Raw genomic sequence first — 57,671 nt, 5'->3', positions numbered from 1 at the left:
TTATTCCGCCTTGGCAGCACTTGCAAAAGAGCATAAACCTAAGTTGATCCTCGCAGGCGCTTCTGCCTATTCCAGAATCATCGACTTTGATAAGTTTGCCGAGATCGCGAAAAGCGTAGGTGCAAAACTCATGGCGGATATTGCGCATATCTCCGGTCTGGTTGCTACAGGATATCATCCTTCTCCTATTCCTAGTTTCGATTACGTGACCACCACCACTCATAAGACCTTAAGAGGTCCGAGAGGAGGATTAATTCTTTCTAAATTAGAAAATGAGAAAATATTGAATTCAAGGGTATTCCCTGGGATCCAAGGTGGCCCCTTGATGCACGTTATCGCTGCCAAAGCGGTTTCATTCGGAGAGGCATTAAGCCCGGACTATAAGAAATACATAGAAACAGTAATTGCGAACGCTAAGACCCTCGCAGAAGTCTTCATGAAGAGAGGCTTTAGAGTGGTGAGCGGTGGCACGGACAATCACCTGATCTTGTTAGATGTATCCGTAAAAGGTCTGACCGGTGCAAAGGCCGCAGACGGACTCGACGAAGTGGGAATTACGGTAAACAAGAACGCCATCCCATTCGATCAGAATCCTCCTGCTGTCGCTTCCGGGATCCGTTTGGGAACTCCGGCATTGACTACCAGAGGCTTAAAACCTGCGGATATTGAAAAGGTAGCGAACCTGATCTCCGACTTCTTGGACAATCCGGACGACGAAAAGACCAAGGAGAAAGTGAAAGGTGGAGTGAGAGAACTCACTCAACAATTCCCAATGACCCATTTCCGTTTGGAGTAAGATCCGACATCTCTCCGGTCGAAAGGCCGGAGAACCGTTCTGAACCGCGAGAAACCTCTTGACGGTTCTTTCCTTATATTTATTATTTTTCGCATGTTTCTTCTAGGCCAGGACTCTGGCGAGCCTATCCTGATTTGGCCTGAATTCTCTTGGAATTCCGTAATCAACGGAACTATCTTCCTTGTCGCAGTATTATTAACAGCCTATTTAGTACAACGTTATATACGTCGTAAGAATTCCCTTTCCAAAGAGTACAAGAATAGGATATTAACCAAGCTCCAGTTGCATAAATTCCATTCCAAGGATATACCTCTCTTTCATTCCTTTCTGGACCAAGTATCCGATACGGATCTGAGACGACTGGCTGAGGATCCAGCTTGGTATAGAAGGTATTTTCTTCCTGAATTTCTACAGTTTTTAGCAGACCAAAGCAATCGTCCCGCTTGGAAGGACATTCTAACCATTCATTCCCTGGATCATTTGATAGAAGATCACAAAGGGCATCCGAAAAATTTTATAACGGCAATCTTAAAAACCGATTCCGAAGAGATCTTTCCTGCTCTTATAAAGTCCCAAGAATTAGATGCGAATTCGCTTCACAAAGAATTAAAGGCAGTGATCTATACGAAAAAGGGAAACTCTCCCCTCTCACTTTCTAGATATGGTAAGATACAAGTATTAATCCCCAATGAAAGCAAGAGATGGTTTCGTTCAGAAGCGATCCTTATTTCCCAAGAAGGAAACAGTTTGAACCTACAGATACAAACTTCTCCCGAATTGGATCCAAAGATAGACGAAGACTGGACGGATACAGTAAAGGCAAATTCAATATGGAAAGATCCTGCAGTTCCTGAAGAATATAAGAATAGCTTATTACAGATCCTCGAATATTCCGGGCTGAATGCAAGCCACCAAGGAGAGATCGTGCGATTAGTCGGGATATTCAAAGAACATCCAGGCTTATTACGCAGACAACATAAAGAAGAAGATTATAAAATACTAATTCATTTGTACAAGGCCTGCTTTATCAAATTCCGCGCTCATAAAGCAAGCGTTCCGAAATCGGTGCTCCTTTTTTTATATTATTTCTTTTTGGATGAGGAGCTTTTTCCGGCGAAAAGAATAAAGGAACTCGAAAATGCCATAAGTAATTTTCAATCCTCTATCTCGGATCTACAATATTCAGAAGCAAAATTTTCCATTCACTTTTTTCCGGACTGGTTAAATCTGATCTTAGCGGGCAAGAAAAAACCTTCTAAAAACCAATTAGGGCAAAGTTATGAACAGGCAAAAAAATCGGAACTTCGCTGGAACCAAACTCTCGAAGAAGAGAATCTGCAAAATAAAGAATATCTTTCCCATATCCTTGACTGGGAATTGGAAAATCTCCTCTCTCACGGACTTGCAAGCATCTCCTTAAGTCCGAATTTGTCCTATCCAATCTCATCGGAAGATCAATTCTACGGCCTCACAGAAGATAACCTCGCTTTTCCCAACCACATACTAACGCAATCGGAGAAGGTTTTAAAAATAGATCCGAGCCTCTTTCAAAGGCAACTCAACGACATACATTCTCCTAGTCGAGACTTGGAGACTTTCTCAAAAAGAGAAATGTACGCGGATTGTATTCTTTTACCCTATGCAGGAAATCGAGGAATACTCTGGCAAGATTCCGTAGAAGAAAATCAATCCTATTGCAGGATCCTATTTCCCATGATCTTAGGAGAGAAGTTGAACTTAATCGTAACAAAAGTACTAGGTGAATTCCGCTGGGAAACGGAAAGGACATTAAGAGGCAACAAATGGAAGGAGCCGACCCCCGCCTCAATTACATCGGAGTATTTCGATTATATAGAAAACTTCAGAAGAAACCCACATCTGACCGTTGAAGCTAAGAAAAGAGTGGAACAGCAATGGGAAAAAACCGGAAAGAATATCAAGGATATGTTTAGTATCGATTATGCAAATTGGATTCTTATGGAAGCTGAAGGTAAGCCCAGGCTGAATCGGATAGCCAGAGAGATACTTAGCCGCTTTGTTCCAATCCAAATAAAACCGACGCCATAATTCCGTTCTATCTCCTCTCATTCTCCTTTAAGTAAAACTTTCGTTCGATTTAAATATTAGGAAATGAGTTCCCATTATTCATGAGTTCTATCTTATGGCACCCATCTAACTCAAAACACCCATATAAAAACGTTTTGTAGTGAGATAGGATTGGGAAATTGAAATTTTTATTTGCGAAGCAGGACCAAGAAGTATCTGCGCTCAACGGCCTACGTGCGTTCTCCATTTTCTTGGTGATCTTCTACCATTTCTGGCATAACGTAAATCAGAACCATCTCCTTCGATTGGACGAAGAGTTAGTTTCAAACCTTCTGTACAACCTAAGAAGCGGTGTGGACCTGTTCTTTATCCTAAGCGGCTATCTGATCTATGGCGGCATCTTAAAGGAAAAAGAGCAGAACGGTTCTTTTGACGTAAAGCGGTTCTATTTGAAGCGGACCCTTCGGATCATGCCCGCCTATTATTTCTGTCTTTTCATAACTTATCTGTACGCAAAAAGTATGTTAGGTTACTATAATCAGTTTCCCAGCCTAAATGAAACACAATTGGCGGCCAAGGAAGTTGCCTTAAATAACCTTGCCTATTCCTGGACCGATATATTCTATATTTCTAATTATTTTGACTACAGACTATTCCAGTTCGGCTGGTCTCTTTCCATAGAGGAGCAATTCTATTTGGTGATTCCGAGTCTATGCTTGCTTCTTCTTTTTAAGGTCAGAGAGGAAACGAGAAGGATTCTGATCCTAATTTTATTCTTCCTTCCGATGATCGTTAGGGCCTTGTATTATCTGATCGAAATGCCGACCGAGTCGGTTTATATACAAACTGAAACGAGATTTGACACGATCGTGGTCGGAATGTTGATCGCAGAATTTGTCTCTTGGAAGCCTTCCTTCTTCCAAGAAAGAAGACTTTCTGTCCGATTCTCTTTAAGTCTAATCTCCTTGGTCTTTCTCTCCTTGGCCTTCTTGACGGACAGAAAAGGGCTTGGAGTTATATTCAATTTTACTTATTTTCATTTGGGGTATTCTGCGGCCTTTCTGCTTGCACTTACACAAGGAAGTATTTGGAACAAGTTTTTAGGCCTTTCCATCTTTCGTCCGTTCGCTCGTATCAGTTATACGATGTATCTATGGCATATTCCTTGTACGGCGATGGCTTTGAAGATATTCTTGGGAACTAAACCACCCGAACAATTGGAATGGCCCATATTTATCGCTGCAGGATTTTTTGCTATCCTAGTCAGCTTTCTGATCTGTATTCCGATCTTCTATCTGACCGAGCGTCCTTTCTTGGCCTTAAGGGATTTTATTCTGAAGAAAGCGGAGAAGTCTCCACTCCCTCGATTAGATCACTCCCTTGAGCTCCATTAGGATCAGGACTACAGCGGAAATAAATCCGACCAGAAAGCAACGATAGCTCCAACGTAGATATTTATATTTTCTGAAATACAAGGACTTGCCCATTTGATAGAGATCCCTAGTCAAAGCCTCGTATACGAATGAGTCTTGGTTCACGATCAATTCCATCTGTTTCATGAAATCTGGCTCAGTTCCTGGTGCAAAATTCCCAAAGAAGAGAGGGTTTGAACTTCCGTTCTTTTTCTGTTTGATGGTGGGCATTACTGCAAAGATCGCTAGAGTAGCTGCAATTACTATGAACACCATAAGTGTCATAAGCCCGACCCTATAGGTAGGCTTCTGCACATAACCGAGAGAGAGGGAAAGTATTACGAAGGAAGCAGCGATCAGTATATTCGCCTTCTGATCCGCCATCATACTCAGCTGGGAATGATGTTGGTGGATTGTCCGGAAAAGATAATCCACAGAGGATCTGGCGTGAACGTTTTTAAAATAATCGGATTCCATTCAATCCAATGACCCACTCGGATTATTTTCGACAAGACATAATTTGCTTTCCTCTACTTGGGTCGAGGCGCTCAAAACACTTTACATAATTTCACTTATCATATATATAGTATTTATGGATCTAAATCCGATGGAAGGCTTCAGAGAGGATCTCTATCGTCCCGTTTTAGGATGGAACAGAAATAGCCTAGGACTTCTTACAGGAAGAGAGGGCATCTATCGTTTGGCTCTTCGCTGGGAATACGCATTTGCAGTCTCAGGTTTCCAAGTATTCAATTTGGACTGTGCCATTCGTTTCGATCCATTCATTATCACTGAAGAAACAAGAAAGAGGAGAGTCTCTCCCGAAGCCCTTTTAGAAAAAATACTCATCCAAAGGGCATTCACTCCCTATCAGATCCTGGACTCTCTTAAGAATATATCTACATTCAAAAAAGAGAATACGATTTATTTTATCTTAGCTCCTTGCAAACAATTCTTCGATGGGGATGTCCAGGACGACGAGGGAAAATTCCTTTTAGAAAAACTAGTATTGATCCTGGAATTCATGCGCTCTCAAAGGATCCCCATGATAGTGGTGGAGTCCACTCGCTATACCCATCCCACATTCCAAGCTATCTTTCCAAAATTAGTGGAGCTCTCCGACGACCTTTGGGAGCTCAGAGTGGTAGAAGGCCATTCCTATTTGAAGATCAGAAAAACCAAAACCGCACCCGAGATCTCCGCGGGCGCGTTAGGAGGACAATCATGGGTAGAACGGTAATTCCCTATTCCAGACAAATGCAGTATGTGGAATCCAGCTTAGGACAGTTCAGAAGAGGACTCCGAAAACCGGACCAAGAGGTCTTTGACGAATTGATACGAGTGGCCAAGTTGCAGGTCCAAGCAGGAGTCATGGCTTCTTCTCCTTATCCGATAGACACTATGCTCCTGACCATGATGATCGATCTCAAGAAAGAGATCTTTCGACTCAAAAAAGAGTTAGAGAGCCTTAGAGAATAAATTGGACCTCCAGACAATAAAGGGCCATTTATTCGACGTATACCACGCGGAGGATACCGTTTATCTCTGGCTAAAGGACGAAGAAGGAAGGCCCCTTCTTTTCTTGGATAAATTCTATCCGGTCATTTATGCGAAGGGAGAGCAATCCCTCTTAAGCAAATTACTAAAGCGTCTCTATGAACTGGACGCGATCCACGACAAAGAACCTCCTCAATATGTAAGTAGAAAACTATTTTACGAAAATGAGATAGTCCCGGTCTTACGGATCGTTATCTCGCGCCCTTCCGTCTTACCCAAGATCAGTCGTAAACTCTACGCACTCTACGGTAAATTCGATATCTATCATTCCGATATGGATCTTCCTACAAGCTATATGTTCCAAAACGGGATCTTTCCTCTATGCGAGATGGAGATCGATTATAGAGAAGATCCCGGGGGAAGAAGGGTGATCGAGATCAGATCCGATGATTCTCCTCAGACCCTCGAATACAAGGTCCCGGAATTCAAGACCATGTATCTGGAATTAAAAAAAAGCCATAGGATAGGCTTCGAATCCAATCCGTTGGTCATACGCACAAAGACGGATTACCACGAGATCCTGAGCAAAGACCCGAGAGATCTATTAGAAAAACTAGATATTCTTCTGAGAATGGAGGATCCGGACATCATCCTTTCCAGGCATGGAGACCAGGTGATCTTTCCGTATTTATTCTCTCAAGCACAGAAGTTAGGATTTCTTCCGGCATTGGACCGAGATAGATCCACTCCTATCCGTAGACATATAACCACCAAGGGAACTAGCTACTTCACCTATGGGAATATAGTATTTCGTGCTCCTTCTTATCCTCTATTCGGAAGATGGCATATAGATTCTAAGAATAGTTTCGTATACAAGGAGGCGGATCTTTTGGGAATTGTGGAGCTCGCCAGACTTTCTAGACTTCCTATGCAGAAGATGGCGAGAGCTTCTACAGGCAAGGCCCTTACTTATATTGAAATGGATGTGGCCTTGAGAGAAGGATACCTGGTCCCCTGGCAGAAGAGCGCAGTAGAAGCGCCCAAGACGGCTCTTCAGCTTCTGGAAGCGGATAAGGGAGGGTTGGTCTTCCAACCGAATATCTCCGAAGGCAAGACAGCGGAGAATGTAGCCCAATTGGACTTTGCCCAAATGTATCCAAGCATCATGGCCAATCATAATATTTCTCCCGAATGCGTGAATTGTATGTGCTGTGGCCCAGGCTCCGATGTGAATATCGTTCCGGATATAGGATATCGTATATGCAAAAAACGTAAAGGGATCGTTTCGATGGCGCTCGAACACGTATTATTCAGAAGAGCTCATTATAAACGACGTTCCAAGATCACGAGTGGGGACGAATTAGAAGCGTATAATGCAAAGCAAGCCAGTTTAAAATGGATGCTTGTAACCTCCTTCGGATACCTGGGGTACAGGAATGCAAAATTCGGAAGATTGGAAAGCCATGAGAGCGTAAACGCATTCGGGAGAGAAAAGCTTCTACTCGCAAAAGAGACCTCGGAAAAATTCGGATACGAGTTCGTGCATGCGATCACGGATAGTATCTTCATTAAGAAACCGGGTTCCCTTCCCTTCTCTCAAGAAGAACTGGACCTTCTGTGTATGGAGATAGAAAAAATTACCGGCATCAAGATGGAAGTGGATGGGGTCTATACCTGGCTCTTATTTCCTCCTTCCAGTCAGGATAGAGAGATGCCTGTGGCCAATCGATACATGGGCAGATTCCAATCCGGGAAACTGAAATGCAGAGGAATAGGAGCAAGAAGAAAGGACCTTCCCTTGTTTGTCCGAAGAGTCCAAGAGGAAATGTTGGAATGGATGAGAAGTAAAGTAAGCATCCGCGACTTGCAGGAAGCGGAAAGCGAGATCCTTTCCATGTATTACTTATACGACTCCAAGCTGAGAAGAGGAGAGATCCCACCTGAGGATCTGCTCTTACTCAAATCCAGCTCCAAGGAATTAGAAGAATATGAGGTCATGGGAGCCACTGCACTTTCCATGATGAAATTGAAAGACATGGGAATGGATGTGCAGGCGGGAGAAAAACTCAAGTATATAGTAGTCAACAGAAAGGCAAAGAACGCTGACAAAAGATATATGCCGGAAGAAGAACTGCAACTCCATCCGGAGAGAGTAAAGAAAGGGATCGATCTAGAATATTATAGAAAATTACTAGTCTCGGCCTTTCGGGAGATCTGGCTGGAGTTCGCCTCTTTCAAGGACTTCGATGCATTGATCGATCCTCAAGGGAGATTCGATTTTTAGGATCAGAGAGCGCCCTTGCTCATTAATTCTAAATTCTTAATATATCTTTCTCTTTCACCGGGGTTATCAGACTTACTCTTGAATTCCAATCCCATGAAAAGTTGATTATCCGCATCCTTGCCCCACCATCTAACGATCCCAAAAACAGTCAAAGGTGCCTGCATCTTAAAAAGAACGTCGAAAACGAACTCTTCCTGTTTTGGCAGTGTCTCCACCAAATTCGGATCATGTATCTTGACTTTGATTCCTTGCGCGGAAGCATCCAAAACTGTGAACTTTTCCGTGGTCTTGATGGTATTGGATTCCTTGATCCGATCTACAACCTCCTTAGAAAGTCTTCCTAACTCTGCCAGATACTCTGAGGTCAATTTCTTATCCCTGCTTTGGATCCAAATATAACCGATTGGGATCAACTCATCCGCATGATTCTTGTAAATAATGGGACGGATCAGCTCCGATACGATCTTTTGGTCCTTGAATTTGCGGATCGCAGAAGGAACATCATCATCAATATCCTTGGAATAGTTCATTCTATCCGGTTCATTAGAAGTATAACAAGAAGGGTCTTGAGTATCCTCTATCAGTAAGGATTTTCGAGTACGTTTTGCAAGTTCAAACTTTCGGTCCAGACCGGGCTTGAACGCATCGATCACAATCGAGTCTTGGCTGTTCTTCTTGAGACGGTTCTTATAATCGTCGAAATTAACCTTCACCAAAGTCGGGACAGTGAACATATTCGCATCTATTACCGTCTTGGAAGAAACGATATTAGTAACGAAAGTCTTTCCGTTCGGAACAGGAACCCTTAAAGACTCCCTGCTCTTCTTCGCGATCGCAAGTCTCTCCACCTTGAATAGATACAGATCTTTTTCGATCTTCTGCAGAAGCATGCAGTCCAGTTCAATGTATTTTGCAAGGATCTTGAAAAAGGAAATATGCTTTTCCGAAGCCTCATCCATTCCCTCCGGGATACGGACCACCACTCTCTCCTCTTCACTCATGTACTTCTTGATGATAGCCTTTTTTTCGAAGGGAATCATCTTGAAAGTAAGTTCCTGCTCTAACAGATATTTAGTAATAACGTGGTTTTTCTGTTCCTTAGCGGCGATATAATCCAGTGCTCTTGAATTCTTTTCGAAATATTGCATAACTCGTCGATGTCGTTTAATAAAAATAAAGATTTGATATAGAAATAACTGACTCGCAGTTTACGCAAAGAATGTCTTTCGTTTTTGCTTCTTTGCTGGAAAATTCCGGATTTTAAAGAAAAAAATTTCCTCCGACCCGTAATGTGGAAAATCTGGCAAGAATTTGACAAATCCCTAAAATGAGGGACAGGAGAGGTTCGAACGTAAGACGCTTATTCCCTTTGGAATAGATTTGCTTTAACGGAGGAAGAAAAGACGTTTCTCTAATTGTTCCATATCGATCCGAGAGAAACTATCATTTCAAATTGGCGATATAATTGCTCAGGTCGGAACCGATCCGAGCAGCGCCTGCTTCAAATACGATAGACGGGTTTGTCCGCAATACCGGACTGAACATCCCTAGACAGGTTAAACTTCCGATCCCGCATTCCTTCGGATTAGGAGGCATCCAAAGAGCCCTCCATACGGAGTAATTATTGTCGTATTGGAATTCTTTCAGTAAATTTAGGTTTTTATCATATACTCGAACGACTGTGTTCGCTTCGTATGCTTCGTACGAAGGAAGTATCCCCAGGGTCACGACACTCAAAAGGCTGGAGAAAACAGTAACGAAACCGAGAGCTACGTTCCTTGGCTTTTCGAAAACCGGAGCATGCAAACCCACTATATAATAATCGTAGGGCAGATTACGCAAGGCATAGGAATATCCGTCCGGCCCCTTATTGATCTCCAGGAACTTTTCCAGTTCCTTGATCCCAGTAGGGCCGGTAACGCTCAAATAAGAACGGGCAAATCCCATCACCTTCTCCTGAGAGATATCTTTTCTCAGGCCGTTCGGCTTATTCTCCCCTGGGATCGGAAAACTGCCGGCAATCGGTTCTTTCAAAGTTCGGGAATCCGGTTCTGCCACCGCCTCAAAGTCCACACGTCCGTCCGGATTCTTATGCTTAGTAGATTTGAATGTATTGAAACCAAGATATGCGATCTTGAATTTCTTAAATACCTGTTGAGAAGGCGGCGGCTCAGTATCCAAACGATTCACTGAATAACGAGAAGCGCAGGAATTGGAAATTAGGATCGCAAAGAGTAGAAAGAAAATCCGGATCTTCATTTTCGCTGATATTCTAAGAGTCTCCTCTCCCGCTTGGCTACCATAAAAAAAATCCCCCAACGAGGAATTCCTCGAAGGGGGTTCTTGAATCTATTGAAACGGATAAAAGAACTTTGCTTTCTTACTTCTTCAGTTCGGGAGCAAGGTCTGCCAAAGGAACCTTGTCCTTAGGAAGATTTTTATACGAGTCGAATTCGTATCCGTTAGCGGAAGTAGTTTTGGAACCTTCTTCTACTTTATCCGGATCCTTATGATTATAATGGTCTCTGTCTTCCTTGTCGAAGAAAGGCTTATAGTCGCTGCGATATGCCCACTTGAATACTGAATCCGCAGGATCCTGTCCTACAACCAAACAAGAAGGATTGATCCATCCTTCGTTCTTTTCAGTCTTCACGCGAACCAAGTTCTTAGCTACATAGTAATGGTTTCTGTAATCGTAAACCTTGACTACGGTTCCGATGGCAACCTTCTCGATAACCACTGGGCTAACTAAGTCGTCGGAAACGATCGCAACCTTAGGATCGATCACACCCTTCTCTATAGTAGGGCAGTTAATATTCCCTACAACCTGAGCGGTGTTGGAACAAGCCCCCGCGAAGAGGCTTAGAATTCCAAGGATCGTTATATTCAATATTACTTTTTTCATGATCCTTTCCTTATTGATGATGGTGCAGACATTCGTCCAATCTCGGGTCACCGACCGGAATTAGAGGAGCCTTCTCCAATCTTTTCAGAACTACGAATGAGAAGAGTCCAATAACTCCCACAGTGGTTCCTAAAGTTACGAGGAGTCCTCCCCAAGAGAAATCAACGAAGTTAGATGGATATACTAACCAGAAGATCTCTACTACTTGTACGAAGATGATCCAAAGAGCGACTTTCAATAAGAAGTCTATGTTTCTCTTGTTCGGACGGTTCAAAAGAAGAAGGAATGGAACCACGAATTTGATCAAAGGAAGAAGAAGGGTAAGATACTCCCATCCTCCAGTCAGCCTTTGCTCATAGAAGAAAGTTTCTTCTGGGATGTTCGCATACCAGATTAACATGAACTGAGAGAATCCTACGTAAGCCCAGAAAACGGTGAAACCTAACATGAACTTTCCTAAGTCATGGATATGATTTTCGTTCACTAAGTTTCCGAGAAATCCCTTCTTCTTGAGGTAATAAGCTGCAACCACTAAGGAAGAAAGTCCCGCTTGGTAAGCTCCAGCAAAGCAATACACTCCGAACATGGTTGAGAACCAGTGAGGAGTCAAAGACATGATGAGCTCGATAGAAGCCAAGGAGAAGGAAAGAGCGAAGAATATGATGTATCCGCCCGCCAACTTAGCGTTGAACTGGGTATGTTTCACATCCTTATCTGTATCCTGAGCAACGGACTGCTTATAGAAGGTGAATCCGAAAACGGACCAAGCGATGCTAAGAACCACGAGTATTGTGCTGAAGAATCCCATGTTTAACAAAGGCTTCTTGTGTTGGAGCAAATGATCTTCCGCAACCGCTTCCGCATGAGACCACTCATATAGATCGTGAGCGCCCAGGATCAAAGCAAGTAAGAGGACTCCCGCTACTGGCAAGAAGGTTCCGTAAGCCTCGGAGATACGTCTAACGGTTACCGGCCAATGCGCACCGGTGATATGTCCGAGAGAGGTAAAAAAGATCCCTGCTAAGGAAATTCCTAAAATGAAGAAAGTTCCCACGAGGTATGCGGACCAAGCCGGATTAGAATGCCCGCCTTCGTGACGCAGATTTTCATGTCCAAGACCGAATGCGGCAATTCCCAAACTCGCTAAGCCAACGAGGATCATTCCGACCAGAGCGTTTCTGGTCTTGGAATCGAGCTTAAAGTTGATGAGGTTTTGTTCTACCTTAACTTCCATTATTTCGTAGCCGTTCCCTTATTGGTCTTGTTGTCGTATTCTTGTAGTTTACGAACATATAATATAATTTTCCAACGATCCTCAGGAGTAACTTGGGATGCATAGCTATTCATCCTTCCCTTACCCTCGGTGATGATATGGTAGATCTGTCCGTCGGAATAACCTTTAGCCACCGCAGAAGTCAGAGCCGCCATAGGGGACCCATCCGCCTGGACCGCATTTAAGCGAGGAGCAGGACCTACAACCGGACCGTTTCCTTGGCCTCTTACGCCATGGCAAGGGCTGCAATAGGTTTGGTATTTGTCTTCTCCGCGTTTCAGAGTAGCCAGATCCCCTTTGAAAGGATTTGCTAAGCCCTTGTTCGGAAGTTGATCCAAAGCCTTGTCCCAATTCTTGTATTCGTACGGATAATATCCTACGGGAACCGCTCCCACTGGTGGGAGACGAACCGCTTGGTTATTCGGGAAATGTGCGTCCGCTTCTTGTGCCTCTCTCGCGATCGAGTCCGCCATATCCGGCATGTACTCCATAGGAGGGGTCTTAGACTCGCAGTTCCAAAGAAGGACAGCCGCGAGAGAAAGAGCAGAAATTCTTTGCAGTGAAATCATCAATCTCTCCTATTTCACCGTCTCGACGTGTTTAGAGCCGAGGCCTTTGATAAAATCAGTAACGCCACTTTCGGAATAATTCGCAGAGTTGGAAGGGATCCAAAGAGCGAATTTGTCCGTAGTGATATCCGGATGTAAAACCTTACGACCGGTTTTAGGTAGCTTGGTCAGAATGAACATAGCAACTGCTGTAGAAACACCCGCCATGAACACAGTGAATTCGAAAGTAATCGGAATGTACGCAAACCAAGCGTTGAAGCTTTTTCCGGAAATATTCAGAGGCCAATCGTACTTATGAGTTAAGTACTGCATGCCGAAACCGGCAACGCATCCGAAAATTCCCATGAAGAAGGTGACCCAAGGCAATCCGGAGCGAGGGAGTCCCATCGCATCGTCTAAGCCGTGAACCGGATACGGAGTAAAGCAATCGAAATTGGTGTACCCTTTATCCTTGGTTTTCTGAGCCGCGTTTATGATCTCTGCAGGAGAATCGAATAAACCGAATACTCCATGCTCAGTCTCTTGGAATGTATGAAACTGTTCTTTCTTAGGAGAATACATTAATGATGACCTCCGTCTTTATGAGGCATTACTGTCTTCACTTCTGCGATCGCAATTACAGGAAGCAATCTACAGAACAGAAGGAATAGGGTGAAGAAGATACCGAAGGTTCCGAGCAACATCATGAAGTCGTAAACTGTCGGAACATACACGTCCCAGCTGGAAGGTAAGAAGTCTCTGTGAAGGGTCATTACGATCACGAAACGTTCAAACCACATTCCTATGTTTACGATGATAGATACTACGAACATCACAGGGATGCTGTTTCTAAGTTTCTTAGACCAGAATACCTGAGGCGCAAACACGTTACAGCTGAACATGATGAAGTAAGCCCAACCGTATGGACCGAATGCACGGTTCACGAAAGTGAATCCTTCGTATTCGTTACCGGAATACCAAGCCATGAAGAACTCGGTAGAGTAAGCAAGACCCACGATCAAACCGGTGACCATGATCACCTTGTTCATGTTCTCCAAGTGTTTCATGGTGATATAGTCTTTGAGTTGGAAGACTTCTCTTGCGATCACCATCAGGGTTACCACCATTGCGAATCCGGAGAAGATCGCTCCAGCCACGAAGTATGGAGGGAAGATAGTAGTGTGCCAACCAGGAACGATCGAAACTGCGAAGTCGAAGGATACGATCGTGTGCACCGAAAGCACCAGAGGAGTAGAAAGAGCCGCGAGGATCATCGCTACGGTTTCTAAGTGAGACCAAGCTTTGTTGGAACCCACCCAACCGAAGGAAAGGATATCGTAGACAGCTTTACGGACCTTGCCGGTGGCACGGTCGCGAACCGCAGCGATATCAGGAATAAGTCCGATGTACCAGAAAACCAAGGAGATGGTCAAGTAGGTAGACACCGCGAAAGTATCCCAGATCAGAGGAGATCTGAAGTTTACCCAAAGAGGTCCTCTTTCATTCGGATAAGGGAATAACCAGTAACCCATCCAAGGACGTCCGATGTGGATGATCAGCGTGGATGCCGCAGTTAATACCGCGAAGATGGTCATCGCTTCCGCGGCACGGTTAATACCGGTTCTCCACTCTTGGCGGAACAGATAAAGAACCGCAGAGATCAGAGTTCCAGCGTGACCGATACCGATCCAGAACACGAAGTTAACGATGAAGAATCCCCAACCTACAGGATTGTTGATCCCGAGGATATAAAGACCTTCGTAAACCAGGTATCCGATGATACCCAGATCGATTACGGTAATGGTAAGCGCGAGTAAGAAAGCTTTCCACCATAAGGAAGTGGGGAACGCCTCTACCGGCTTAAGGATATCCACCGTCACGTCACGAACGGATTTACCTCCGGTGACCAGGGGCTGGATATCCAGGGCTTCTTTGATTGCGTTAGGTATAGACATAGCGCTTCGTTATACTCCGGATTAAATCTTGGCTCTGACCCTGGTCAAGTAAGCGACCGAAGGACCGACGTTTAGGTATTCGAGTAAGCGATAGGATCTTGGACCGCTGCTGAGTTTAGCAACTTCGGATTCTTTATCATTGATATTACCGAAGCTGATCGCATCAGCCGCACAGCTTTGCTGACAAGCAGTCTTGAGTTCGCCATCTTTCAGAGTGCGGCCCTCATTCTTAGCTTGGATCTTTTTCTCCGCGATACGAGAAGAACAGAAGGTACATTTTTCCATGACCCCGCGGCCACGAACTGTAACTTCAGGATTCAATCCCAGATATCTAGGAGCCTTTCCGCCTTTTTGAGCACCGGTCTCGTTATACCAGTGTTGCGCCCAGTTGTAGCGACGAACCTTGTAAGGACAGTTGTTGGAACAATATCTGGTCCCTACGCAACGGTTGTACACCATATCGTTCGTTCCTTCCGAGCCGTGAACGGTTGCAGCAACAGGACAAACAGTCTCGCAAGGAGCGTTTTCGCAATGTTGGCACATCACAGGTTGGTGAGCGATTTGCATATCTTCAGCGTTATCAGGGTTGCCGATATAGTAACGGTCGATACGAATCCAATGCATCTCACGACCCACTCGGACCTCGTCTCTTCCTACCACAGGAATATTGTTCTCCACTTGGCAAGCGATCACGCAAGAAGCGCAACCGGTGCAAGCGGTAAGGTCTATGCTCATTCCCCAGCGATAACCAGGATATTCGTGAACCGGGTTGGCTCCTACAGCATATACCATCTGACCATTTTTCTTGATCTTAGGGATTTCGGATTCTTTAACACCAGCAGCCGGATCCTTACGATACTCGTCGATCGTAGTGGATTGGATAAGAGGTCTCTCTTCGTAACCGAAGCCTGGAGACATCATGTGGTGGTGCTGGGTGCAAGCGAGCTTGTAAGTCTTACCCGTCTTCTCGATAGAAGATACACTGATACCGGAATATACACCGTTTTCAGCTAACGTGTAAGCATTCTTTCCTACTCCGTTCGCAATCGTTCCCGCAGCAGTTCTACCGTAACCGATCGCGATACCGATCGCATCCTTATGCATTCCTGGCTGGATCTGCGCAGGCAATTCAATGGATTGTTTTGCGGTTTTCAGAACTACAACGTCGTTGGATTGGATCCCCTTCTCTTTTGCAAGAGCAGGAGAAAGAAGAACGTAGTTGTCCCAGGTGACCTTGGTCACTGGATCCGGAAGCTCTTGGAGAAGAGAGTTGTTTGCAGCTCTACCGTCTCCGATGGAGATCTTTTCATACAGAGCGAGTTTCAAGCCTTGAGAAGAAGAAGCTAACTTCTTGATCGCTCCTCGGTTGAAACCTCTTCCGGCACCTGGGGTTTTCTTACGGTTTTCCGCAGAAACAGTGGTTCCGGCTCTGAGAAGATCTTCCCATTTCTGCTTGGAACCAAGTTTTTTGGTCCAAGAGTTCTTTACGTATTCGTAAAATACTTTCTCTCCGCCCAGACTTCCGCCTGCAAAAGCGATCAAGCTGTCCTCGAATGAACGAGTGTCGAATAGAGGACGGATCGCAGGTTGTTGGATGGAGAAGATACCTTTGGTTACTTCTGCGTCTCCCCACGACTCTAAGAAATGGGTAGTAGAAGCCAGATAGTTGGAAGCGAGTGCGGTTTCGTCCGCTCTATCAGTCAAACTAACAACCAGGGCAGCCTTATGAAGGAAATCTTTCCAATGTTCGCCACCTTGGTAAACCAAGTTGGTGTCGTAGAGGAATAGAACTCCTACTTTCGTTTGCTTTAATGCTTCCGTAAGTTTATTCAGGTTCCCGGAATAATCAGCGAGTCCTTCTTTCTTAGGATTTGCGTGATCTACAGTTTTACCGTCGTTCTCCAGAGCGGAGTTCAGGAAGTTCACAAGAACTTGCAGATCTACCGCATCCGCAGTATTCGCGGAAACACCACCGGCAACTACAAGAGACTTGCCCTTGTTTTCCCAGAGAGCTTTTGCGGTTTTCTTGATATTGTCCGCAGAAAGTCCTAACTCGGAAGAGAGACTTGCAAGAGTCGCATTTCCAAGAACATCTTTAGTGTTCGCACCCAGCTCGGAAAGAGCAGCAGCGATCGCCAATGCGAATTTGGATTGGTCTCCTGGACGAATCGGAAGTCTTAGGTCCGCGTTGGAACCGGACATAGTAGGAATAGATTCAGCAGCAGCGAAGAAGTTCACATCTTTCGCTCCGTTTCTCAGGTTCCTTCTCTTAGAAAAATCCTTTTGGTGTTCTTCTGGAGAAAGCCAAGATCCCATGAAATCGCAATCGATGGAAAGGATCGCATTTGCGAGATCGAAATGGTAGTTCGGGACCAATGCTCTTCCGTAAGAAGCGGCCTGTCCTTTGGAAACTGCTTCTTCTGCAGAAGTCAGGGAGATCTCATAATGCTCTCCACCGCCTACCGCTCTCAAGAAGTCTCCGATCAAAGACTTGGTTGCAGGAGAATCCAAAGGCTTAGTAACGATTACTGTCTTGCCTTTGTTCTTGGACAATGCTTCTTGGACTTTCGCGTCCAGGTTTGCCCATGTAGTCTTCTCCGCTTTTCCGCCGGAAATAGATGCAGGATCCTGAGCTCTATCAGGATCATACAGGTCAAAGATAGCAGCCTGTCCCTGAGCGCCTAGGGCACCTTGGGAAACAGGGTGATTCTCATTCCCCTCTAATTTAAGAGGACGACCGTCTTTCGCTTTTACGAGTATCCCCGTTCCGTTATAAACGGTAGCGTAATGATAAGAATGGCCGTGTTTTACGAAATCGAAAGTACCTTCTTCCGTCTTTAGATCCACGTAAGGAACGATCTTCTCTACCGGTTTGCGAACGCAATTGAGGGAAGTCATTGCGACCCCCGCTCCCATCAGTTTAAGGAAGGTTTTACGATCGAATTCGCCAGATTTGATCCTTGCGATGATTGGGTCCGGAGAGGTGAAAAATTCGGAGCGTTGGAGTTCCTTCGTTTCTTTTTCGTTATCACGAAGTTCGAAGGAGAGCCAGTGGGCTTTCTTTTCTTTCTGGAAGTTCTTATTATCCATCTGTTAATGCATTCTCCTGATTATCTGTGACAGGTGGAACAGTCGGTTGGAGCGTTGTTCTCTCGGTGACAGTTCACACAATATCCCATGTTCAGGGATGCGACCTGTTTGACCTTGACCATTTCGGCAACATTGCCATGGCATTGAGAACAATCTACGCCTCTTGATATGTGTCGAGAGTGGTTGAACTGAACATGATCCGGAAGGTCGTGGATCTTAACCCACTCGATCGGCTTCTTGTTCGTGTAACTCTCGGTCAAGAATTTGATATCCGGACTGTTTCTAGCAACAAGAGAGTGACAGTTCATACAAGTAGAAGTGTTCGGAACCGTTGCGTGAGCGCTGGTTTCTACGCCGGTATGGCAATAGCGACAGTCTAACTTGTTATCACCTGCGTGAATCTTGTGATTAAAGGGTATAGGCTGATCCGGAGAGTAGCCTACATATTTGGAGGGAGAAAAAATCAGGTAAGCCACTGCTGCAATAGCAATAAGCGGAACCGAAAGTTTCAAAGCTTTCTTATTCATTCGTGAAAAGTCCCGTGGGTTCCAAAATAAGGTTTGGAACAAGGATTTTGGCTTCGCTTAAAATTGCAAGTAAACGCTCAAAAACGCGCTTGCTTTGGCGATTCTCTTGCGTTTTTCGTTGAGACTTAGTATCAACTAAATGGAATTTACTTTCGACTTATATACAAATTCATAAATCAGGAAACACCAAGAGAAGAAACCTGAATCCACGAGGATAATCTCAGAACGATCGTTCTTTGAGAGAGAAAAACAAAGCTCACCAATTTTCAATTTTGAATGGAAGAAGGAGACGAAAACTAGGATCTCACTCAATTATGCGTCCTTTTATTCGCCTAAGTCTCGCTTTTTCCTTCGCTTTCCTAATAACAATCTCCACTATTGCGAAGAACCCAGAGAGGGAACTCAAGTTCACGAGCTTCAATTCTCTCTTTTTATACGATGAGATCGGGGACAAAAACAAGATCCCCAAAAATAGAAAGAAACGAAATTCCTCCGACTTCGAAGCTCTCCGCAAGACCGCATTGAAAGAAGATCCCGATATCATCGGCTTCCAAGAAATAGAGAACGAGGCTGCTCTCAAGAATATTACGATATCTGAATATAATTGCAAGGCTACGATCACTCCCGGTTATTCCCAAGAAGTCGGACTTTGCTGGAAGAAGAACTTAGGACAACCCAAGTTAAAGGAGATCCAGGAGCTTTCCCTTCGCCCCGGGCTCAGAAAGGGACTCCTGGGAGAATTCCAATTCGGTCCCAATAGGATCTCCGTTCTCGTGGTGCACCTAAAGGCCGGCCATTCTTCTAAAGACAAGCAGGATAGAAGAGGCCAGATCTCGGTTCTCCGAGAGATACTTCCTACGCTGGGAGACTTTGTATTGCTCGGCGACTTTAACGAAAATCTGGGAAGGAACCATTCTCTTTGGAATATCCTCCAAGGAGATCTTCGCCTCCGATCTGCAAACTATAAGATGCAGTCCGATTGCTGGCAGCACAAAGAAGGATTCATCGATTACTTAATTACAAATTTAGAATGGAAGAAAGGAAGCTTTGTGCAAACGAAGTTTTCTTCGGATGATGGGAATTTCGACGGACATCCTCCCGAAGAAGAAGGCCTTTCCGATCATTGCCCCGTGAGCGCGAGTTTGATTGTACGAGGGAATTAGCGGTTCTGAAATAGGTTTGGTTTTGGTAGGCCCCACCCTCTTTGGGTGGGGGCCGGAGCGGAGCGGTGGAATTTTTTCCTACCACAAATTCCCTCCTTAGTCAAGCGACTGTATCACATGTGGGAACTGTTACAAATTACTGAGCTCCGCGTCCCTCCGATCGGATTCCGCACCCTTCACTTTCTTGCAGATCTTAGATCCCGTAAGTCCGAACGAATTTTCATGAAAATATACTTGGTTTAGATAGATCTGTCCGCTTCTCCTCCAGATCTTTCTACCGATCGCTTCCCCATTCTTAAATTTTCCGAAGGTATATAGTTCGCCGCTAGAATACCATTCCCAACTTTCCCCATCGAATTGATCGTTTTTGAACTCATAATGAAATCTACGTTTGCCGTTTTCATGCCAGCCTTTATGGATCCCCTCTTTCCTTCCTCGGGAATAAGTCCTCTCAGAAGCGGTTCGTCCATCCTGATATGTCTCCGTCTCCACACCGTCCCTTAATCCGTTTACGTAATGCGTCCTTCTCGTTACCAAAACGGGTTCCAGATACGTTTCCATGACTCCCGTGAATTTCTCGCCTCGGTGCAGTACATATTTCCCGGAACGAGTCAAATTCGGATCCGTATCTACTACAATCGATTCGTCAGAACAAAACAAATTCAAAAAACATAAAGCGCATAGAATGGAGATGGAATATATCGATCTCATTCGTTCCCATATTCCATTGCATTGATACTTATCGTACGTCCCTTCTCCGTATCTTTTTTGCTTTCCAGGATCTCTTTACGTAGAACGCCGATATCGCGGACCAGTTCCTGCATGGAAGCGTCCATCCTTCCACTATAGACTCCGCGTATCCTACGCTTCTCATCGAGAAGATATACATTCTCGGAATGTAGAAAGTCTTTCGAAGAAAGTCTCTCTGCTGCGGGGGCGTTTTGGGCCGAGTAGGCGTCCGCATTTAAGGATCTTCTCGCGAGCGTATATATCTTCCCCTTATCTCCAGTGACTAATTTCCATCTTTTGTAATGGATATTTTGCTTCTTAGCATATAGGGATAAGAGTTCAGGTGTATCCGCGTCCGGTGCCACAGAAAAAGAGAGAATGACGACATCATTCTGATCCAAAGTCGCACTTTGCACGATCTTTAATTTACTCGTAAGAAGAGGACAGATCCCTTGACAACCAGTAAAGAAGAAGGATACGACGGAAATCTTTCCGTCCAGATCTTTGGACCCGAATGAGGAACTCGCCTGGTCTCGCAAAGAGAATTCTTCCAGACTTCTTGCATCGCTCCAATTCTTTCTGTCCCATTCCGGTCGCATGTCTTTTCCCAAAAAGAAAGGAAGACGATCCGTTCTAAAACTTGCAAAATCCGTAATTTCCTTAGGATACTCGTCCGAGATCTTCTCTTCCTTACAAAATAGGAAGAGAGAACTTATGCTGACGATCGCTATGAATACTCTCATCAATATAGCTTTCCTTTCTCCGATTCAGTAGGTTACGGAACCTTTCGAACCGCGGAAATAGAGTCCGAATACGTATGCAGAATCGTACGAAGCATTTTGTACGTAGTAGCAATAACCCGCACTCGAATTCTCGCTCGGAGAACAAGTAGCAGTATTCGTGTTCGAATCTAATGTCGGATAAGAACTCGCCTGAGTCTTCTTACCGTACACCGGGTATCCGTCCATAGCGATGCCGATCAAAGCAGATTCACTTGTTTGCGCATTTTGAGAGCCGGTGATCGGCCAAGGATCTGTATGCCAATGATACATTCCTCTTGAGTCTGGGTGACCATTCTGATAATCCATCGTAGCATATTCCGTAGCGAGCACATCACCTGGCGCAGCCTGGTTATTATAAAATACGATTCCCCAGATACTGACTCCTACTGGGCCATACGGAGTACTTTGGGTGCTCGACATGTATGTGGAAGTGGCAGGGATCTTAAAGACCACACTTTGGGACTTAATATTATTCGGATTCGCGAAATGGTCCTCAGTAGGACTTACGCTCGTTCCATAACAACAGGCACCACTCGTCGCGGTTGTCGGAAAATTGTTCGCCACATAGCTCGAGGACGAACCGGAATAGTAACCCGATTTAAAAGGGGGAAGATCATTTGTCTCAAAGACGATATCCGTTCCACAAGTATAGATCGTCATGCAATGAAAGTTATTCTGGATCCAAGTCGGAACATCGGAAGCGATCTTGGTAGTACAAGAAGATCCGTTGCTAACCGTTTCCGTGGTATCGACCAAGAAAGTCGAAGGCTCAGGACAAGAATCCCCGCTACTGGAAGACAATAGAACGGCAGCAGCGGCAGAATCATCGGATCCTCCACTAGAGCAATTCGAGAATGATAAAACGATCCAAAATGCAAGAATAGAAATAAGAAGTTTTTGATGCACAGTCTCTCCCTTGAAGATCAATCGACGTAAAATTTCACGAATTCTACAGGATAGATCCCCATTTTGTCAAAGGGATATGGGTCCGACCCAATCGGCTCGAACTACATTTTTGCCCGGATCTCAGGCGACTTCGGAGACTTCTTCCAGAAACTGAGAAGGTGTTTTGCCCACGATCTTCTTAAAAGAAGTATTGAAGGTGGATTTGGAGTTAAATCCATACTCAAGTGCTAAGCGAAGTATATTCGGTTTCTCTTCCGAGGAGGATTGAAGTGCGTTCATCACATCCTTGATCCTATACTCGTTCGCGAAATTATAGAAATTCGTCTTCAGGGTCTCGTTCAAGATCTGAGTGATATAGAATCTGGGGATACCTGTGCCTTCCGAAAGACTGTCTATGGAAAACTCAGACTCCTTGTACGGCTTTTCATTCTGCATATAGTCCCGGATCTTTTTCAGATACTCTGGGATCTTGTCCTCTCTTAGGCCGGATTTTTCGTATTTCCTTCTTTCCTCGTCCGGATCCGTCGGCCCTTCTTCTTCCGATTTTCTTCCTTTAAACGTATCCAATTCTCTATGAGTATACACCACTGTTTGTCTCACACCGAACCAACAAAAGAAGACCGAAAACGCAAGCACCCCTGCCCCTCTTATAACCCTCGGATTAAAAGTTTCCGGAGAAGCGTCCGAAACATGTACCCATTCCAAAAACCAATGGATGCCGGTAGAGATCATGAAGAGCACAAGCACCCAATACATCCATCGTAAATCCTTAATACTGTCTATGTTCGAGAAATGGTCCCTTAACTTTTTTCCGTGTCGGTTAAGAAGAAGAAAGATCCAAATCGAATACACTGTCATGGATACGGACAAAAAGGCTCCGGCAAAATGGAATCCTTTCTCCGGTCTTCTCCATTCCCCGGGAGAAGGAGGGATCTCTTCTTGCCCTTCTCTAAAAAAATGTACCGCAAATAAGATCTCTAATATCGCAAAAGGAAGAAAATGCAAAAGGTCCCATTTCCGAAAGGAATCCCCTTCTTCCGTTAAAGTTCGAATATAAAGAAATAGTAAAGGACCGTAGGTAAACGTGAATAGGGTCGAGAATCGTAGGAATTCCTGGTCCCATTCCCAACGGTGAAGCAAGAGATGGCCCAGATGAGGAAATGCCATACAGATCGTAAAGACTGCATAGATAGAATCGAAAGCGTATCTAGGTCTTTTGGTAAAGATCAGAAAACCGGAGAAGACACAGATGGTAAGGGAAACGATCGGGATAGCCGGAACCATCAAAGGATGCATTTGGACTTAGACGAGGAAAAGAAGGAAAAGCAGTCCCAGGCGATCCTGGGACCAAAACCAAACCAGGCTCATAAATAGCCTACTTAAGAATTCGGTGGGTTTCTGGAATTTCCATTATACTTTTTCTTCCCAGATCCTAAAAAATCTTCAGGAATAATAGCTTTCCCAAATGAATTCTTAGCTCGATGTTCCCGATCCGGTTGGTATCTTAAGACTACTCAGTCTTTGCATTAGAAGGAATATTCTCCTTCCCTGGTTTAAACCGGATCTTTCCGAAATACACCTTTGAAGTCAGAGAATCTCTCTTGGACTTGAGAAAGAAACCAAGCTCGGGAGTCGCCACCTTATAGCTGGGGTATTCTGCAAAGATATCCAGATCGATCCGATCCGCAGTAAACTTGTCAAAATGAGGCAAGAACTTCTCCGAGATCAGGATCATTCTTTCCCCATCCTTGTGCAGCGCTTCGAATAGAACCTCAGGATCGAATAAAGTACGGGTCAGTCTCTTAGAATAGAACGCGTATGATCTCTTGGATGCCGGGATCCCGAACATCAAGAATTTATCCTGCTTCGGTTCCGCCTCTTGGATCAATTCACCTATTTCTTTGGAGGGTTGATAAGAAATAAGGAGAGGATACGCATATGCGCTCACCAAAGTAAAGAAGAAGGATACGGATACCACCAGAGTCCCAAGCAAACGATCCGACCTCAAATAGGCCCAGACTAAGAAACCTAAGCCCATATAGGCAGCTACCCATAGATAGAATCCGTAGTTTACATCCAGAACAAACACCGGAAAAAGAAGTCCTACCAGAACGAAACCGAAAGAGGTCAGATAGATCAGGATTTTCGCGATCTTAGAAGAAAGCTCATTCGCATTTTCTAATATTCTGAGAAAGAACCCGGAACCGACTATGGCTCCCGCAGGCAAGCACCAATAAATGTACTGAGGCAATTGGTATTTCGAGAAGCTGATCAGGAACAAAAATAGAAAGAGCCAAAATGCAGGAACGAAATCCTTATCCTTCCATTCATTTGCCCGAATACCAGGTATCAGCTTGATCGACTTATCTTGGAAGAATCGATAGACTTGATTGATCACCAAGGCGAGGAACGGCAGAATGAAAACTCCGAATGCCCAAGAGAAATTGGAATAGAAGAAGAACGGATCGAATTTCTGGTCATACATCTTGATATAAAAACGACCAAAAGACTGCACCCATAAGAAGAAGTACGGACCGTATGTATTGAATTCCAAATAGAGAGGAATAGACCATAAGAAAGGCGGAAGAAGCGCCAAGACAGCTCCCGGAAAGATCTTCATTCCGAGAAGTCTCTTCCAATCCCTACGGAAAAGGATATCTCCCCCGATCCCGATTCCTGGGATCACAACTGCGATCGGCCCTTTGGTCACAAATCCGAGTCCCATGGCCAAGTACATCGCATAGTAATAGGCAGAGTTCTTCTTCGTACCTAAATAATAAAAAGCGAATACAAGAATGATATAAGGAGTAACATACACATCTATCTTAGGATCCACAACCATGGCATACAATCCGGGAGAAAGAGCGTACAATAGAACGGCGATCCAAGATCTCTTGGTGTTTCCGGAATGCAACTTAGTGATCGCAAACACTCCCCAAAGAGAAGCGAGAGTCATTAGGATAGCAGGCAAACGGAACGCATAATTGTTCTGACCGAATAGAATAAAAGAAGAAGAGATCTTCCAGAAGGTCAGGATCGGTTTATCCAGATATCTTCTGCCATTGTCCCGGATAAAAAGCCAATTCCCACTATCGGTCATCTCTCTAGAGATCTCCGCATACTGAGAGGAATCGATATCGATCACATCCAAAGGAAAAGTCAAAAATAAGGGCAGGATTGCGATAGCCAAAAGGATCCAGACCGAATATTTAACGAAAGGATTCGTCTTCTCTTCTTGCACTAAATTCATTTTTTATAATACTCCTAAGTGTTAAAGAAGGATCGGATCAATCCATCAATCCGGAATCTAACAGACAACGGGTAAAGCCTACGCAGGTCTTTTCGGCCTCGTAGCACGGCATGGCGAAACTTTGCTCTCTCAAGCAGCCGGATTCGCATTCCATTTGGAAGAAATTCTTTTGGCTCAGGTCAGCTTTGTTCGGGAACTGCTTCTCTACACAGGAAACATAGAAGCCGCAAATTTCCTGGCATTTTTGCTGATAGGGATTTTTACAAGAATAGGTCCCAAGAAAAGTAAGAAGGAAAAGAACTAGGATCGAAAATAAGGAGAGCCTCATTCCAGCTAAGATACGGAAAGCGGATCCAGGGTCAACTTTTTGCGGCAAGCATCCCGCAGGCCCCATTGATATCTTTGCCTGGCGACCTTCTGTTCAAGATAGGAACTCCTGCAGGCTCCAGAAGCCTTAGAAACTCGTCTACTTCATCTCTGGTCGGTCTTCTCCAGCCAAAGAACTCCGTATTCAAGGGGATTACATTGATCTTACAATCCATTCTTCTAGCGATCTTTACCAATTTCTTGGCATCTTCCGGACTCATATTCACTCCGGGGATCATCACATACTCGAAGGTGATCCTGCGTTTCAGTGCCTTGGTATAATCCACGGCGGCTTCCAGCAGTTCCGGCAAGGAGAACTTCTCCTCGATGTCCATGATCTCCTTGCGGCCGTTCGGATCGGGATGATTGAGAGATATGGCGAGATTATACGGTTCTCTGTTCTCTATAAATCTGCGAATGCCGTTCACCACACCGGATGTGGAGATGGTAATCCTCTTCGCACCTAAGCCTACTGCGTCCGAATCGTGAAGAAGCTTAGCAGCACGCATAACGTTAAAATAGTTATGCATCGGCTCCCCCATTCCCATAAAGACGATATTCGTAGCCTTGTCCCCTACGATCTTCTCCACTTGAAGGACCTGGTCGATGATCTCTCCTGCTTTGAGATTCCCTTGGTATGGCAACTTAGCGGTAGCGCAGAATTTACAATTTAAGGTACAACCGACTTGAGAAGAAATGCAGATCGTCTTTCTTCCTCCGTCACCGGAAGGGATCCAAACGGATTCGAATTCCTTCCCGCTTCCGGAAACAGCTTCGAAGGTGAATTTTTGAGTACCATCTACCGACTTAAGATGCTTAGCGACTTTGAGAGGAGAAAGAGAGAATTTCTCTTCTAGTTTATTCTTCAGATCTTTGCCGATAGTGGTAAATTCGTCCCAATTTTCATAACGATTTACATACAGCCCGTTGTAGATCTGCTTAGCACGAAAGGATTTTTCTCCGAGACCTTGTACAAGCTCGGTCAATTCTTCCAGAGTATGCCCTTTAATAGGAGTCTTTCCGGAAGGATTCGACTCGGTTTCCAAGATCTCGTTCATAAGGAAATCTGAATATTTCCGCCTATTGGATTACCGAAGCGGAATTGGAATGTTCAGCGATGACTTTTCCGTCTTCCAGGATCATCCGGATCAAACGGGTCATCTCTACGGAGTATTCCACATTCAGATGTTTGGTCACGCCTTCGCAGAAACCATTGATGATCAGAAGCTTCGCATCGTCCTCGGAAAGACCTCTGGACTGAAGATAGAAGAGTTGGTCCTCATCAATTCTAGAAACGGTCGCCTCATAGTTCAAGGTACCATTCTGACCGCTCACATCATTGTACGGATATGCATGGGATTGAGAACGATCGTCCATCATGAGACCGTCGCATTTCACATGGCTATACGCGTCGGAAGAACCGGTAGTGAACTTAACGAGTCCTCTATAAGAGTTGATCCCTCCATCCAGAGACACCCCTTTCGCAAGGATATTGCTGCGAGTGTTTTTTCCCACATGAATGATACGAGCGCCTGTGTCCTGGATCTGACCCGAGCCTGCAAATGCCAAGGAGAGAATATCTCCCGTAGAATTATCCCCTTGTAGAATGATCCCAGGATACTTGATCGTATTGGCCCCGATATTCACATCGGTCCAGGTAATATGGGCAGCTTCATGACAAAGACCGCGTTTCACAGTCCAGTTGTACATGTTCTTTTTCCAGTTCTGGATGGTAGTATAGAATATCTTGGAATTCTTATGAGCCACAAGCTCCACTACCGCAGTGTGGAAATTCGTGCCCTTGTCTTGCACGGAAGAACAGCCTTCGGAGTATTCCAGCTCGGCTCCATCTTCTGCAATTAAAAGTGTTCTCTCATATTGTCCGGAAGAAGCCGCACTTACTTTGAAGTAGGCCTGCAATGGCATAGGAGTCTTAACTCCTTTCGGAACATAGGCAAAGGAACCTCCGGAGAATACGCTGGAATTCAATGCGGAGAATTTGTTATCCCCGATAGAAACAACGGAGCCTAGATATTTTCGTACGATCTCCGGATACTCTCGGATCGCAGTGTCTATATCGCAGAAGATGATCCCGAGATCGGTGAGCTCCTTTTTCACGTTAGCGTACACAGTCTCGGAATCTTCCATGGCTTCGATCCCGGCTAGATACTTTCTCTCGTGCTCAGGGATTCCCAGTCTCTCGAAACTCTTCAGGACCTCAGGATCCACTTCGTCCCAGGATTTCTTCTTCTTATGATTTGCGCCTATATAATGCACATATTCGTCTATATCGACTTGGAAGTTCGGAAAGAAACCCCAGGTAGGCATAGGCTTGCTTTCATACACCTTAAAAGCTTCTAAACGAAATTCAGTAAGCCAACCCGGTTCGTTCTTAATATGTGAGATGGACTCTACTACTTTGCGAGTGAGACCTTTTGGGAAATTATCCGCACGATAATATCTATCTTCTTCATTTATGATTTCGAGTGCTTGTGACATGAGAATTCCCCTATATCTTAGACTTCAACCCGAAGGATTGCAACCTTTTCCGTCCGAGGAATGGATAGATACAGTACAATAACCAGATTTTAGAACGAAGGTCTCTTGGACCAGGACAAATTCGGGAAGGAGAAGAGAGAAGAATCCGGCCCAAGGACCGGATTCTTAGAGATAGGATCAGTTTACCGCAGAGAAGTATTCTTTGGACTTTTCTGGGTCCGCTTTCATGGTTTTCTTTCCTTCGTCCCAGTTTGCAGGGCAAACTTCGCCGTGTTTTTCCACGTATTGGAAAGCTTTCACCAAACGGATCGCTTCATCGATATTTCTTCCTACAGGAAGATCATTGATGGTGGATTGACGGATCACACCTGCAGGATCGATCACGAAGGTTCCACGAAGAGCGACTCCGCCTTCAGTAAGAACACCGTAATCTCTTGCGATGGATTTGGTTATGTCCGCAATCAACGGATACTTGATGTCTCCCAAACCGCCTTGTTTACGAGGAGTGTTTTTCCAAGCAAGGTGAGTGAATGCGCTATCCACAGAAACTCCCAGAACTTCCGCTCCTAGTTTCTTGAATTCGTCTAGTTTCGCATCGTATTCGATAATTTCCGTCGGACAAACAAAAGTAAAATCCAATGGCCAGAAGAAGAGAACAACCCACTTTCCCTTATAATCGGAAAGTTTGATTTCCTTGATTTGCTGGCCGATCACGGCTTCCGCTTTAAAGTCCGGCGCGAGTGAAGTAACTTGAGGCATTGAGATAATCTCCTATTTAGAATCATTCTAAATTTAGACATCCCGGAAGGGAAGCAGTTTTTCTTTTTTAGAAAGCGGGGAATTTTCTTAAATCAGCGAGATCTGCCAATTTTTCAGGCCGCTTTCTTCTCCCAAAGCCCTATATTTTAGCGCTGAGGTGCGCTCAAAACAGAATGCTTGCTAAATTCCCTATCTATAAAAATGTCCCCGTAATGATATATTATAAAAGTATTAAGAATTGGATCCCTCGATTCTTATTTTTACTCGTTACGCTCCCATTGATCGCCTGTCATTCTGGCGAAGTCATGTTAATGCATGAAAATAATGCCGATAGGGAGGTTATCACTCGAGCTAGTGGAGAAGCCTGCGGTTCCAAGATCATCTCCATTCCGGGAGCCATGATCCTAGACTTCATTCCGATCCGGTTCAATAGCAGAATGGAAAGAGCGTTACAGAATGCTATCTTAAGTGTCCCAGGTGCAAAAGGGATCAAGAACGTCACTGTAGAAGAAACCTGGTATTATTGGCTTATAGGCCACACTAGATGCGTGATCATAACGGGAGATGTAGTGAGATGAAAAAAGTATATTCGATATTTATTGCTTTGTTCCTTGCTCAATGCAGTTCCGGGCCGATCTCACTTACGCTGCCAAACACCAAAACGGAAAAACCGGCGAACGGTAAGGAAGTGGTGATTTCCGAGAGTAGCTGCGGCTATCATCTATTGGATTTTATTCCGACTTCATCGAATACAACACTGTATTACGCAATGAGATCCATACAACTAAAGACGATGGATAAATACGTAGCAAAGATCACTCTCGAGCAAGATTGGTACCACGGATTGATCGGAACTTTTCTTTGCAGCACAGTGAACGCGACGGTGATTGAATAGTTCCCACATGAATTTCCTCATCAAATTAAGCGCTTGCGGAATTTGATTTTTTCAGATATAGGGACGTAGGGCCCTCCCACTGGGGGCCGCCCTCAGCCCTTCGCCATCAGATATTTCTCCATGAACTCGGTGATGTCCTTGATATTCCGATTGATCATCTTTCTGAGTTCCGGAGGGATGTTTTGGGATTTGATCACCCTATAGTAGTTCAAAGCGTTCTTCAACATCTTTCTACGAGCAAACTCCTGGGCCTTGATCAGCATAGGCTTATACTTGTAATATGAGTATTCCATAATACTGTAATTTTTGGAGAGCTTGAAAGAATGCGGGATCTTGCCGAAGTCGTACGTCAAAGTCAAGAACGGCGCGTCGTCCACTTCCGGAGGTTTTAGCTCCAGAATACCGTGGATCATCTTCGGTTCGTCGTCCTTATCGCTTCCTCCCGATTCGGGACGATCCTGGTCAAGCGGCTCGAGGCCACCGTCCAAGACTTCGATCTCAGGAGGCTCATCCGAAACGGATTGAGTAGGAGAACTTGTAGGAGCTCCTGGCTGCGGAGAAAGAGGAGGGATCTCAGGAGTATATTCTTCCTGCTTATTCTCATCCACAGGATCCGGTAAATCTATCTTAGGAAGATCTATTGGGCCTGGAGCAGAACCTTCTCCGGAAGGAACGGTAGAAGGAGCAGTATCCGCAGGTTCTCTAAGAACCTTATCTTCCGGATCGGGAAGACGGATCGGAACAAGATCGATCTCGGGCAAGACTGCAGGAGCATAACCTGGCATCTGATCGGAAAGAGGATATTCAGGTCTTGGCCAATCTTGAGGAAGAGGCTCTTCTTGCGCCTGTCTCTCTCTTTCTTGTTGCTTCTCTTCCGCTTTTTGCTTGAGATAATCGTCTCTTTCTTTAAAAAGATCTTCTTTCCTTCTATCTTGCTCGCCTCTTCTATCCTTACGAGCTCCATCGCCTCCCCTTCTCTCATCACCGGAACGACGATCCTCGCCGGTCCTTCTATCGACTAGAGGAAGATCTTTAAACTTATCCCATTCATCCGTGAAGAAAGTATCTTCCGGAAGATCCATCTCATTCGGATCCAGATGATCCGGAGTAGAAGGTTTAGAAGAAGGTTCCGGAGGAGCAAAATCTTCCGGACCTACGGGGCCTGGTCCACCGCCTGGAGAAGGTCCTCCTGACCCAGGTGGGAATCCTCCTGGGGGAGAAGGAACTCCTGCACTATAAGAAATAGGCGCTCCCGGAGGTGGCGGAGGGATAGGCCCGGAAGAAGGCGCATAAGAAACGATCTGATAGGAAACAGGACCGGGCGGCAATTCCGCAGGAAGACGAGGAGCTTCTGTTCCGGGTGGAGCTTGGATCTGTACCGGATTTTGGAATCCTTGAGAAAGACTATTCCCCAAGGCTTGGCTAATATCCTTGATGGCACGGACCAGATCTCCCATCGGGATCGGAGCGCCTGAATAATTCGGATCGTCAGGAGAATACGTTTCTTCTTGAGGAGGAGACGTTAGATGATCTTCGATTGCCTGGATATTATCATCTATCTTCCCATTGATTTCCTGATCCGGAATTCTAGCGTTAGTCCTCTTTAGGATCTCCAACGCACCAAGGAAATTTTCCTTATCTACTAACGCTTCCGAATGAAGAAGAGGTCTTCTATGATGAGCGTATCTGGAATTATTCCGAATGATATCGTCGGTGCTATGAGGAAGCTGTAGCTTCTCCTTCTTCTTTAATCCGGGATAATCGGGTTTACCTTCTCCTGGAGAAGGTGGGCTCCATTCCTGTCCGCCGGTCTGAGGCGCTTGCGGAGAAGTTGGAGCAGAAGAAGGAGCTCCTCCTTTGGACGGTGCTTGCGCTCCCCCACCCTGATCCGGTTCCCCTACGTTTACAAGTTTACCTCGATCTGCCTCGGGCGCAGAACTTCCACCACCGGACGCGCCTCCTCCTTTTCCGGAAGACCCACTTCCAGGTGCTGGCACAGAAGGTGCCTGCGATCTGTTTGGATCTCGAAATAGAGTGTACGCTCCGGCCCCGGCCGAAAGCAATCCTAGTAATAAGAGAAGAGCCGTCATGAAAAGGTTCTTACCTATTATTTTCGACAGAGTAACGCATCGTTCTTAAACAAAGTCCTTTACGATTTTAGGATTGACACCATGAATGTTAAGTAATAACTTGACATATATGAAATCAACGGTTCGGGAAAACCTGAGTTTCGGGTCTAGTCCTGATAATCCGGACGGTCTGCAGTTAAAGATCACCTTTGACGAAGATACAAAGACCGCTTATGGTGACTACACGGTACCTGAGAAATTCCAAGGGTCTCCGGATGTTATCCATCCTGGGATCATCGCTACCATTTTGGACGAAATCATGGCCAAAATCAACGAAGCGATGAATTTTAAGACGACTACAGGCGAATTAACGATTCGCTTTCTACAACCTGCGCAAGTCAATCAACCATTGCATCTTCGCGGTTGGTTCGTAAAGAAGAATAAGAAAGTGATCGAGAACCGCGCTGAGATCGAAAATGAGATCGGCAAGATAGTAGCCCGCGGAAAGGGCAAATACATCGAGCTCGATTCCTGATCCAATAACGGAATACTACAAAACCCGCCGATGTGGTGGAATTGGTAGACGCACTGGATTCAAAATCCAGCGAGGGCAACCTCGTGTCGGTTCGACTCCGACCGTCGGCATGGGTTTTATTCCCTCCTTAAACTGACTTAAGCGCCTCTTCAAACGCATCCTTTTCTATTTTATCGATCGCTTCCAAAACAAGATCCATTTCTTCTCTGCTCATTCCTTGGAATAGCTCTTCTCCCTTTGTAAGAATTCCTACTCCTAATAGGATCCCTTCTACTTCTTGTTCCGTATATGTTTTCGGTTTCGATCTCATGGTCTGGACCACTGACTCCATGAGTTGTTTGATCTTATTCAAGAGTTCTCGATCGGAAAGGGTTCGGAATAGTCTTACGATATCGTCTCTGAATTGATCCGCATCCTTTTTGGGAACGGAAGCGAGCACCTTAGAAAAAACATTCGGATCCTGCAGATCCTTTCCTTCGCTTAATAAACTCCTAGATGCAATAAACATGATCTCTTCGAAACGTTGCGCGGTTACATACGAATGCAACGCAGCAAAACCCGCTTGGAAGGCGGATCGCAAATGCCTTCCCAATTTGAAAAGCGCGGAACTCAAGGAACCCAAGAGACCGAATACCTTGGACGGAGAATGTACGAATCCGGCCAAGGATTCAAAAGCACCGTTTAACTTTTGCCTTCCTTGCCATTCCGGATACAAGAGCTCTAAGAAATATTTCACGAGCAGGTCTACTCTTTCCTTTGGAATGGAAGTGAACCTAGGATACTTGGAAATACTTTCGATCGAATATCTTCTTTTTAAGGCTTCTCTATAAGCAAGAATGAGCTTGGGAAACTCTGGTTCGCGGGAAATGGAGCTCATGGTTGAGGAAGTTCCTCCACATGCAGCACTTCCAAATTTTCTTCCTTGGATAGCCGAGTTACACGAAAAGGAAGCTGAGCATCTACAAAGAACTTCATGCAGAAACTTTAAAGATCGACTCGATTTTTACAAGAAAATTAAAACCGTATTTTTGCCAAACGACTCGTACTGGTTTGTCAATCGAGAATCGACTCCATATTCCCCCGATTGCCTCACTAGGATCCAGGTCTCCATTCTAAATGTAAAAGCTCATACTCAGCGGAATTTACCTCTTGCAAAGCCTTCTGTAAATAAGGAAGCACCCATGACTTTGCCTCCTTCCTAAAATTGTCTCTAGCTTTCCAATTATCCTCGAACATTCTTTTATAATATTCTTTCGGATCTACTCTTACTATAAATTGAACGTCTTTGATCTGCTCAAATTCCTCTTTAGAAAGATGCACCCGAAGAGCTGTAGAACTCCCGGGAGAAAGTCTTGTATCGAAGATCTCGTTCTGCAATTCCAGATCCAACATCCAACCGATCACGGAATGATTCCGTTTCAGGGAGACTCCGTTTCTATCTCTGGCATTTATTTCCAAGTATACCTTCGGGACCGAATACGTGGGAAAGGAATGTCCTACTCCAAGATTCTTTAGGGTCGCAATGAATTCGGCTCCTTCTCCCTTTGGAAAGAAATCCAAGGAGGCCTGAATCCCTTTTCTTACCATTTCCGGATCGGAGATCCCCTTCCATTCATGATCTCTGTCCGGCATATGACAGTTCTGGCATTGTGTCTTTTGGCCTGAGAACTCCGAAGACTTCCATTGTCCATATACGTCCATCAGGAGCTTTCCGTTGATCCTTCGCCCTGTTTCCGGAGATTGATGGCAAGCCTTACAAAATGTAGATTCCTCGAATTCTTTTTGAGCGCTGAATCCTCCGTGAGGTGCATTCGAATTTTGGAATATAGAATTAGCACCTTCTCTTCTCGGAGGTCCATATACCTTCCCTTTTCGGAAATGACAACTAAAGCATTGTACTCCTTGTTCCTTTATCCCGGTCTCCCAGACCGATGCGCCCACCTTCTCCCAGCCCAAGCGCTTATACCAAGCCACTTTAACTTCCGGATTAGAAGCATGGCAGTTGAAACAATTCTCTGAAGAATGTTTTCCTAGTTTCGGTAATTGCCAAAGAAAACCCGGGCCTAAGGCCCGGGAATGAAGAGTCGCCTTCCAAGAACCGTATTGCCGAGGATGGCAGGTCCCGCAGTTTGCGGGGTCAGGTTCCTGTGTGAGCGAGCCTTGGGATTCGAGGGGGAATACCCAATGCCGTTGGTAAAAATCCTCTTTCTTGCATGCGATCAGAAAGAAGAGGACCGCGAAAAACGCGGTCCCAAAGAGAAGAATTATCCTCCGCAAGGGTTGCCTCCGCCCCCACCGCCGCCGGTATTGCCGCCGCCTCCACTGCTACTTCCCCCGCCACTAGAAGAAGCGGAGTCAGTCAGATATTTCTTGTCTTCCGTTATGATATCGTTTGTTCCCTTTGCAAAGCTACGAGCGGGAGTAAAGTATGTGGCAAGATTCACTATATTATTATTTGTTAATCCGCTCTTCCCCTCATTGTAAGTGATCGAGTTAGTGACTATACCCTTGTCTGTACGCCAAGGTGAGTTTGCGCTTAGATTGGACCAATTGGAGTTACTATCATAAGCCAAGGTTCCCCATTCTACCCAAGACCCGTCATAGAATCTTGTAGGATATCCTAGAATGGCAAAGGTAGCGAATCCTGTGATCGCAGATCTTACGTTCGTCCTGCAATATGTGATGATAGTCTGCCCTTCCGTAAATCCGTTGCTGCTGAGTAAGGCCGCTAGGCTAGACTTGGATAGAAATTCCTTGTTCGAGTCCACAAAGCTTGTAAAAGGAATATTCTTCGCACCCTTGATATGTCCTTCATACGGAGTATAACAATTCGGGGTATTGCCGCAGGTATAATTAGAAGGTCCACTAGTGGTGCCCGATCCGTCATACTCTGCAGGAGTTCTTGCATCCAATAAGAATACTCCTCCCTCCGGAGAAGGAGTGGAGTTCTCAAATGTGGGTTCAGTAATCCCTTCCACTGCGTTAAACACATCGGCCAAGGTTGCTTGGATGATCGTATGATCCCTATGTAAACTTCCGATCTTTCCCGCACCTTGGGAACTCGGTGTGGAAAAACTGGAGCCTCCGATAAGATCTCCCGATGAGATCTTTGCAGAAGCGGAACCGTTCAAGACTGCAAGATGGGCCTTATCAATTCCCCAATAATAAAGAGTATACCAGGCCCTCAGCGTCAGCATTAGATTCGAATCGGAAGGAGTATCTTGCGCTAAAACGATGAGATCGCTTGCAGGATTGATCCCGAAGAATTTCAAGAAGCTGTCCAGATTTGCACCTTGCGGTACGATTGTCTCCGTATCCAAAACCCCGTTGAATCTAGTCTGCCCAAAGAAGGTATAATCCGTAGAAGCGCTGGACGCTTGGTAGACCTTCACTCCCGTAGACGGCCGGATATACGAACCGGAAAAACTTCCGCTACTGATCTGCAGGATCACAAGTTTACCCGAGATCCCAGTTGGACGATTGTTAGCCCAGTTTGATCTCCAAGATTCCAGGCGAGTCGCAGTAATGAGTCCATATGTATTCAGATCATAATCATCGCTCGAAACAGAGGATAACTGTTGTGCGCTAAATACATGCACTGGGGCCAAAAGAGCGATCTTTTCAGGAAGAGTAATATACTCCGGAGCGTTACCGCATCCCAAAGAAAGCGATACAAAAGAGAAATAGATCCATCTCATTATAAAATTTGAATATTTCATTTCCTTCTCCTTTTCATAAATTGAACGGGAAATTGACCAAGAATCCGAAAGTGCGCAGGATACCCGTGTTGTATCCGGAATAAGTATGCGAATAAAAGAAATTGTAATAATTCCCGTATTTATCCGTATAACCAAGGCTCATCTCGAAATTATGATAGATCTCCTTCCTTCCCCAGGCGGGGCGATCGTGCTGCAGATAATAATCGTACCAACCGGTTCCAAGTGGACCGATAGAAGGCGGATCGATCTGGAGTAGATTCAAAGGAGGCGTAGCTCTCGGATCCGCAAACGCATACCCACCTTGGCCGATCTGCCCTCTCGCTCCCACGATAAAGATAAAGGAGTCCATAAATCTTTTATAAAGAGCACCGTAGTATAAGAAATCGTCCGGCACAGGCTTCTCTCTCTTTCTATAGCTGGTTTCCCCTAACGCTCCCAGGCCCCAGAAATTGAAATCCTTTCCATAATAAATATTTAATTCTCCTCCGTTGGCCCCGTCTCCTAAGGCCTGGGGATTTCTATCGTAATCTCCCTTCTTGATCCCACCGATACGCACAGTGACCGTAGGGATCCAAATCGAATCATGATCGAATTCATCGATCACCTTATAGCGGATCCCCGCTCTCGAATCCACAAAGCCATATTTATCGGGCTGTTCGGGGGAAGTCAGGGTACCGAAATACCGATTGATTAGCTGGGTCCGCCCTAATTTACCGAATCCTGTCTGCACATCCAGGGTAAGACGATCTGTGATCCCGTATTCGAATGCGATCGCTCCCACATTGATCCTGACATCGTCATCGTAGGAGGTATGGTATTTCCCCACATAAGCGGAATTATAAACAGAATTCACGGCAGTCGTCCTGATCCACAATTGTCTTTGGTAAGGCGCCCAAACCGTCTGAGAGAACAACTCTCCGAAAAAAACCGGTTGGACAAATAAGAGAAGAGAAAGAAAAACTCCCTTCCTAAATGAATATTTCATTATATACTAAATCCCGAATTTACTCTTTCTTCTCCTCCAACTTGACGTTGAAGCGAATACTAACGAAAAACTCCAGAGCGGAGATCTGCTCTTCGGATAATTTACCTGCCAGATCTTCCAGACTGACCCTTCCCTTTTCCGCGTTTGGGAGGGAACCTTGCAGGTATTCGAGCCTGTTCTTTTGGGTCTTTGTAAGCTCGTCCCGCTTTGCATCCAAAGCGACTTCTCCGTTATAGATTGCTTTTCCTAGATTGAATTTTTCTCTTTCCTTGCCGCGAAGAGCCTGTCCGGCTACCGATCCTCCTCCGAACCCACCGGAGGCAAATGTTGGCTGAAAGAAATACGTAATGATTGCCGTAAGAAACACGACGAGACGGAATAACTTCACGATCTTCGAACCCCTCTTTTTTATATTTTGTTAATATACCGAAGGAGGATTTCCCTCCTTCGGATTTGTTTTGAAGAACTATTGGTTTTTGTAGCTCCAATCATCCTCGAGAACTTTTTTCGTGGTAACCGCACCTGAATTGATATTGAAATAATTCACGGTGGATTCCTTGACCCCGCTGTTGTAGTGAGGAGCACCACCGGAGTTACGAGCTCCCGATTCCACGGCTCCCTGCACATCCGGAGCAAACTCAGTAGGAACGGAAGGATACACATCTCCCGAAGTTACGTCGGCGTTGAAATTCGTTGCAGATGGAAATCCCCCTGCCAAGAGACCGAAGATACTCCAACCGTCCTCTACGAAAGCGGTAGGGCGTCCCAGGATCAAAGCAGTGGTAAGACCGCTGGTTTGGCTTCGAGTGTTAGTTCGGCAGTATTGAAGAACAGTTTGTCCTTCTTGCCAAGCGGATGCGCCTGCGTTCGGACCGCCACTGGTCCCGTAATTGTCCCAAATATCCTTAACGCTAGCCTTGCTCTTGAACTTGAGAGTAGCAAAGGTACCAGCCGCAGAAGCGCCATAAGAGTACGTATTGTCCAAAGTACTTCTATCCACAAAATTATAATGTGGAACGAATACTGCTCCCTTCAAGTGACCTTCAAATGCGATCGCTCCGCCTCCGGTCTTAGTGGTTCCGGTGGCATTTTCCGCTCCCCAGAATTCCTGATAACCCGCGCTGGAAGTGTAAGTGCTTATATCGTCGCTGTTGTTCTTGGTTCTTACGTCCGCGATATAAACGTTCTGAGAAACGCCAGCCACGCTATGATGACCGTTGTTCTTAGCGATATCGATGATGTCTTGGACGCTAAGAGCCAAAACTCTGTTGTCCACATTCTTGAGTTGTTTCACCGAGAATGTCCCGTCCAGAGGAGGAACAGATGCGTCAGAGTCGTTACCAAGTTCTGCTTCAGGAAACTGACCCTTGATGGATCCGTTCAGGACAGCAAGATGTGTATTATCGACTCCCCAATACTTAGATATATAATGTTGGTGACCGATGGCGCCGTAATTATCTCCGTTACCACTTGCAAAAACGATTAAGTCTTTTGTAGGATCGATCCCATATGTTTGGAACCAAGCGTCGATATTCGCGCCACTGATAATCCCAAATCCTCCGGTAGAAGCGTCCCCACCAGGAATGGAAATTGCACCATTGCTTCTGGTCTCACGGAAAGTCTTCCAAGAATATGTAGAAGGAGAGTTACCGTCCACGGCAACGAAGACCTTCACACCGGTTGTAGGTAGAATTAAACTCTTATTCGAATCGCTTCCTACACGGTTCGCTTGGTAGATCACCAAGTTCCCAGTGATGCCTGCAGGCTTATTCGCGGACCAATTGCTGACCCAAGTCCTAAGAGTAGTCGCTGAGATCAGACCGAATTTATTGTCATCGTAGTTGTCGGAAGATTCCACTACCAAATCGGAAGCGGAGGAAACCTTCACGCCTTCTCCGCCTAAACCGAGAGCGGCCAAACCGGCACTGCTTCCGCCTCCGCCGCCACCGCAGTTCCCGAACAATCCCAGCAAAACTACTAGGAGGCTCGCTTGTATCAGAGTATTTTTCATTTTGTTTACCTCAATAGCTCGTCCGATCGGGCTTCCCTCTTTCTCTCCACAGCGGACACTTTGAGACTAAAACTGAAAAACAGATCCGTTTATACGATATTAATTCCATTATAACGAATATAATATCCATTTAATTGAACAATATATTAATAGGAAGGACAAAGTATTAAATAGAACGATTTTTATGCAAGGGGGGAAGGAGCCGAATTTTTCTAGAGAAGGAGGCCTCAACCCTTAAGATAGATGATCCTACTTCCCCATTTATAGAAAAGATCTAGCGAGATCGTAAGGGCCAAACCAAGAGCGAGTAACGTTCCAAGCAGGATCGTTTCCTTCTTCTCAAATCCTTGCTCGGCCCTAAGAAGCCAAACAGAGATCCAGGCAGGATAGAACAAATTCGAGAATACTCTCGTACTATCCGCAGTAAAGAAAGTGACGACCAAAGAAGCGCTAAAAAGAAGAAGGACTAAAAACTTCTTTCGGACCGCGTTCTCTAAGAATAAAAACGCAAGTCCATTCAGAAAAGAGAATAGTGTCAAAAGAAGAAGATTGGTATGCATGGAATACCAAGTGCTCAGATCTAGGGCCTGTGCTGTAGAGATCCTTCTCTCCGCAAGCGGGATCCCATGAGAATAGAATAGAAGAAGAGCGCTGAGTCGCCCGAAGATCAGTCCCGAAACGATCGCAGCAAAAGTGGACCTGTTCAACTTCTTCTCATAAAGGAAAACAAATCCGACGAGACCCGCTATCACAAGGAACTGATAGAAATGGGTCCAAGCTCCTAAAACACAGACCCCAAAGAGAAGAGAAAGATACGGTGCCTTCTTTCCATCCCCACCTAAACGATCCAAACAAAGAATAAGAAGAATGGACCATACAAATGTAAAATGATCCGGAAATCCTATCCAGTTCGTCTGGATCAGGAACAAGGGAGAAAGTAACAGAAAAAACCCTATAAATGCTGCGAAGAAAATACCGACGGCATTCGCCGCATAAACAACCAGAAGAGAAGATGCAAAAAATAGAATATACGAACAGTATCTCTTGAATTGTTCCGGAGAAAGATCTATATGGCTCAAATAGAGATGATAGGGAAAAAGAAAGGAATCCGAATCGTACTCGGACGAAAGATCCGTTTTTGCCAAATAATAGAATCCGGAATTGATCACCCTGGATCCCGGATCGGATCTGTATAGGAAGTAAGAACCTTCCTTAAATAAAAAGAAGAATAGAATACCGAATAAGATGAAGAGTGGTAGTTTCTTGGGACCTTGGATCTTATCTTTTAAATCGGAAAGGGACAAAGGCAATCTCTTGTATCGAAAGCGAACGAGATTACACTAAGTAGAAGGTCCAGAATTGCAATGAACAAAAAAGATTTTCGCTTCTAATTTTCAGGATCAATCGTCGGAAAGAGAAGAGGACCAAAGCAAGAAAGAATCGTCTTCTCCCAGGTTCGCAAGTTCTTGCAAGTCCTTGCCCAAAAAGGTCATGGTATCTCCTTCTTGCAAATCGAACCATTTGCCCCCTACCTTCAGTCTCAGACTTCCTGATTGAAGAAGAAAATTTTGCCTCTGCTTAGATTGGGTTTTTGTAATAAAGGTCTTTGCTACTCCGGAAAGGAGACGGATCTCGAACAATCGGACCTGAAATCTGGTTTCTTCATGCAAGAGAGGACGGATCTTATAGTTCCCGCCTTCTAATAGATTTTCCTCCGAGTCTTCTTTTCGATAGATCTTAGGAAATTCTTCCTTGGAAAATTCCATCAGGCTGGAAAGAGGCAAACGAATGGCTCTGGAAATTTTCCATAAGAGCGCGATAGAAGGCGCTGCCTTTCCGGATTCCACCAAACTCAGCATTCCTCGGCTCACTTGGGACAACTCGGCCAATTTTCCTAAAGAAAGGCCAAGTTCCTGTCTTCTTTTTCGAACCAAACTACCAATGGATTGGATCAGCCCTCTCTCGATCGGATCGATACTCGGCATTTCTTTTCCCTCCTTTTTACCTGAGTTTTGTTTCAGCTCCAAAGAGATCCTCTTATTTTTTGGAAATTTATCCAATTTATTATACTATTTATTTAAAATAATACAACTTAATCAACTATATTAAACAAATGCGGCGATTTTACTGTCTAAAGACCTATCTCCGAGAGAAGAAGGAGATCCTACAAAAAACCCGGCTTCCCAAGAAGGCCAAAAACGCCAAGCCTAGAATGGCAGAAACGGAAAGAAGAAGCCATTGCGGATGGGAATAATACCCCTTTTCCAGGACTGAGGACCAATCGCCTAAATTCGCAAAATTCAAATAAGAAAGCTGGCCGAGAAATAAGAAACACCAAGAAGGTCCGAAGGATCTGGACACAGGCAGCAAAAAAGGAAGCATCCAAAGTAAGTACCAGGCATTCACTACCGGAGAAAAGAAGAAGAATAGAAAAAAGACAATACCGACCTTTCTCTGAAAGGATCGATCCCTTCCTGCGAATCGGATCAGGAAATTCTGAAATCCCCTTAAAAAAGGATCTGGATCCTTACTTCCGGTAGGTAAACCGGCGGCATCTCCAGAAATACCGAATAAGTTTCTGGAATATAATAAAAATAGAATGCTTGCGATCACGATCCCTTTCCAGACCAGCCGGGAGAACTCTCCGAGGATTGACTTTAGCCAGGAATGTCCTAACGGAAAGAATTCGAAACCATTGATAAATCTAGATACCACTCCTAGATCCGTTTCTTTCGAATAGAGCAAGAAAGGAAGATATGAAATACCAACGGCCATTGAAGTAAACAGGATCCCGATGAAAATGGTCGGCAAAATAGAATGATCCGTTTTACTTTTCTCGAATGGAGGTATTTGGGGAATACTTTGCTTTAAATTCGCCGAGCAAAAAGGATTTCGTCTTTTCATCGTAGAAAGAACTAAAAAAGGAAATAACAGCAATCCGAAATTCTTAGCTGCCAAGCTTAGGCCCCATACAAAAAAGCCCGTCTTTATCCTCCCCTTCTCTACTAGGACAAAAGAAAAGAATAATAGAAAGATCCCTAGGATATCCGGATGGGCGTTCAGAAAGATCTCTTTCAAAAGGACCGGATTCCAAAAGTAGAGAAGAGCCGAACTTCTCCCGAACTTATTTCGGATCAGATAGAAAAGCGCAAGATCGGGAATGAGCAGAAAAAGTTTCAGAGCCCAAAGCTTCCATGGGATAAAGAGATGTATTATAAAAAAATAAATCTCCAGTATTGGGGCATAGATTGTAGGCCAGTCCGGATGATTGATCCGAGATAAGATCTCGGAGTGGATCGGATCGGGATCGGAAAAAAAGATCTCAGGAGCAATTCCATACGGTGTTCCGTTTTGCTTCGTTTGAAATCCGTCCCAGAGATACCTGGCCCAATCATCTTCGAAGATCGGAAGAAGGAAGACGAGTATGATCCTAAGAACAAGACCGCAAACAACACCGAGAGTCTCGGATCGTTCTTTCATCCTAAAACGAAATAGAATTAGATACGCAAGACTGATCGCAAAGAACCCAAGTATGTAGGAGCTCCCGCCAAGTAATCTCTTTCGATTCAGGATCTCGAAGCAGAGTAAAACGGCTAAGTAGAAAAAAGAAAGCGGGAGCCAGACCAGGATCCCATATCCTTGTAACCGGATCCTTCTTCCGATCGAATGCATTTTTACCAATTTATTCTACCTTTGCCTAAGATTTTATCTAAAAAATCTCGCCAATTTATCCGTAATAGCAAAAATAATCTGCTATATAGAATATTTTGTATTATTTATTGACATTACGCTAAATATAGTAAGCTCTGTTAGAATGCAAGGATTTGTAGCACTTATTTTCTTTTTTCTGGTTTCTGGTCCGGTTTTGGCAAACGAGGATCGGATCTCAGGCCTTAGAGGTTGGTTTTTGGGAGCACCGGAGTCATTGTACCTGTCCAAACAGGGAGGCATATTTATAGATGCAAGAGAAGGAATCACTCTTTCATCCTTCCCTAAGTCCATCCCTTTGAATTGGCAGGCAATCTCTCGAAAGGATTCTCCTTTCCAGGGAAATCTTCTTTCGAAAGCGGAAGCAAAGGAAGTCCTGTACAAAAAAGGATTAAAAGAAGACCATATTATTCTAGTGTATGGAGATCCTATCAACGGTTGGGGAGAAGAAGGTAGGATCGTATGGTCCTTACGTGCATTAGGATTTTCTAAATCATTTATCGTGGACGGAGGATATGCCGCGATCCGTAAGGCAAACGCTTCTTCCATCCTTTCTCGTCCGGATCTGCTTGCAAAGATCAAAAGCATTCCTTCCGATAAAGGGAACTTAACTGCCGATGTGCAACTGGTCCATAGTAAACTGGGAGACAGAAATTCAGTGTTCATAGACACAAGAGAAGAAAGAGAATACTTAGGAGAAACTCCTTATGGGGAATCCAAGGGAGGACATCTTCCGGGTGCGAAATGGCTGTACTACAAACAACTCCTGGACAAGGATGGTTATCTTCTTTCCGATGCAAAGATCCTCCCTAAATTGCATGAGTTGGGGATCTCCAAGGACAAGACTGTGATCTCTTATTGCACCGGCGGAGTTCGATCCGGATGGATGACTTCTGTTTTGGTTTCCTTAGGTTATGATGCCAAGAATTACGCAGGCTCCATGTGGGAGTGGACTTCTCCTAAGTTTGCAAATCATCCCTTAGTTTTGAAATAAGATCCGTTGATGTCCGACATACAAAAGAAAAGGATCTATTGGAGTCTCGGATTTCTATTCTTCTCTTTGGGGATCGCTTACCTTCTTTGGCCCAAACAGGTTCTGGAACCTGTCTCCGTCGATCGGGTCTTTTCAAATGCTCCCTGGGCAAAGCCGGTCCCGAATCTCCCGCCTCTTGCAGGTGTAGGAGAAGTGAGAGCGGAGAATTGCGGCAGGTGCCATACGGAGATCTACCAAGAGTGGAAGACTTCCACTCATGCAAACGCTCTCTCCGATATACAATTCCAATCGGAGCTAACCAAGTCTTCTTCTCCTAAATGGCTTTGCTTGAATTGCCATACTCCTGTGGCGAACCAAAGGGAGAATCTGGTAAACTATCTGCAAAATGGGGACTATAAACTGCCTATAGAGGAAAAGAATCCTCACTTCGACCCTAAGATGAAGTCGGAAGCGATCACCTGCGCCGCTTGTCATGTTCGCTTGGACGAACAAGGGAATTCGTACGTGATCGGTGCAAACGGAAATACCAAGCCCCCTCATCCTGTCAGGATCCAACCTGAAAAACTGAAGGATCGTTGTTTAGATTGTCATAATGCGAATTACGAACTGGACGATCAGTTGGTTTGTGCCTTCAAAACCGGCAAGGAATTGCAATCCTCGAAATCGACTCATGGAAAGGAAACCTGTGGGTCCTGCCATATGCAGGAAATCGAACGCAAATTCGTAAAATCGGAATTAGGAACTCCTGTGAGAACCGGTCATAAACACGCGTTCATAGGCGGAGGAGTCCCGAAAAGATTCGATCTGTATGAGAAACAAATCCCGGGAGGTTATCAGATCGGACTAAAAGTGGATCCGATCCTCTGGGACTTAGCAAAGGATAAATTAGAATATTCCGTTTCTTTTAAGAATGAAAAAGCAGCTCATAATATACCAACGGGGGATCCGGAACGATTCCTATTAGGCAGAGTTTCCATTTTAGATGCCCGGGGAAAATTGCTAGAAAAGAAAGAGATCAAGTTCGGACAGGAATGGGAATGGTATCCGAAAGCAAGACTGATCGCCGATACTAGGATCCTTCCCGGAGAGACTAAGAACTGGAACGGATCCTTTTCGGTCCCTTCTTCTCCCGCTAAAGTCGTTTTAGAATTTTATCATGTTCGTCTCAAGGAATCCAACGCGGAGTATATGAGAAAAGGGAATGATCTTGCAACAGAAGAATTTAAGAGGATGATCTCTAAGATAGAAGATCATTATCCCTTCTCCAGTATCGTCTATAAGGAAGAAGTAGATCTTCGAACTCATAAAAGAAAATTGTATTCCCCGAAAGAGCTAATACGAATATCTTCGGATCGAAGAGGAGAATGATCTTTTCATGAATCCGATTTGGTCTTCGGCCAAATTTCTAATTCCTGCGTTGAACGAAGAGGAGAGCCTTCCGGGCGTTCTGGACTCTCTTATACGTTTAGGGATCCGCCCGGATCAGATCTTGGTCTTGGATAATGGCTCTCAAGATTCCACTCCAAATATCGCCATCCAAGCAGGAGCGATCCTGATCTTGGAACCTAAGAGAGGATATGGCGCCGCTTGTTTAGCCGGGATCAACTTCTTGAAGAGGTCGCAAACGACTCCAAGCCATATCATATTCATGGATGCGGACGGCTCCGACGATCCGAACGATTTAAAGGAATTATTCCTTCCTTTCGCATCCGACCCAAACACAGATTTTGTGATTGGATCTAGGACTCTTGGAAATGCAGAAGAAGGTTCCCTTTCCTTCTTACAAAAATTCGGGAATTCTCTCTCTTGCTTTTTGATCCGGACTTTTTATGGGGTTTCTTTTTCGGATCTAGGACCCTTCCGGATCTTAAAGTGGGATTCCCTTCTCTCTCTAGAATTAGAAGATCTGACCTGGGGATGGAATCTGGAAATGCAGATCAAAGCGGTCCGAAAGAAAATGATCATCCGGGAAATTCCGGTGCACTACGAAAAGCGAAAAGGCGGAAGGTCCAAGATCAGCGGAAATCTGATAGGAAGCCTAAAGGCAGGCTTTAAGATACTTTATATTTTCTTTAAACTTACCTTCTTTAAAAGAAGTTAGGATCTACACCGTATCCCGATCCAGAACGGATACGCCCAATAGCCTTCTCAATTTGCTCCAGTTATACGGTCTTTTCAGATCGTTTTCGGATTTTTCTTGGGTCTTAGCATTCCATTCGGAAATCGTAATAACCCGGTACAAACTTTTTAGTTTTTCCCATCCAACAGAATCCGGATCGTTTAAACAAAGTTCTTCGTCCACAAAGACTGCGACGATACCTGTTTCGCTTTCGAGTACTGCTCTGGATTCGTATATATCGTACGCATGCAGGATCTCGTATCCCGCTCTTTTCAATAATGCACAAAGATAATTCTCGCCTTTTAGGCTCTTTTCTACTAAGAGTATTTTTCTATATCTTCTATCCAAAGGGATCTCGTCCGCGGTAAGTAGTTCCGGCTCTCTGACAAGCGGAAGATAGATATCTATTGTGGTCCCCTTATTCGGTTCGCTATAAACGGAAATGGCTCCATTAGACTGTTTTACAAATCCGTAAACCATCGGCATACCGAGTCCGGTCCCCTTGCCAGTCTCTTTGGTAGTAAAGAAAGGTTCGAACACCCTTTCCTGCGTAGAAGGATCCATTCCAACTCCTTCATCCCTCACCGAGATCACGCAGGCGTCTCCTATTTCCAAGGCCCCCAAAAGTGCAGTATGATTTTCTTTTCCCCCTGGAGAGAAGGCGACGCTGATCAGGATCCGTCCGCCCTTAGGCATCGCGTCCCTGGCATTCAGACAAAGATTTAAGAGCGCATTTTCCAGACCGTTCTTCTCAAAAGAACACACTAAAGGAAAATCTTCGGAGCAGAATTCCAGACTGACCATATCGTTCCGTATCTTAGATACGATCGGCAGGAAATCGGAGATCACATGATTCACATCCGCAACTTCCGGATTCACCGCTTGTTTACGTGAGAAGGAAAGAAGTCTTCGATTCAGCTCCGCCCCTCTTTGAACCGCATCCTGTGCGGAAAAAACCCTTTTTAATAGTTCGGGTGTTTCCCTTAAATGTAATTCTAGAAGATCCAGATTGGCTAAAATAATATTCAGTAGATTATTGAAATCGTGAGCCATTCCGCCGGCAAGTTGGCCGACTGCCTCCATTTTTTGGAGCTGTCTTAAGGAATCGTTCCATTCCTTTTCTTCGGTAATATCCTGCATGGTACCGGAGCTACCGATCACCTTGCCCTGTTTGCTTAAGATGACTTCTCCCTTGACCATTACGAATTTCTCTTTGCCTTCTCTCGTGACGATCCGTAACTCCGCTTCTTCAAAAACGCCTTCCAATAGGAATACTTCATAATTCTTTAATATACGTTCCCTATCGTCCGGATGGACAAATCCGATGAACTCCTCGAAATTAGGAGCAGGAGTCTTTGGATCCAATTCGAACATTTCATACAGGCCGAGAGACCAGGACAATTCTCCCTCTAACTCCATGGTCCAGCTTCCCATCTTAGCGATCTTCTGCGCCTTTTGGAGCTGTTCCTTGCTTCGATTCAATTCTTCTGCTGCAGATTCCAATTTTTGCAGAGTGAGTTTATCCTCAGTGATATCCCTACCGATGCAGAATATAGTTCCGGAATCCGGAGACTGGACCATATTCCAGAATAAATAGCAGACTCTTCCGTCCTTGGTAATGCATCTGCTTTCGAATTTTTCCTTAGAGACAGTAGAAATGTTCAGTTTGGTCATCCCCACATCTTCCGGATGCAGAAAGTCCAACAGATTTTTATTAATTAGATGTTTTCTCTCGTATCCGAGAAGCTTACTGAACGCAGGATTGACCTTGCGGATCAGACAGTCAGAAGATATCGTCAGAATGATGTCGGAAGAGAGCTCTATCATCGCCTTCCTTTCCTCGTCGGCGGCTCTTCTGCTTACGATCTCTGCGAATCTTTTGGAGACCACCCTTAGTAGATCCAAATGAGCCGCTTCTTCGGTTAAGACATTCTCGGAAAGAAGTTCTATTTCGTAGAATCTTCCGTTAGATACGATTGGGATCCCTAACCAGGAACGAAAACCGGCAGCTAAAGCAGATTCCCTTCTCTTTAGATTATGATCTTTTTCGAGATCCGGAATAAAATACAATTCTCCCGTCTCGCTTACCGTCTTCAGGATCCCTTGTTTAATATCGAACAACTTGCCTACGGAATCTTCCCTAAAGGAAAGCTGGTTCTCGGAAGAATACACATACGGATCTCCGTGATTGATATAGACAGTCCCTTCTCTAGATCTCCAGATCTGTCCGTAAGTCCATTCCGTATTCTTAATTAAGGTACGAAGAGCCTTCTCAAATGCTGTACTTAAATTATCCGAAGTGGAAATGTCCAGAAGAAGGCTTTCACTGATCGCCCAGGTGATCTCTCTTCTCTTTCTTTGAGTAATATCAATATAATAGATCAGAAATCCTTCGGGACGAGGATAGATCCTTCCTTCTAGCCAGGTATTATGAGGCTTATAGAATGCCTCTACCGTACTAGGCTTTCCGGTTTCTTTCGCTCTTTTGTAGTGGGTTTCGAACTCCGTTCCGAGAAGTCCGGGAAAATCTTGGAGTAGATTCTTGCCTATAAGGTCTTGGCGGGAATGACGAAATAGTATCTCCGCCTTTTCGTTCACATACGTTAGATACCAATTGTCGTCAGCAAAGATAAACGCATCCGAGATCGAATCCAATATGGGTCCGATCTCTTGAGCCGACCCAGGAAGTTTACCTAAAGGGCCTTTCTTGGATAATTCCTCATCTCGACCCGTAGCCATTTCCTACCTAGATTGATAGGTTTAGCCGAATTTGGAAAGAATTTCCGGAATTTTTTCGGGAGGAATTGGCCTAGAATAATAATAGCCCTGTCCTATATCGCAACCAGCCTCCTTCATTAATCTTTCGACCTCGGCAGTTTCTATACCTTCCGCAACGACATGCATTCCTAACTTGTGACCCAAATCTATGGAAGCCTGACAAATAAATAACGATTCTCTATCCCTTGGGGAATCCATTACAAAGGATTTGTCGATTTTCAACTCGGTAAAAGGGAATCTATGTAACTGTTTTAGGGACGAATAGCCCGTCCCAAAATCGTCTATCGAAAGACCTATGCCTCGGATCCTCAATCTTGTCAGGATATCCTGAGTAAATCGTATATTTTCCAAGAAGCTAGTTTCCGTGATCTCCATCTGGAATTGGCTCTGGGGAATATTCTTATTCTTGATCTTAGAAAGTATTCTTTCGGGAAAATCCAACTCGGTCAGGGTCACAGGAGACACGTTAACCGCCACACGCAGATTCCTTCCGTTCGAATTCCAATTCCTGGTCTCATCCAAGGCCTGGTCTATGATCTTTTCTGTCATCAGGTTCAGGATAGAAGTCTCCTTCTCCATAAGCGGAAGAAAGGAATCCGGAAATACCAGTCCTAGTTTAGGATGGTTCCATCGGACCAAGGACTCAAACCCTTCTACCTTACCGGTCTTTAGATCGAACTTCGGTTGGTAGTATAATACAAATTGATTCGCATGGACCGCATCTAAGAGTTCCTCTTTCGTAAAAACGGGCCCGGTCTTTCCTGCTCCGTCCGATTTCACACGAGAGGAACTGTCTTTCGATTCCTTCTCGATCATCGCGGAAAGTATCCCTCGAATATCGGAGATACGGATCGGCTTCTCCATTACGGCGACTATATTCAATCCATATTCGCCCGCGAGAGTCTCCGCACTATGAAGGGTCCTGCGATCCGCTCCGGAGATCAGGATCACATCCGGATGGACTTCCTTTTCGGAGAGAGAACGAATAACGTCCACTCCGTCCATACCTGGGATCATCAGATCCAATATCACGCAATCGAAACTAGCATCCACCTTGTTCAGGAAATCGGGCGCGGTATGAGTGAGGGAAACGGAGAAGCCGCAGTCCTCTGCAATTTCTCCCAATATCTTGGCGATCTCTTCTTCATCGTCCAAGATCAAAAGCTTCTTCGCGCTCTTAAGATCCGTCATGCAAGACTCTCTCCGATCTTACGGACCGCTTCTTTCAAAGCCATTTTAGTATAAGGCTTACGGATGAACGGAAATCCGTTCGGGATTCCTGACTCCTTAAGATCGTTAGACGAAGTTAGAATTACTCTTTTAGAGTCTAAGCGGTCCAGCTCTGCTTTGATATCCAATCCTTTCGATCTTGCCAAATGAAGATCCAATAGTACGAAAGAAATATTAGGATCTCCCGAGAAGAAATGGGTAAGCCGTTTAATATCTGAGGTCAGAAGTGGTTCGAAACCGAGTTCTCTTAAATACACACCCGCAAGCTCCGCAGTTTCGCGATTCTCCTCGATCACCAATGCCTTTTTTCTAACCAAAGGATTTTTATGATCCGAAGAATGAGAGATCCCTTCCGAAGAATTTTTTAGAAGAGGCAGAAAGATCAAAAAACTGGACCCGTAATCCGGCACAGTGATCACTTTCAAGAAACCGTTCGATTGTTTTACAAAACCGTAAACCATGGTCAATCCTAAACCGGTTCCCTTCCCTCCTCCCTTAGTGGAAAAAAAAGGATCAAAGATACGCGCCTTTGTCGCTTCGTCCATCCCGGTTCCGGTATCCGTCACCGTGATCAAGCTGTAATCTACAGGCTCCAAACCGGAGATCCTAGAACCCGTTTCTTCTCCGTTTCGGAGGAATCCGCAGGAAATATATATTTTCCCGCCGTTCGGCATAGAATCTCTCGCGTTCAACGCCAAGTTCAGGACTGCGTTTTCCAGGCCTCCCCTTTCTATGTCGCAAATGATTTTCTCGTCGGAGAACTCATACTCTATCTCTATATTCTCCGTCCGGATCTGATCTAGAATAGGACGAAACTCCTTTAAGATAAGATTCACATCGCAGGGTTCCGGGTTTAACGCTTGTTTTCTGGAAAATGCAAGAAGTCTCTTATTTACATCCACTCCTCTTTGGATCGCATCCTGCGCGGATCGGACCCGCTTCAGAAGGTCCTCGGAATCCTTTAATTTCAGTTCGAGTAGATCTAGATTTGCTAATATTACATTCAATAGATTATTGAAATCGTGGGCCATCCCTCCGGCGAGTTGACCGATCGCTTCCATCTTTTGGGATTGTCTAAGATGTTCTTCCGTATTCTTTCTTTCGGTGGTATCCCTTTCGATCCCCATTAAATGGGTGGTCACTCCGTCATCGTTCGTGATCGGAAAGATATCCATCTCGATCCAATATTCCTTGCCGTCCTTATCGTAGTTGATGACTTCTGCAAAGCAAGCTTGGCCCTTGGAAATACTGTCCCGGATACGAGCCAAAACCGCGCGGTCTGTCTTGGGTCCTTGCAGAATGCGAGGAGTCTTTCCGATGACTTCTTCTCGCCTATACCCTGTTAATCTTTCAAAAGCTTCATTCACATAGACGATCTTCGGGCCTGTTCCGTCTATGGGCTTCGCTTCTGTGATCAGAAAGATATCGTTGGATTTTTCGATCCCCATCCTGAGAAGTCCGATCGATTCTTCGTTCTTCTTTCTCTGAAGAAGGAGCCGAATGGATTTGTCCAACAAATCGAAATTTAAGTTTTCCTTAATTAAAATATCGGAAACATTTTCGTCCTTTCCTCGGAGCTCCTTTCGGATCTCGGCATTCTCCACGATCAGGATCAAAGGGGGAAGGTAACGTTGTCCAGGATCCTTTCTAGGAACGATGCTTTTCCCCGCTTTGTGGGAAGAAATGATTATGTCAAAGAACTCCGTAGCGAGGAACTTCTCGGCTTCTTCGGCATTAAAGGCTCGCACGGAGACAATATTCTTACCTTCGATCGCTTCTAAAAGACCGAGTATACTCCGATACTCGTCTTCCCGATCTTCAATGATAAGAATTCGCCTTTGGATCTTCCAGAAGTCCATGTCTTAAATCCAAGCGCCAAATCATAATCTTAGGAGGGATTCCTTCAATGAAAAAGCCAAAAAATTTGTGCTTGGATTGGACGAAAAAGACTCTATATACCGAACGAAATCCGAGTCGACTATCTCCCCTTTTTCGCCTCGACGAACTTGGAGTTGTGAAACTACAGCGATGTCACAGAAGCGACGTCGTGCAAAGGATTCGATGGATCAGAGGTAGTGTTGGACAACAAACCAATAAAGAGGGATACCGATGATCACATTAAACGGAAAGGTAACGGCAAGAGACATGGGAAGGTACAGACTCGGATTCGCTTCCGGCACGGAGGTCCTCATAGCTGCACCCACTGCGATATAAGAAGCGGAAGCGCATAGAATCATAAACATGAGTGCGTCAGGCGCATTCATTCCGATCAATTTAGCGAGTCCTAAACCGATCGCAGCATTCGCTAACGGAACTAGTATTGCGAAAATCACAAGGAAAGGTCCTGCCGTCCTCAAATCTTTTAGCTTCTTGGCAGCGACTAGCCCCATATCTAAAAGGAAGAAGGAAAGCATTCCCTTGAATAGAGCGTCTGCAAAAGGTTTCTCCGCTTTCCATCCGCTTTCTCCGGTCAACATACCTATGATCAAGGAACCGACCAAAAGGAAAATAGAACCGCCTAGGAAAGCCTCTCTCAGCAATTCTTTCCAGGAGAATTCTCCTCCTGCATTCTTCTTAGCGATCCGATCGATAGCGACTCCGATAATGATCGCAGGAGATTCCATAAGAGCCAAACCCGCTACGAGAAATCCGTCAAACTCCAGACCCAGGTTATTCAAGAAGGCGTGAGCCGTTACGAAGGTTCCCGCACTTACAGAGCCGTAAGTTGCCGCAATGGCCGCCGCATTATGTACATCCAATTTCAATCTCAGAATAAAGAATGTATAAAGAGGAACGAACAGGGCCATACCACTACATGCAACCAGGGTCAGAAAGTTAGCCGAGGTAAATTTTGCTTCCGCTAATTCGAACCCTCCCTTGAAACCGATGGCAAACATGAGATACATGCCAAAGAATTTGGACAACGCATCCGGGATCTCAAGACCGGATTTTAGTAACACTGCTACGATCCCCAAGAAGAAGAATAGCACCGGTGGATTAAGTAGATTTTCTAAGATCAACTTTGGATCCATTTGAAACCTCCAAGATACAAAAAAATAACCTAACCCATATCCTACACCTCGATCGGCTAACGATCAATACTTCTAAGAACAGATTTCTTCAATGGGTCAAAAATTTGTCCACCTAGGCTTTAGGACATTTTCACTGTCTATAATCTTTCTAAATTTATAATTTTGGACATTTTTCAATATTGAAATTTTTCCGAAACAAAGTATAAAAAATCCCCATTTATGCCCTTTTGGCAAGCACAGCCAGGAAAGAGTCCAGTCCATGAAAGGAAGATGGCCGTATCCGGGTTTTAAATAGTTTTTGCTTTTGGCGGAAGATACTTTTTTACTGCATAACGAACAGCAATGGATAAGTGAAATGACTAGAACCCGGGCAAAGGATCCAAATTCGAATTCCTGTTATTATAAAAAAATCCTCATATTATTTTTCCTCTCTTCCTTGGCATTCCCGATCGACCTTCTTGCCAAAGCGCCCGAGGTAGTGGAGATCTTTGCAAAATCGTCTGTCGAGAACCTAAGCCCCAAGATAGAGTATAGATACTTGGGCAGTAGATTCCAGCATTGCAAACCGGAGACTCTCAAATCCTTGGATGAAATGGAATGGCATCATAACTCTGGAGACGTGGTTCGGGTCCCACGAAGCCCTTTAGGCAATTGGCTTAGATTTCGGATCGTGAATTTAAGTAAAGAGCCGATTGTTCGGACCCTTTCTCTCTATTGGTTGAACGTTCCAGAGGCGGAACTTTGCTCTATCGATACACAAGGAAGGTTTGAGGCATTTTATTCGAATAATGAGACCACCACTCTACTCGGAAGCCGATCCCTTCTCCCTCATTTCACGATCCAACTCCCTCCTCAGCAAGAGCGGACCTACTATTTATTCATTAAGACAAACGAGAATATCAACTATCCTATCAGTCTTTTATCGGAAGAAGATTATACCACTCAGATCCAAGTAAGATCGGTCGTTTTCTCCGCTATCAGTTTCGCACTTCTACTCTCGCTAATCGCCAATATTTACTTCTATTTCAGGACCAAGAAACTCCTATTCGTCGCCCTTCTCGCACATTTATTATCCGTAGGAGTCACTCTATACTTCCTGCACGGAAGGGAGTTTTCTTCGATCGTTAAATACGATAACTCCATCTTCCGTCATAGTTACTTTTTATTTTTAGGGATCACACATTTCTCCTTCTTCTTATATCTAGCGTCCTGGTCTTCGGAAGAATCCTCCACGATCCACAAGTCACCGATCTTCTGGATCTCGAGTCTATTAGGACTATTTTATCCTCTGATCGTTTCCTTCGATTTCTGGTACGAACATAGGATCTGGATCCTGATCGCGAATTACGGATTTATGATCTATTTCTTCGGCAAAAGCCATGCTTCCTTATTCGTAATGAAAGCATATGACGAGCTTTGTTATGTGGGAGTTTGGACAATCTTCTTGTTATTTAGCGTATTCAAGACCACTTTCCAGTTCGAATTCTATCCGTACAATTGGCTTTCCGTTTATGGGATTATCTTCTACTTCCCTCTGCTTGCCATTGTCACTTCCTTGCTAGCAAGAGAGATCACGAATCGATGGGCGATAGAAAGAAATTCATTAAAGAGATCGCATCTTGCTTCTTTGGATGTAAGAGCCTGCGTTGAGACACTACTCCGTCTTTTAAAGCGCGAGAAGATCTACCTCAAGAAATCCCTAAAGGAAGAAGATGTCGCGAAAGAAATGGGCATTACGGTACACCAACTCTCGGAGATCATCAATACCGAATTCAAGACCAGTTTCCCCTCTCTCTTGAACCAATATAGAGTCGAAGAAGCAAAGTTTTTACTGATCGAAAATCCGAACGAGAGCACCGCTCGAATCGGAGAAAATGCAGGCTTCAGTTCTAGATCCGCATTCTATTTAGAATTCAAGAAAGTGACAGGAAGCAATCCGAACTCGTTCAGAAAAGCGAGCTCGATCCGATCTTGATAGACAGACTTTCAGATCTTATTTTTTAACGGTTATCGTATGAGAAGGCACCGGAGCACTAACGATCTCCCCCTCGATCACACCGCAGGTCCTCATGATCGGCACAGTAGGGAACGGGAGAAATAGCATAAAGACTGTCCAAGGTGGAAAGAAATCGATCCCGTCCATATAGATCGTAGCGTTCTTTAACTTAACAATATTCTTATCTTCGGCACTTGGATCGGCGACAATATCGTTCCAAGTAGAAGGAAACGGTCGGTTGTACCAAAACAAGACTACAAAGGAATACATACACTTCTTCAATTGCACTCGATCGGCAGAAGGTTGCGACTCTTCCTCTTTCAGAACAGTTCCGTCCGGATTGAATTGCACCCTTTTGATATGTCCTCTTTCGAATAGACATTGCTGAACAGAGATTGCAAGAAGAAGGATAAAAAGAAGACGTTTCATTTCTTACGGAGCTCCGGAGTATATTCTATGAACCAGCAACCGGAACGATGCTCAAAGACCACATCGTTGAAGGCGACTATACGAGGATCCCTACTCATCTCAGCTCTAAGAGCCTCATGGATCACTCCTTCTTTTGCGCCATGGATCCCCACCTGAAACGCGTTTAAAAATGTCTTATCGCAGATCTGAGTCTTAGATCGTTCGGCACTGGCAAGCTTAGCGCCTTCATATTCCGGCCCGATAGTTAACTCATCGAAATTCCCAAGGACCTTTCGCCCGTAGCAGTTTGCGAAGATAAAGATATAAGAGCAGAATAAAGTAAATGCAAGAGTGCGCTTCAAACACATAATCCTGCAGTACTTTCTTCGCTTAATAATTACTAACAACGAAAATTTGATCTGCGAAGTATAAAAAGAAAACTCACTTATATTTTGTTAAATGTATGGGATGTGTAGCCTGCAAGATTCGAACATTTCAGAGATTATTACAAAACGAGGTAAGCAAACCTATATCTCAGCCAAATATAAGTGAGGAATAAGCATGCTATATGTAAGGACTAAAAAGGAACAGGATCCTAATAACGAAGCGACTCAAGACTTTTGAAGGGAGAGCGCATTGCCGTATCTTGCAAAATATACGATCACTCCAAAGGTGAGTATAGCCGAAAAGAAGAACATGGACTGAGCTCCCATATAAAACCAGATGATCCCACCCAAGTAGCTAGCAAATAATGCGGAAATACTGCCCAACCCCGCAAAAGTGCCAATTGCAGTGGCAGTATCGGACTCCGGAACAATATTAGAGATCAACGCCTTCGCTACCCCTTCCGTTGCAGCAGCATATAATCCATAAAGGAAGAATAACAAATAGAATTGGATCGAATTCTCCGCGAATGCCATCCCCGCGTAGACCGAGCAGAATAAGAATAGACCTATTAGCAAAGTACGGATCAATCCGACTCTATCCGCCATAAGTCCTATCGGAAAAGAAAAAAGAGCGTATACTAAATTATAGAAAATATATATTCCTATCACAAAGGAATCCTGTGCTCCCTTAGTCTTCAGCAGAAGCAAGAGGAACAGATCGGAACTATTAGCAATTCCGAATATGAGTAATCCCGTAATCAAGCGCTTGTATTTGCTTGGAGCATCCTTCCAATAGGTAAAATAGGAAAGAATAGAAACATTCCCTTCCACATTACGCACCGGCTTGGTCTTCTCTTTCAAAAAACCGGAAACGAAAAATGCAAGTAAACCGGGAATTCCCGCGAATAAAAAGAGAAACGCATAATTCTCAGGATAGAAATGAAGATAGACTAACGCGAATGTCGGGCCAAGAACCGCACCGAAAGTGTCCATTGCTCTGTGAAATCCGAAAACAGTCCCTTTGGTCTCCTGATTTGCCTCGTCCGAAAGAAGTGCATCCCTTGCACCGGTCCTAAGTCCCTTTCCGAATCGATCCAATGTCCTAGATAGAAAAACCCAAGTCGGATAAGGGAGTATGCCCATTATCGGCTTTGAGATCGCACTCAACAGATAACCGAACTGCACGAAAGGAACTCTCTTTCCCTTTAGATCTGAAAGTTTGCCGAAATAACCTTTACTCAATCCTGCGATTGCTTCAGCGAATCCTTCTAAGGTGCCGATCAATATCACTGAAAAGCCTATATTCTTCAAATATAGAGGCATGATCGGATACAGCATCTCACTAGCGACATCCGTAAGTAGACTAACAATAGAGAGGATCCAAACAGTTCTAGATATTATATTCATCTTAATTCTTTTTTAATGGAGCGATAACGGAAGGGTCGTCCAAAATTATATTCCCTTTTTTAGATATATTTTTTCTCAATTCCTTAGAGAGGGATCTCATTCCCACAAATGTCAATCCATCAAAGAAAGATAATTTAGGACCGATCCTTTTCTTGGAGATCAATGCATCTATCTTGGAGGAGCCTATTTTTTCCAGATCCATTTCTTGAGATGCCAATAGAAATCCCCAATTGGTATAAAAAGAAGGAACGAAACCCGAATAGCTGATCACACTCCGAAAATTGCGAGCAAGAGTTCTGCGAATCAATGCATGCCCATTCCAATCGAGCGGGGTCAACTCGGAGGCCTGCGTAACAAGCAATCCGCCCTTCTTCAAATGAGAAGAACAAATGGAGTAAAACTGCTTCGAATACAGATTTTGGATAGGATCTGACGCTTTAGACTTTTCTGCAAAATATGTGGGAAGATCCAAAATGATCACATCGTATTTTTCTTGGGTCTTTTCCAAAAACTTCCTTCCATCTTGGAAGACAAGCTTTGCCCTTTTATCCTGAAAAGATCCTTTATGCCAAGAATTTAATGTTTGAGAGAATAAGGAAACCAACTCTTTGT

At 44.7% G+C, this 57,671-nt stretch carries 51 protein-coding genes and 1 tRNA gene (2 of these 52 only partly in view); 15 read left to right on the top strand and 37 right to left on the bottom strand.

All coding sequences use genetic code 11. From position 1 onward, the window contains the following. The 3 genes from glyA to EHO57_RS15880 all read left to right on the top strand — a co-directional run. Window positions 1-796, top strand: partial view of a serine hydroxymethyltransferase gene (gene glyA, locus EHO57_RS15890; RefSeq protein ID WP_135645762.1) — the 3' portion only. The gene continues 452 nt to the left of window position 1, outside the view; 796 of the gene's 1,248 nt are visible here — the last part of the coding sequence; its start codon lies beyond the left edge, outside the window; the stop codon is at window positions 794-796. A 93-nt stretch (window positions 797-889) separates the two neighbouring features. Then, entirely contained in the window at window positions 890-2,863 is a 1,974-nt protein-coding gene (locus EHO57_RS15885; protein WP_135645763.1) for a hypothetical protein, read from the top strand. A gap of 158 nt (window positions 2,864-3,021) precedes the next feature. Continuing rightward, complete coding sequence (locus EHO57_RS15880; protein WP_135645764.1) at window positions 3,022-4,236, top strand: acyltransferase family protein; 1,215 nt, start codon at window positions 3,022-3,024, stop codon at window positions 4,234-4,236. On the opposite strand, the gene EHO57_RS15875 is transcribed toward EHO57_RS15880, so the two are convergent. Further along, window positions 4,210-4,731, bottom strand: a complete 522-nt coding sequence (locus EHO57_RS15875; protein WP_135645765.1) for a Pycsar system effector family protein — start codon at window positions 4,729-4,731, stop codon at window positions 4,210-4,212. The genes EHO57_RS15880 and EHO57_RS15875 overlap by 27 nt on opposite strands. A 115-nt stretch (window positions 4,732-4,846) precedes the next feature. Between EHO57_RS15875 and EHO57_RS15870 the strand changes: the two genes are divergently transcribed. The 3 genes from EHO57_RS15870 to EHO57_RS15860 are packed head-to-tail and all read left to right on the top strand — an operon-like array spanning window position 4,847 to window position 8,035. Beyond that, entirely contained in the window at window positions 4,847-5,494 is a 648-nt protein-coding gene (locus EHO57_RS15870; protein ID WP_135645766.1) for a hypothetical protein, read from the top strand. Beyond that, entirely contained in the window at window positions 5,479-5,733 is a 255-nt protein-coding gene (locus EHO57_RS15865) for a DUF8156 family protein (protein ID WP_135645767.1), read from the top strand. Before EHO57_RS15870 ends, EHO57_RS15865 begins: the two co-directional genes overlap by 16 nt. Window position 5,734: 1 nt before the next feature. Further along, entirely contained in the window at window positions 5,735-8,035 is a 2,301-nt protein-coding gene (locus tag EHO57_RS15860) for a DNA polymerase domain-containing protein (RefSeq protein ID WP_135645768.1), read from the top strand. 2 nt (window positions 8,036-8,037) lie between these two features. Here the strand turns inward: EHO57_RS15860 and EHO57_RS15855 are convergent, their stop codons facing one another. The 9 genes from EHO57_RS15855 to EHO57_RS15815 form a co-directional block, all read right to left on the bottom strand. Continuing rightward, window positions 8,038-9,183 (bottom strand): DUF1577 domain-containing protein, encoded by a 1,146-nt coding sequence (locus EHO57_RS15855; protein WP_135645769.1) that lies wholly within the window; start codon window positions 9,181-9,183, stop codon window positions 8,038-8,040. A 295-nt stretch (window positions 9,184-9,478) separates the two neighbouring features. After that, entirely contained in the window at window positions 9,479-10,294 is an 816-nt protein-coding gene (locus EHO57_RS15850) for an Lp29 family lipoprotein (protein WP_135645770.1), read from the bottom strand. 121 nt (window positions 10,295-10,415) lie between these two features. Further along, window positions 10,416-10,940 carry an Lsa16 family lipoprotein adhesin gene (locus EHO57_RS15845; protein ID WP_135645771.1) on the bottom strand — a complete coding sequence of 175 codons (525 nt, stop codon included), beginning with the start codon at window positions 10,938-10,940 and terminating at the stop codon, window positions 10,416-10,418. 10 nt (window positions 10,941-10,950) lie between these two features. Then, window positions 10,951-12,174 carry a hypothetical protein gene (locus EHO57_RS15840; protein ID WP_135645772.1) on the bottom strand — a complete coding sequence of 408 codons (1,224 nt, stop codon included), beginning with the start codon at window positions 12,172-12,174 and terminating at the stop codon, window positions 10,951-10,953. Then, window positions 12,174-12,782, bottom strand: coding sequence for a c-type cytochrome (locus EHO57_RS15835; protein WP_135645773.1), 609 nt, complete (start codon window positions 12,780-12,782; stop codon window positions 12,174-12,176). The genes EHO57_RS15840 and EHO57_RS15835 overlap by 1 nt, the downstream gene beginning before the upstream one ends. 9 nt (window positions 12,783-12,791) lie before the next feature. Beyond that, the gene (locus EHO57_RS15830; RefSeq protein ID WP_135645774.1) at window positions 12,792-13,343 is read right to left on the bottom strand and encodes a DUF3341 domain-containing protein; all 552 of its coding nucleotides are present in this window, start codon (window positions 13,341-13,343) and stop codon (window positions 12,792-12,794) included. Next, complete coding sequence (gene nrfD / locus EHO57_RS15825) at window positions 13,343-14,710, bottom strand: NrfD/PsrC family molybdoenzyme membrane anchor subunit (protein WP_135646057.1); 1,368 nt, start codon at window positions 14,708-14,710, stop codon at window positions 13,343-13,345. Before nrfD ends, EHO57_RS15830 begins: the two co-directional genes overlap by 1 nt. A 27-nt stretch (window positions 14,711-14,737) precedes the next feature. Beyond that, window positions 14,738-17,806: a TAT-variant-translocated molybdopterin oxidoreductase gene (locus tag EHO57_RS15820; protein ID WP_135645775.1), complete on the bottom strand. Its 3,069-nt coding sequence runs from the start codon at window positions 17,804-17,806 to the stop codon at window positions 14,738-14,740. A 20-nt stretch (window positions 17,807-17,826) separates the two neighbouring features. After that, on the bottom strand, window positions 17,827-18,333 hold the full coding sequence (locus EHO57_RS15815; RefSeq protein ID WP_135588043.1) for a cytochrome c3 family protein: 507 nt from the start codon (window positions 18,331-18,333) through the stop codon (window positions 17,827-17,829). 314 nt (window positions 18,334-18,647) lie between these two features. Here EHO57_RS15815 and EHO57_RS15810 point away from each other — a divergent pair, with 314 nt between their 5' ends. Continuing rightward, a complete protein-coding gene (locus tag EHO57_RS15810; RefSeq protein ID WP_135645776.1) occupies window positions 18,648-19,496 on the top strand; it encodes an endonuclease/exonuclease/phosphatase family protein in 849 nt (282 codons plus the stop codon). Window positions 19,497-19,625: 129 nt separating this feature from the next. On the opposite strand, the gene EHO57_RS15805 is transcribed toward EHO57_RS15810, so the two are convergent. From EHO57_RS15805 to EHO57_RS15765, 9 genes are all read right to left on the bottom strand, one after another. After that, entirely contained in the window at window positions 19,626-20,207 is a 582-nt protein-coding gene (locus EHO57_RS15805; RefSeq protein WP_135645777.1) for a toxin-antitoxin system YwqK family antitoxin, read from the bottom strand. After that, window positions 20,204-20,968, bottom strand: a complete 765-nt coding sequence (locus tag EHO57_RS15800; RefSeq protein ID WP_135645778.1) for an SCO family protein — start codon at window positions 20,966-20,968, stop codon at window positions 20,204-20,206. Before EHO57_RS15800 ends, EHO57_RS15805 begins: the two co-directional genes overlap by 4 nt. Window positions 20,969-20,992: 24 nt before the next feature. Further along, complete coding sequence (locus tag EHO57_RS15795; RefSeq protein ID WP_135645779.1) at window positions 20,993-21,913, bottom strand: YHYH protein; 921 nt, start codon at window positions 21,911-21,913, stop codon at window positions 20,993-20,995. A gap of 120 nt (window positions 21,914-22,033) precedes the next feature. Next, on the bottom strand, window positions 22,034-23,197 hold the full coding sequence (locus EHO57_RS15790; protein WP_135645780.1) for a helix-turn-helix domain-containing protein: 1,164 nt from the start codon (window positions 23,195-23,197) through the stop codon (window positions 22,034-22,036). 226 nt (window positions 23,198-23,423) lie between these two features. Then, window positions 23,424-25,163 (bottom strand): ArnT family glycosyltransferase, encoded by a 1,740-nt coding sequence (locus EHO57_RS15785; RefSeq protein ID WP_135645781.1) that lies wholly within the window; start codon window positions 25,161-25,163, stop codon window positions 23,424-23,426. 37 nt (window positions 25,164-25,200) lie between these two features. Beyond that, window positions 25,201-25,491 (bottom strand): Cys-rich protein, encoded by a 291-nt coding sequence (locus EHO57_RS15780; protein ID WP_135646058.1) that lies wholly within the window; start codon window positions 25,489-25,491, stop codon window positions 25,201-25,203. Window positions 25,492-25,522: 31 nt separating this feature from the next. Further along, on the bottom strand, window positions 25,523-26,587 hold the full coding sequence (gene rlmN, locus EHO57_RS15775) for a dual-specificity RNA methyltransferase RlmN (protein ID WP_135645782.1): 1,065 nt from the start codon (window positions 26,585-26,587) through the stop codon (window positions 25,523-25,525). 22 nt (window positions 26,588-26,609) lie between these two features. After that, window positions 26,610-28,028 (bottom strand): Fe-S cluster assembly protein SufB, encoded by a 1,419-nt coding sequence (gene sufB, locus EHO57_RS15770; protein ID WP_135645783.1) that lies wholly within the window; start codon window positions 28,026-28,028, stop codon window positions 26,610-26,612. Between the two features lie 177 nt (window positions 28,029-28,205). Further along, window positions 28,206-28,787, bottom strand: a complete 582-nt coding sequence (locus EHO57_RS15765) for a peroxiredoxin (protein ID WP_135588059.1) — start codon at window positions 28,785-28,787, stop codon at window positions 28,206-28,208. A 311-nt stretch (window positions 28,788-29,098) separates the two neighbouring features. Here EHO57_RS15765 and EHO57_RS15760 point away from each other — a divergent pair, with 311 nt between their 5' ends. Next, the gene (locus EHO57_RS15760) at window positions 29,099-29,365 is read left to right on the top strand and encodes a hypothetical protein (RefSeq protein WP_135645784.1); all 267 of its coding nucleotides are present in this window, start codon (window positions 29,099-29,101) and stop codon (window positions 29,363-29,365) included. Beyond that, entirely contained in the window at window positions 29,362-29,682 is a 321-nt protein-coding gene (locus EHO57_RS15755; protein ID WP_135645785.1) for a hypothetical protein, read from the top strand. The genes EHO57_RS15760 and EHO57_RS15755 overlap by 4 nt, the downstream gene beginning before the upstream one ends. A gap of 92 nt (window positions 29,683-29,774) precedes the next feature. Here EHO57_RS15755 and EHO57_RS15750 read toward each other — a convergent pair whose 3' ends face one another. Then, on the bottom strand, window positions 29,775-31,772 hold the full coding sequence (locus tag EHO57_RS15750; RefSeq protein WP_135645786.1) for a hypothetical protein: 1,998 nt from the start codon (window positions 31,770-31,772) through the stop codon (window positions 29,775-29,777). Between the two features lie 109 nt (window positions 31,773-31,881). On the opposite strand from EHO57_RS15750, the gene EHO57_RS15745 reads away from it, so the two are divergent. Together EHO57_RS15745 and EHO57_RS15740 are read left to right on the top strand one after the other, a co-directional pair. Continuing rightward, a complete protein-coding gene (locus EHO57_RS15745) occupies window positions 31,882-32,286 on the top strand; it encodes a PaaI family thioesterase (RefSeq protein ID WP_008595600.1) in 405 nt (134 codons plus the stop codon). A 26-nt stretch (window positions 32,287-32,312) separates the two neighbouring features. After that, window positions 32,313-32,396: transfer RNA gene (locus EHO57_RS15740), tRNA-Leu, on the top strand. 17 nt (window positions 32,397-32,413) lie between these two features. On the opposite strand, the gene EHO57_RS15735 is transcribed toward EHO57_RS15740, so the two are convergent. From EHO57_RS15735 to EHO57_RS18990, 9 genes are all read right to left on the bottom strand, one after another. Further along, window positions 32,414-33,163, bottom strand: coding sequence for a hypothetical protein (locus tag EHO57_RS15735; protein ID WP_135645787.1), 750 nt, complete (start codon window positions 33,161-33,163; stop codon window positions 32,414-32,416). 215 nt (window positions 33,164-33,378) lie between these two features. Then, a complete protein-coding gene (locus EHO57_RS15730) occupies window positions 33,379-34,563 on the bottom strand; it encodes a multiheme c-type cytochrome (protein ID WP_135645788.1) in 1,185 nt (394 codons plus the stop codon). Further along, window positions 34,551-36,005 (bottom strand): sulfurtransferase, encoded by a 1,455-nt coding sequence (locus EHO57_RS15725; RefSeq protein ID WP_246050735.1) that lies wholly within the window; start codon window positions 36,003-36,005, stop codon window positions 34,551-34,553. The genes EHO57_RS15730 and EHO57_RS15725 overlap by 13 nt, the downstream gene beginning before the upstream one ends. 13 nt (window positions 36,006-36,018) lie before the next feature. Further along, window positions 36,019-36,990, bottom strand: coding sequence for a hypothetical protein (locus tag EHO57_RS15720; RefSeq protein ID WP_135645789.1), 972 nt, complete (start codon window positions 36,988-36,990; stop codon window positions 36,019-36,021). A 19-nt stretch (window positions 36,991-37,009) separates the two neighbouring features. Then, on the bottom strand, window positions 37,010-37,357 hold the full coding sequence (locus tag EHO57_RS15715; protein ID WP_135646060.1) for a hypothetical protein: 348 nt from the start codon (window positions 37,355-37,357) through the stop codon (window positions 37,010-37,012). Window positions 37,358-37,456: 99 nt separating this feature from the next. Next, window positions 37,457-39,001, bottom strand: a complete 1,545-nt coding sequence (locus EHO57_RS15710; RefSeq protein WP_135645790.1) for a sulfurtransferase — start codon at window positions 38,999-39,001, stop codon at window positions 37,457-37,459. Window positions 39,002-39,228: 227 nt separating this feature from the next. Continuing rightward, entirely contained in the window at window positions 39,229-40,305 is a 1,077-nt protein-coding gene (locus EHO57_RS18995) for a hypothetical protein (protein WP_246050733.1), read from the bottom strand. Window positions 40,306-40,401: 96 nt separating this feature from the next. After that, entirely contained in the window at window positions 40,402-40,986 is a 585-nt protein-coding gene (locus EHO57_RS15700; protein WP_135645791.1) for a helix-turn-helix domain-containing protein, read from the bottom strand. A gap of 154 nt (window positions 40,987-41,140) precedes the next feature. Continuing rightward, entirely contained in the window at window positions 41,141-42,673 is a 1,533-nt protein-coding gene (locus tag EHO57_RS18990; RefSeq protein WP_246050732.1) for an MptA/MptB family glycosyltransferase, read from the bottom strand. A 142-nt stretch (window positions 42,674-42,815) separates the two neighbouring features. Here EHO57_RS18990 and EHO57_RS15690 point away from each other — a divergent pair, with 142 nt between their 5' ends. From EHO57_RS15690 to EHO57_RS15680, 3 genes are read left to right on the top strand one after another with little or no spacing between them, the layout of a single operon-like run. Continuing rightward, window positions 42,816-43,703, top strand: coding sequence for a sulfurtransferase (locus EHO57_RS15690; protein WP_135645792.1), 888 nt, complete (start codon window positions 42,816-42,818; stop codon window positions 43,701-43,703). Between the two features lie 9 nt (window positions 43,704-43,712). After that, window positions 43,713-45,071 carry a multiheme c-type cytochrome gene (locus tag EHO57_RS15685; protein ID WP_135645793.1) on the top strand — a complete coding sequence of 453 codons (1,359 nt, stop codon included), beginning with the start codon at window positions 43,713-43,715 and terminating at the stop codon, window positions 45,069-45,071. 7 nt (window positions 45,072-45,078) lie between these two features. Beyond that, entirely contained in the window at window positions 45,079-45,804 is a 726-nt protein-coding gene (locus tag EHO57_RS15680) for a glycosyltransferase family 2 protein (RefSeq protein WP_135645794.1), read from the top strand. A 3-nt stretch (window positions 45,805-45,807) separates the two neighbouring features. On the opposite strand, the gene EHO57_RS15675 is transcribed toward EHO57_RS15680, so the two are convergent. From EHO57_RS15675 to EHO57_RS15660, 4 genes are all read right to left on the bottom strand, one after another. Beyond that, window positions 45,808-48,561: a PAS domain S-box protein gene (locus tag EHO57_RS15675; protein WP_135645795.1), complete on the bottom strand. Its 2,754-nt coding sequence runs from the start codon at window positions 48,559-48,561 to the stop codon at window positions 45,808-45,810. A 21-nt stretch (window positions 48,562-48,582) separates the two neighbouring features. Beyond that, on the bottom strand, window positions 48,583-49,791 hold the full coding sequence (locus tag EHO57_RS15670; RefSeq protein WP_135645796.1) for a GGDEF/EAL domain-containing response regulator: 1,209 nt from the start codon (window positions 49,789-49,791) through the stop codon (window positions 48,583-48,585). Beyond that, the gene (locus EHO57_RS15665) at window positions 49,788-51,689 is read right to left on the bottom strand and encodes a PAS domain S-box protein (RefSeq protein ID WP_246050730.1); all 1,902 of its coding nucleotides are present in this window, start codon (window positions 51,687-51,689) and stop codon (window positions 49,788-49,790) included. The genes EHO57_RS15670 and EHO57_RS15665 overlap by 4 nt, the downstream gene beginning before the upstream one ends. A gap of 207 nt (window positions 51,690-51,896) precedes the next feature. Continuing rightward, window positions 51,897-52,862: a sodium-dependent bicarbonate transport family permease gene (locus EHO57_RS15660; RefSeq protein WP_135645797.1), complete on the bottom strand. Its 966-nt coding sequence runs from the start codon at window positions 52,860-52,862 to the stop codon at window positions 51,897-51,899. Window positions 52,863-53,217: 355 nt separating this feature from the next. Between EHO57_RS15660 and EHO57_RS15655 the strand changes: the two genes are divergently transcribed. Next, window positions 53,218-54,837: a helix-turn-helix domain-containing protein gene (locus EHO57_RS15655; RefSeq protein WP_135645798.1), complete on the top strand. Its 1,620-nt coding sequence runs from the start codon at window positions 53,218-53,220 to the stop codon at window positions 54,835-54,837. A gap of 18 nt (window positions 54,838-54,855) precedes the next feature. Here the strand turns inward: EHO57_RS15655 and EHO57_RS15650 are convergent, their stop codons facing one another. The 4 genes from EHO57_RS15650 to EHO57_RS15635 all read right to left on the bottom strand — a co-directional run. Then, a complete protein-coding gene (locus EHO57_RS15650) occupies window positions 54,856-55,287 on the bottom strand; it encodes a hypothetical protein (RefSeq protein WP_135645799.1) in 432 nt (143 codons plus the stop codon). Beyond that, window positions 55,284-55,628, bottom strand: coding sequence for a hypothetical protein (locus tag EHO57_RS15645; protein ID WP_246050729.1), 345 nt, complete (start codon window positions 55,626-55,628; stop codon window positions 55,284-55,286). The genes EHO57_RS15650 and EHO57_RS15645 overlap by 4 nt, the downstream gene beginning before the upstream one ends. A 249-nt stretch (window positions 55,629-55,877) precedes the next feature. Beyond that, window positions 55,878-57,059 (bottom strand): MFS transporter, encoded by a 1,182-nt coding sequence (locus EHO57_RS15640; protein WP_135645801.1) that lies wholly within the window; start codon window positions 57,057-57,059, stop codon window positions 55,878-55,880. Window position 57,060: 1 nt separating this feature from the next. Next, window positions 57,061-57,671: the 3' portion of a spermine/spermidine synthase domain-containing protein gene (locus EHO57_RS15635; RefSeq protein WP_246050728.1), read on the bottom strand. The gene runs 364 nt beyond the window's last position; only the last 611 of its 975 coding nucleotides appear in the window; the start codon falls outside the window, past its right edge; it ends in the stop codon at window positions 57,061-57,063.

Source organism: Leptospira langatensis (assembly GCF_004770615.1).
Taxonomy (GTDB): Bacteria; Spirochaetota; Leptospiria; order Leptospirales; family Leptospiraceae; genus Leptospira_B; species Leptospira_B langatensis.
This window is presented reverse-complemented; position numbering and strand designations above follow the sequence as displayed.

Coding starts and splice junctions, on each gene's coding strand:
- EHO57_RS15830 (WP_135645774.1), bottom strand. CDS start 13,343: ATGTATTCTCCTAAGAAAGAACAGTTTCATACATTCCAAGAGACTGAG.
- EHO57_RS15720 (WP_135645789.1), bottom strand. CDS start 36,990: ATGAAATATTCATTTAGGAAGGGAGTTTTTCTTTCTCTTCTCTTATTT.
- EHO57_RS15690 (WP_135645792.1), top strand. CDS start 42,816: ATGCAAGGATTTGTAGCACTTATTTTCTTTTTTCTGGTTTCTGGTCCG.
- EHO57_RS15865 (WP_135645767.1), top strand. CDS start 5,479: ATGGGTAGAACGGTAATTCCCTATTCCAGACAAATGCAGTATGTGGAA.
- EHO57_RS15845 (WP_135645771.1), bottom strand. CDS start 10,940: ATGAAAAAAGTAATATTGAATATAACGATCCTTGGAATTCTAAGCCTC.
- EHO57_RS15725 (WP_246050735.1), bottom strand. CDS start 36,005: ATGAAATATTCAAATTTTATAATGAGATGGATCTATTTCTCTTTTGTA.
- EHO57_RS15750 (WP_135645786.1), bottom strand. CDS start 31,772: ATGACGGCTCTTCTCTTATTACTAGGATTGCTTTCGGCCGGGGCCGGA.
- EHO57_RS15805 (WP_135645777.1), bottom strand. CDS start 20,207: ATGAGATCGATATATTCCATCTCCATTCTATGCGCTTTATGTTTTTTG.
- EHO57_RS15800 (WP_135645778.1), bottom strand. CDS start 20,968: ATGAGAGTATTCATAGCGATCGTCAGCATAAGTTCTCTCTTCCTATTT.
- EHO57_RS15665 (WP_246050730.1), bottom strand. CDS start 51,689: ATGGACTTCTGGAAGATCCAAAGGCGAATTCTTATCATTGAAGATCGG.
- EHO57_RS15885 (WP_135645763.1), top strand. CDS start 890: ATGTTTCTTCTAGGCCAGGACTCTGGCGAGCCTATCCTGATTTGGCCT.
- rlmN (WP_135645782.1), bottom strand. CDS start 26,587: ATGAACGAGATCTTGGAAACCGAGTCGAATCCTTCCGGAAAGACTCCT.
- EHO57_RS15810 (WP_135645776.1), top strand. CDS start 18,648: ATGCGTCCTTTTATTCGCCTAAGTCTCGCTTTTTCCTTCGCTTTCCTA.
- EHO57_RS15650 (WP_135645799.1), bottom strand. CDS start 55,287: ATGAAACGTCTTCTTTTTATCCTTCTTCTTGCAATCTCTGTTCAGCAA.
- EHO57_RS15785 (WP_135645781.1), bottom strand. CDS start 25,163: ATGAATTTAGTGCAAGAAGAGAAGACGAATCCTTTCGTTAAATATTCG.
- sufB (WP_135645783.1), bottom strand. CDS start 28,028: ATGTCACAAGCACTCGAAATCATAAATGAAGAAGATAGATATTATCGT.
- EHO57_RS15655 (WP_135645798.1), top strand. CDS start 53,218: ATGACTAGAACCCGGGCAAAGGATCCAAATTCGAATTCCTGTTATTAT.
- EHO57_RS15870 (WP_135645766.1), top strand. CDS start 4,847: ATGGATCTAAATCCGATGGAAGGCTTCAGAGAGGATCTCTATCGTCCC.
- EHO57_RS15820 (WP_135645775.1), bottom strand. CDS start 17,806: ATGGATAATAAGAACTTCCAGAAAGAAAAGAAAGCCCACTGGCTCTCC.
- EHO57_RS15745 (WP_008595600.1), top strand. CDS start 31,882: ATGAAATCAACGGTTCGGGAAAACCTGAGTTTCGGGTCTAGTCCTGAT.
- EHO57_RS15710 (WP_135645790.1), bottom strand. CDS start 39,001: ATGAAAAATACTCTGATACAAGCGAGCCTCCTAGTAGTTTTGCTGGGA.
- EHO57_RS15700 (WP_135645791.1), bottom strand. CDS start 40,986: ATGCCGAGTATCGATCCGATCGAGAGAGGGCTGATCCAATCCATTGGT.
- EHO57_RS15670 (WP_135645796.1), bottom strand. CDS start 49,791: ATGACGGATCTTAAGAGCGCGAAGAAGCTTTTGATCTTGGACGATGAA.
- EHO57_RS15640 (WP_135645801.1), bottom strand. CDS start 57,059: ATGAATATAATATCTAGAACTGTTTGGATCCTCTCTATTGTTAGTCTA.
- EHO57_RS15855 (WP_135645769.1), bottom strand. CDS start 9,183: ATGCAATATTTCGAAAAGAATTCAAGAGCACTGGATTATATCGCCGCT.
- EHO57_RS15755 (WP_135645785.1), top strand. CDS start 29,362: ATGAAAAAAGTATATTCGATATTTATTGCTTTGTTCCTTGCTCAATGC.
- EHO57_RS15760 (WP_135645784.1), top strand. CDS start 29,099: ATGCATGAAAATAATGCCGATAGGGAGGTTATCACTCGAGCTAGTGGA.
- EHO57_RS15765 (WP_135588059.1), bottom strand. CDS start 28,787: ATGCCTCAAGTTACTTCACTCGCGCCGGACTTTAAAGCGGAAGCCGTG.
- EHO57_RS15850 (WP_135645770.1), bottom strand. CDS start 10,294: ATGAAGATCCGGATTTTCTTTCTACTCTTTGCGATCCTAATTTCCAAT.
- EHO57_RS15680 (WP_135645794.1), top strand. CDS start 45,079: ATGAATCCGATTTGGTCTTCGGCCAAATTTCTAATTCCTGCGTTGAAC.
- EHO57_RS15735 (WP_135645787.1), bottom strand. CDS start 33,163: ATGAGCTCCATTTCCCGCGAACCAGAGTTTCCCAAGCTCATTCTTGCT.
- EHO57_RS15685 (WP_135645793.1), top strand. CDS start 43,713: ATGTCCGACATACAAAAGAAAAGGATCTATTGGAGTCTCGGATTTCTA.
- EHO57_RS15840 (WP_135645772.1), bottom strand. CDS start 12,174: ATGGAAGTTAAGGTAGAACAAAACCTCATCAACTTTAAGCTCGATTCC.
- EHO57_RS15675 (WP_135645795.1), bottom strand. CDS start 48,561: ATGGCTACGGGTCGAGATGAGGAATTATCCAAGAAAGGCCCTTTAGGT.
- EHO57_RS15835 (WP_135645773.1), bottom strand. CDS start 12,782: ATGATTTCACTGCAAAGAATTTCTGCTCTTTCTCTCGCGGCTGTCCTT.
- EHO57_RS15660 (WP_135645797.1), bottom strand. CDS start 52,862: ATGGATCCAAAGTTGATCTTAGAAAATCTACTTAATCCACCGGTGCTA.
- EHO57_RS18990 (WP_246050732.1), bottom strand. CDS start 42,673: ATGCATTCGATCGGAAGAAGGATCCGGTTACAAGGATATGGGATCCTG.
- EHO57_RS15815 (WP_135588043.1), bottom strand. CDS start 18,333: ATGAATAAGAAAGCTTTGAAACTTTCGGTTCCGCTTATTGCTATTGCA.
- EHO57_RS15780 (WP_135646058.1), bottom strand. CDS start 25,491: ATGAGGCTCTCCTTATTTTCGATCCTAGTTCTTTTCCTTCTTACTTTT.
- EHO57_RS15875 (WP_135645765.1), bottom strand. CDS start 4,731: ATGGAATCCGATTATTTTAAAAACGTTCACGCCAGATCCTCTGTGGAT.
- EHO57_RS15790 (WP_135645780.1), bottom strand. CDS start 23,197: ATGGTTCCGGCTATCCCGATCGTTTCCCTTACCATCTGTGTCTTCTCC.